This is a genomic window from Marinobacter sp. (assembly GCF_041687235.1).
GTDB lineage: Bacteria > Pseudomonadota > Gammaproteobacteria > Pseudomonadales > Oleiphilaceae > Marinobacter.
This window is the reverse complement of the sequence record NZ_JAWLCH010000004.1, coordinates 227,349-285,019: the sequence shown is the minus strand read 5'-3', so window position 1 is coordinate 285,019 and position 57,671 is coordinate 227,349. Positions and strand designations below refer to the sequence as shown.

At 53.1% G+C, this 57,671-nt stretch carries 48 protein-coding genes (2 of these 48 cut by a window edge); 37 read left to right on the top strand and 11 right to left on the bottom strand.

All coding sequences use genetic code 11. The annotated features are described in order from the left end of the window. Together ACESMK_RS08495 and ACESMK_RS08490 are read left to right on the top strand one after the other, a co-directional pair. Window positions 1–966: the 3' portion of a Wzy polymerase domain-containing protein gene (locus ACESMK_RS08495; RefSeq protein WP_372997190.1), read on the top strand. Its footprint begins 816 nt before the window's first position; the window shows 966 of its 1,782 coding nt (coding positions 817–1,782); its start codon lies beyond the left edge, outside the window; the stop codon is at window positions 964–966. Between the two features lie 168 nt (window positions 967–1,134). Beyond that, the gene (locus ACESMK_RS08490; protein WP_372997188.1) at window positions 1,135–1,584 is read left to right on the top strand and encodes a pilin; all 450 of its coding nucleotides are present in this window, start codon (window positions 1,135–1,137) and stop codon (window positions 1,582–1,584) included. A 7-nt stretch (window positions 1,585–1,591) separates the two neighbouring features. Here ACESMK_RS08490 and ACESMK_RS08485 read toward each other — a convergent pair whose 3' ends face one another. Continuing rightward, window positions 1,592–2,953 (bottom strand): MBL fold metallo-hydrolase, encoded by a 1,362-nt coding sequence (locus tag ACESMK_RS08485; protein ID WP_372997186.1) that lies wholly within the window; start codon window positions 2,951–2,953, stop codon window positions 1,592–1,594. A 162-nt stretch (window positions 2,954–3,115) separates the two neighbouring features. On the opposite strand from ACESMK_RS08485, the gene cysQ reads away from it, so the two are divergent. The 30 genes from cysQ (at window position 3,116) to tviB (ending at window position 39,209) form a co-directional block, all read left to right on the top strand. Further along, complete coding sequence (cysQ, locus tag ACESMK_RS08480; protein ID WP_372997184.1) at window positions 3,116–3,892, top strand: 3'(2'),5'-bisphosphate nucleotidase CysQ; 777 nt, start codon at window positions 3,116–3,118, stop codon at window positions 3,890–3,892. After that, entirely contained in the window at window positions 3,889–4,368 is a 480-nt protein-coding gene (gene rfaH, locus ACESMK_RS08475; protein ID WP_372997182.1) for a transcription/translation regulatory transformer protein RfaH, read from the top strand. Before cysQ ends, rfaH begins: the two co-directional genes overlap by 4 nt. A 90-nt stretch (window positions 4,369–4,458) precedes the next feature. Next, the gene (locus tag ACESMK_RS08470; RefSeq protein WP_372997180.1) at window positions 4,459–5,217 is read left to right on the top strand and encodes a lipopolysaccharide biosynthesis protein; all 759 of its coding nucleotides are present in this window, start codon (window positions 4,459–4,461) and stop codon (window positions 5,215–5,217) included. A 221-nt stretch (window positions 5,218–5,438) separates the two neighbouring features. Then, window positions 5,439–6,920, top strand: a complete 1,482-nt coding sequence (locus ACESMK_RS08465) for a capsule assembly Wzi family protein (RefSeq protein WP_372997178.1) — start codon at window positions 5,439–5,441, stop codon at window positions 6,918–6,920. A 33-nt stretch (window positions 6,921–6,953) separates the two neighbouring features. After that, a complete protein-coding gene (locus ACESMK_RS08460) occupies window positions 6,954–9,653 on the top strand; it encodes an SLBB domain-containing protein (RefSeq protein ID WP_372997176.1) in 2,700 nt (899 codons plus the stop codon). Beyond that, window positions 9,653–10,618: a Wzz/FepE/Etk N-terminal domain-containing protein gene (locus ACESMK_RS08455; RefSeq protein ID WP_372997174.1), complete on the top strand. Its 966-nt coding sequence runs from the start codon at window positions 9,653–9,655 to the stop codon at window positions 10,616–10,618. The genes ACESMK_RS08460 and ACESMK_RS08455 overlap by 1 nt, the downstream gene beginning before the upstream one ends. Further along, entirely contained in the window at window positions 10,615–11,688 is a 1,074-nt protein-coding gene (gene rfbB / locus ACESMK_RS08450) for a dTDP-glucose 4,6-dehydratase (protein ID WP_372997172.1), read from the top strand. The genes ACESMK_RS08455 and rfbB overlap by 4 nt, the downstream gene beginning before the upstream one ends. After that, entirely contained in the window at window positions 11,685–12,557 is an 873-nt protein-coding gene (gene rfbA, locus ACESMK_RS08445) for a glucose-1-phosphate thymidylyltransferase RfbA (protein WP_372997170.1), read from the top strand. Before rfbB ends, rfbA begins: the two co-directional genes overlap by 4 nt. Further along, window positions 12,554–13,654, top strand: a complete 1,101-nt coding sequence (locus ACESMK_RS08440) for a DegT/DnrJ/EryC1/StrS family aminotransferase (RefSeq protein WP_372997168.1) — start codon at window positions 12,554–12,556, stop codon at window positions 13,652–13,654. Before rfbA ends, ACESMK_RS08440 begins: the two co-directional genes overlap by 4 nt. Before the next feature lie 40 nt (window positions 13,655–13,694). Next, window positions 13,695–14,891 carry a hypothetical protein gene (locus ACESMK_RS08435; RefSeq protein WP_372997166.1) on the top strand — a complete coding sequence of 399 codons (1,197 nt, stop codon included), beginning with the start codon at window positions 13,695–13,697 and terminating at the stop codon, window positions 14,889–14,891. An 8-nt stretch (window positions 14,892–14,899) separates the two neighbouring features. Continuing rightward, window positions 14,900–15,937 (top strand): sulfotransferase, encoded by a 1,038-nt coding sequence (locus ACESMK_RS08430; RefSeq protein ID WP_372997164.1) that lies wholly within the window; start codon window positions 14,900–14,902, stop codon window positions 15,935–15,937. Continuing rightward, a complete protein-coding gene (locus tag ACESMK_RS08425; protein ID WP_372997162.1) occupies window positions 15,934–16,950 on the top strand; it encodes an ATP-grasp domain-containing protein in 1,017 nt (338 codons plus the stop codon). Before ACESMK_RS08430 ends, ACESMK_RS08425 begins: the two co-directional genes overlap by 4 nt. Window positions 16,951–16,957: 7 nt before the next feature. After that, a complete protein-coding gene (locus ACESMK_RS08420; RefSeq protein ID WP_372997160.1) occupies window positions 16,958–18,409 on the top strand; it encodes a lipopolysaccharide biosynthesis protein in 1,452 nt (483 codons plus the stop codon). A gap of 10 nt (window positions 18,410–18,419) precedes the next feature. Continuing rightward, window positions 18,420–19,427, top strand: coding sequence for a glycosyltransferase family 2 protein (locus tag ACESMK_RS08415; protein WP_372997158.1), 1,008 nt, complete (start codon window positions 18,420–18,422; stop codon window positions 19,425–19,427). Between the two features lie 181 nt (window positions 19,428–19,608). After that, window positions 19,609–20,784, top strand: coding sequence for a hypothetical protein (locus ACESMK_RS08410; RefSeq protein ID WP_372997156.1), 1,176 nt, complete (start codon window positions 19,609–19,611; stop codon window positions 20,782–20,784). Between the two features lie 605 nt (window positions 20,785–21,389). After that, a complete protein-coding gene (locus ACESMK_RS08405; protein ID WP_372997154.1) occupies window positions 21,390–21,911 on the top strand; it encodes a glycosyltransferase in 522 nt (173 codons plus the stop codon). Between the two features lie 52 nt (window positions 21,912–21,963). Further along, window positions 21,964–23,220, top strand: coding sequence for a glycosyltransferase family 4 protein (locus ACESMK_RS08400; protein ID WP_372997152.1), 1,257 nt, complete (start codon window positions 21,964–21,966; stop codon window positions 23,218–23,220). Between the two features lie 60 nt (window positions 23,221–23,280). Next, a complete protein-coding gene (locus tag ACESMK_RS08395) occupies window positions 23,281–24,138 on the top strand; it encodes a hypothetical protein (protein WP_372997150.1) in 858 nt (285 codons plus the stop codon). 35 nt (window positions 24,139–24,173) lie between these two features. Then, complete coding sequence (locus ACESMK_RS08390; protein WP_372997148.1) at window positions 24,174–25,106, top strand: sulfotransferase; 933 nt, start codon at window positions 24,174–24,176, stop codon at window positions 25,104–25,106. Next, window positions 25,103–25,714: a sugar transferase gene (locus ACESMK_RS08385; RefSeq protein ID WP_372997146.1), complete on the top strand. Its 612-nt coding sequence runs from the start codon at window positions 25,103–25,105 to the stop codon at window positions 25,712–25,714. The genes ACESMK_RS08390 and ACESMK_RS08385 overlap by 4 nt, the downstream gene beginning before the upstream one ends. Further along, entirely contained in the window at window positions 25,715–26,890 is a 1,176-nt protein-coding gene (locus ACESMK_RS08380; protein ID WP_372997144.1) for a DegT/DnrJ/EryC1/StrS family aminotransferase, read from the top strand. A 30-nt stretch (window positions 26,891–26,920) separates the two neighbouring features. Then, complete coding sequence (locus tag ACESMK_RS08375; protein WP_372997142.1) at window positions 26,921–27,883, top strand: DHH family phosphoesterase; 963 nt, start codon at window positions 26,921–26,923, stop codon at window positions 27,881–27,883. A gap of 165 nt (window positions 27,884–28,048) precedes the next feature. Beyond that, window positions 28,049–28,963: a sulfate adenylyltransferase subunit CysD gene (gene cysD / locus ACESMK_RS08370; protein ID WP_372997140.1), complete on the top strand. Its 915-nt coding sequence runs from the start codon at window positions 28,049–28,051 to the stop codon at window positions 28,961–28,963. Window positions 28,964–29,095: 132 nt separating this feature from the next. Then, entirely contained in the window at window positions 29,096–30,508 is a 1,413-nt protein-coding gene (gene cysN, locus ACESMK_RS08365; RefSeq protein ID WP_372997138.1) for a sulfate adenylyltransferase subunit CysN, read from the top strand. A gap of 119 nt (window positions 30,509–30,627) precedes the next feature. Further along, entirely contained in the window at window positions 30,628–31,233 is a 606-nt protein-coding gene (gene cysC / locus ACESMK_RS08360) for an adenylyl-sulfate kinase (RefSeq protein WP_372997136.1), read from the top strand. Window positions 31,234–31,237: 4 nt separating this feature from the next. Beyond that, the gene (locus tag ACESMK_RS08355) at window positions 31,238–33,004 is read left to right on the top strand and encodes an SLC13 family permease (protein ID WP_372997134.1); all 1,767 of its coding nucleotides are present in this window, start codon (window positions 31,238–31,240) and stop codon (window positions 33,002–33,004) included. 104 nt (window positions 33,005–33,108) lie between these two features. Continuing rightward, window positions 33,109–34,275 (top strand): nucleotide sugar dehydrogenase, encoded by a 1,167-nt coding sequence (locus ACESMK_RS08350; protein ID WP_372997132.1) that lies wholly within the window; start codon window positions 33,109–33,111, stop codon window positions 34,273–34,275. A gap of 58 nt (window positions 34,276–34,333) precedes the next feature. Then, window positions 34,334–36,277, top strand: coding sequence for a polysaccharide biosynthesis protein (locus ACESMK_RS08345; RefSeq protein WP_372997130.1), 1,944 nt, complete (start codon window positions 34,334–34,336; stop codon window positions 36,275–36,277). 75 nt (window positions 36,278–36,352) lie between these two features. Beyond that, window positions 36,353–37,903: an MBL fold metallo-hydrolase RNA specificity domain-containing protein gene (locus ACESMK_RS08340; protein ID WP_372997128.1), complete on the top strand. Its 1,551-nt coding sequence runs from the start codon at window positions 36,353–36,355 to the stop codon at window positions 37,901–37,903. Window positions 37,904–37,946: 43 nt separating this feature from the next. Continuing rightward, window positions 37,947–39,209 carry a Vi polysaccharide biosynthesis UDP-N-acetylglucosamine C-6 dehydrogenase TviB gene (gene tviB / locus ACESMK_RS08335; protein ID WP_372997126.1) on the top strand — a complete coding sequence of 421 codons (1,263 nt, stop codon included), beginning with the start codon at window positions 37,947–37,949 and terminating at the stop codon, window positions 39,207–39,209. 11 nt (window positions 39,210–39,220) lie between these two features. Here the strand turns inward: tviB and ACESMK_RS08330 are convergent, their stop codons facing one another. Genes ACESMK_RS08330 through ACESMK_RS08305 form a run of 6 tightly spaced genes read right to left on the bottom strand, consistent with a single transcriptional unit; the run spans window position 39,221 to window position 49,214 of the window. Next, window positions 39,221–40,453, bottom strand: a complete 1,233-nt coding sequence (locus ACESMK_RS08330; protein ID WP_372997124.1) for a hypothetical protein — start codon at window positions 40,451–40,453, stop codon at window positions 39,221–39,223. After that, complete coding sequence (locus ACESMK_RS08325; RefSeq protein ID WP_372997122.1) at window positions 40,450–43,473, bottom strand: DEAD/DEAH box helicase; 3,024 nt, start codon at window positions 43,471–43,473, stop codon at window positions 40,450–40,452. Before ACESMK_RS08325 ends, ACESMK_RS08330 begins: the two co-directional genes overlap by 4 nt. Continuing rightward, a complete protein-coding gene (locus ACESMK_RS08320) occupies window positions 43,470–44,288 on the bottom strand; it encodes a serine/threonine protein kinase (protein ID WP_372997120.1) in 819 nt (272 codons plus the stop codon). The genes ACESMK_RS08325 and ACESMK_RS08320 overlap by 4 nt, the downstream gene beginning before the upstream one ends. Next, complete coding sequence (locus ACESMK_RS08315) at window positions 44,285–46,354, bottom strand: protein kinase domain-containing protein (RefSeq protein WP_372997118.1); 2,070 nt, start codon at window positions 46,352–46,354, stop codon at window positions 44,285–44,287. The genes ACESMK_RS08320 and ACESMK_RS08315 overlap by 4 nt, the downstream gene beginning before the upstream one ends. Before the next feature lie 27 nt (window positions 46,355–46,381). Continuing rightward, window positions 46,382–48,334, bottom strand: a complete 1,953-nt coding sequence (locus ACESMK_RS08310) for a hypothetical protein (protein ID WP_372997116.1) — start codon at window positions 48,332–48,334, stop codon at window positions 46,382–46,384. Between the two features lie 4 nt (window positions 48,335–48,338). Continuing rightward, the gene (locus ACESMK_RS08305; RefSeq protein WP_372997114.1) at window positions 48,339–49,214 is read right to left on the bottom strand and encodes a hypothetical protein; all 876 of its coding nucleotides are present in this window, start codon (window positions 49,212–49,214) and stop codon (window positions 48,339–48,341) included. Between the two features lie 26 nt (window positions 49,215–49,240). On the opposite strand from ACESMK_RS08305, the gene ACESMK_RS08300 reads away from it, so the two are divergent. From ACESMK_RS08300 to ACESMK_RS08290, 3 genes are all read left to right on the top strand, one after another. Next, window positions 49,241–50,461 (top strand): Card1-like endonuclease domain-containing protein, encoded by a 1,221-nt coding sequence (locus ACESMK_RS08300; protein ID WP_372997112.1) that lies wholly within the window; start codon window positions 49,241–49,243, stop codon window positions 50,459–50,461. Next, entirely contained in the window at window positions 50,446–50,748 is a 303-nt protein-coding gene (gene csx16 / locus ACESMK_RS08295) for a CRISPR-associated protein Csx16 (protein ID WP_372997110.1), read from the top strand. Before ACESMK_RS08300 ends, csx16 begins: the two co-directional genes overlap by 16 nt. A 152-nt stretch (window positions 50,749–50,900) precedes the next feature. Then, a complete protein-coding gene (locus ACESMK_RS08290; protein WP_372997108.1) occupies window positions 50,901–51,269 on the top strand; it encodes a histone-like nucleoid-structuring protein, MvaT/MvaU family in 369 nt (122 codons plus the stop codon). Between the two features lie 76 nt (window positions 51,270–51,345). On the opposite strand, the gene ACESMK_RS08285 is transcribed toward ACESMK_RS08290, so the two are convergent. The 4 genes from ACESMK_RS08285 to ACESMK_RS08270 form a co-directional block, all read right to left on the bottom strand. After that, entirely contained in the window at window positions 51,346–52,044 is a 699-nt protein-coding gene (locus tag ACESMK_RS08285) for a Fic family protein (RefSeq protein ID WP_372997106.1), read from the bottom strand. A gap of 142 nt (window positions 52,045–52,186) precedes the next feature. Beyond that, the gene (locus tag ACESMK_RS08280; RefSeq protein WP_372997213.1) at window positions 52,187–52,828 is read right to left on the bottom strand and encodes a transposase; all 642 of its coding nucleotides are present in this window, start codon (window positions 52,826–52,828) and stop codon (window positions 52,187–52,189) included. A gap of 161 nt (window positions 52,829–52,989) precedes the next feature. Further along, window positions 52,990–53,943, bottom strand: coding sequence for a GGDEF domain-containing protein (locus ACESMK_RS08275; RefSeq protein ID WP_372997104.1), 954 nt, complete (start codon window positions 53,941–53,943; stop codon window positions 52,990–52,992). 3 nt (window positions 53,944–53,946) lie between these two features. Then, the gene (locus ACESMK_RS08270; protein ID WP_372997102.1) at window positions 53,947–54,975 is read right to left on the bottom strand and encodes a response regulator; all 1,029 of its coding nucleotides are present in this window, start codon (window positions 54,973–54,975) and stop codon (window positions 53,947–53,949) included. A gap of 353 nt (window positions 54,976–55,328) precedes the next feature. Between ACESMK_RS08270 and ACESMK_RS08265 the strand changes: the two genes are divergently transcribed. Together ACESMK_RS08265 and sbcB are read left to right on the top strand one after the other, a co-directional pair. Further along, window positions 55,329–56,201: a hypothetical protein gene (locus tag ACESMK_RS08265; RefSeq protein WP_372997100.1), complete on the top strand. Its 873-nt coding sequence runs from the start codon at window positions 55,329–55,331 to the stop codon at window positions 56,199–56,201. Window positions 56,202–56,250: 49 nt separating this feature from the next. After that, a protein-coding gene (gene sbcB / locus ACESMK_RS08260) for an exodeoxyribonuclease I (protein WP_372997098.1) crosses the window boundary here: on the top strand, window positions 56,251–57,671 show its 5' portion. The gene runs 25 nt beyond the window's last position; 1,421 of the gene's 1,446 nt are visible here — the first part of the coding sequence; the start codon lies at window positions 56,251–56,253; its stop codon lies off the right edge, out of view.

The following is a 57,671-nucleotide window of genomic DNA, read 5'->3' as shown; positions in this document are numbered from 1 at the left end:
GGCTTTTTAGATAGGCAAAAAGCTTCGGATATGCTGGAGCGACAGGCAACGTTTTCAAGCAATGCGAGACTCGAGGAGTGGAAAAAAGTCATTGAGAATTTTGATTTGGTAGAAAATCCATTTTTTGGCAATGGTCTTGGTCGTTACGGTGCTTTCAGCGTTGCTGCCGATTCAAAGATGGATGACCCTTATCGCAATGGCAAATTATGGACGCATCCTCACAACATTTTCTTGATTGCTGCTGTTGACTGGGGGCTGTTTGGTTTAGCTGCAATCTTGTGTTTCTTAATCTGGGTAAGCATCAAGGCCTATTTTTTGGAGTTTTCAGCCGATAATAAGTTCCTGTTATCGGTGGTGGCGGTGATTTTCTTTCAGAATATGTTGGAGTTTTCATTCTGGTATTTTCCGTTTTTGCTAATATTTATGCTTGCATGTTCATTGCTGTCTCCTGGTAAACCTCTGAGCTTCTCCAGTAGAGCGCTTCCGAGATTTATTTCTGTATCTCTGGTTGTGTTCAGCTTGCTGGTTGGTTCGTATTTGCTCAGGGATTACGTAAATTTGTCAAAAGGGTTCATTGTTGAGGCTCCAAGTGACGAGCTCCGAAGGTCTATCCATCAAGCACGAGGGAATCCATTATTAGGTGACGCCGCATATAAGCTTGAAATTTACAGGATGGTGCCAAGTGTTCGGTCAGTGCAAAAACAGATGGATAAGATGGAAGCTCTAGTTGAGTGGCGGCCCGAACAGTTGTTTATGTTAAGGTTTGCTACCTTGAGTGCCGCTTTTGACGACAAAAAAGTAGGTTGTGAAAGGTTGCGGCGTACTGTCGAACTTTTTCCCGATACCTTGAGTACAGTGCAGAAAGAGTTGGAATTTTTCAGCGAATCCGGGGTAGCGATAGATAATTTGGTGTTCGAAGAATGCTTGCTTTCGGGGATGGCGAGCTGGATTGAGTCTGGCCAATGATTTGGCACTGCTGAATCCGTTCCAGGTTGATTTCCTTTACCGAATAGGATGCGAAAGTTTGACGGCAAGATACGGGCGGAGTCTGAGCGGAACTGACGAGTGGAGTCATATTGGTCTGATGATTGCTAGCTTGTGGTGTATTACGCCACTTTTCAAGAGCTAGGTTTGATGACGATGAAAAAACACTCTATGGGCTTTTCTTTGATTGAGCTAATGATTGTGATGGCAATATTGGGCATGCTTGCAGCCATTGCTATACCTTCTTATCAAGGTTATGTGTTGAGTTCTCAAGTGAACCGCGCAGTTGGAGAGCTATCTGCGTATAAGATGCCATTCGAGACTCAGCTAGCGGATTCCAAGCCAGTTACTGACAGTGATCTTGGATACGTTCCATCCGGGATTGCCACCGACAGCACTGGAGCAGGAATTGCCGTCGTTAATGCTGACGGTTCTGGTCATATACAGGTGACAATGGAGGGCAATGTGCACCCGGACTTGTCAGGCGTTCTTATAAGATTGGAGCGCAATAGTGCTGGAGTATGGCGGTGTGTTATTGATCCCTCTGCGGCTTCCGGTTGGCAGGATGATTACAGTCCGGTAGCGTGTGGCGTTCTTTAAAGTGTTACTAAATCTCCACCTCTTCAAACAACTCCGGCACCTCAACATCCCAGCCGAATTTATCCCGAATCCGCTTACGCATAACGTCACTCGCAACCATTTCACCGTGGGTGACGTAGACCTTTTCTGGCTGGATAGAACCCTGTTCTAGCCACGCCAGAATCTCGTTGTAATCCCCGTGCGCGGAGAGAGAATCCAGGTTGTGAATCTCGGCCTTGACTGGCCAATACTCCCCGTGAATCTTCACCGATTCCGCGCCATTCACCAACGCATCTCCACGAGTGCCGGGCGCCTGGAAGCCAGCGAAAACAATGCTGTTCCGTGGATTGGGCAGTAGTGTTTTCAGATGGTGCAGCACCCGTCCACCACTAGCCATACCACTGGCGGAGATGATGACGCAGGGGTAGCGAACGGCGTCCAGTTCAATCGATTCCTCTACCTTGCGAACAAACTGGGTTTTCTCATCAATCAGCTCGCACTGGGCCGCATTAAGCTTGTGCTCCTTGTGGTGCTTGCAAAAAATCTCCGTAGCCTTGATCGCCATGGGGCTGTTCAGGAATACGGGAACCTTGGGAATCTTCCCGTCGCCCATAATCTTGTGAATGACATAAAGCAGCATCTGTGCCCGGCCAACGGCAAACGCCGGTAAAAGCACGATGCCACCGCGCCCGGCGGTTTTGGTGATGATGTCGGCCAGTTCCGCTTCCGGGTCCGTCTCGCCATGGGCGCGATCCCCATAAGTCGATTCACACACCAGCACATCCGCTTTCTGCAGCGGCTCCGGTGGCCGCATGATAATGTCGTTTTGTCGCCCCACATCCCCGCTAAACACAACCGTCCTGTCCGCGCCCGTGTGATGAACATGCACGCAGGAGGAGCCCAGAATATGCCCGGCCGGGGTAAAGGTTACCTGGAACCCTTTCACCGGCTCGAACGTCTCATGGTAGTGGAGGGACTCAAAATGCTTGAGCGCTTCCCAGGCATCTTTCTCGGTAAACAGCGGCTCCGGCTTCTCGTGTTTCGAGAACTTCTTGCGGAAGGCGTATTTCGCATCCTCTTCCTGGAGGAAACCGGCATCAGGCAGCAGAACCTTGCACAGTTCATGGGTGGCCTTAGTGCAGTAAACCTTGCCTTTAAAGCCGTTTTTCACAAGGGCGGGTAAATAGCCGGAATGGTCAATGTGGGCGTGGGTAAGCACCACCGCATCAATGGTGGAAGGGTCGACCGGAAACTTCGCCCAGTTGCGCCGGCGCAGGGTTTTCACGCCCTGGTACATGCCACAATCCACCAGCACTCGGTGCTTGTCATCCGAGAGCAGGTAGCGGGAGCCGGTAACTGTGCCTGTGCCGCCAAGGAAGCGAAGTTTCATGTTGGAGTCCTTTTACTGGTGAAACCTGGGTCAGAAGAAAGCTTTCTTCTGACCCCTCATTTATAGATGATATTATAAGCTTATGAAATTGGGGTCAGATGAAAATTTCATCTGAGCCCAACTTGTTGGTCCCGAAATGATCTGAAGCAGGAAGCGAATCACATGCATTACAGCTCCATCCTCCCGGATGTCATAAAAGTGGCCGACGAAGCCAGCGAGAAAGTACTGCATATTTACCAGTCTGACTTCAAGGTGAGCTACAAGGCGGACGATTCGCCCATAACGGCTGCAGACACCGCCGCCCACGAGATTATTACCCGAGGCCTGCGCAACATCAGCCGCGACATCCCCATCCTTTCCGAAGAAGGCAAGGATATTCCCTGGGAAGAGCGCAGGCGCTGGCGCCGTTTCTGGCTTGTGGACCCCATCGATGGTACCAAAGACTTTACCCAGCGTACCGGAGAGTTCACCGTTAACATTGCGATGATTGAAGACGGTGAGCCAGTGATGGGCGTGGTCATCGCCCCGGCCCTGAAAGAGGCATATTGGGGTGTGGTCGGTGAGGGCGCCCACATGCGCGACCGCATTGGTAAGGTCCATCGCATTCGGGTGGCCGAGCCCAAAGCTGTAAAACGCGTGGTGGCCAGCAAAAACCATCTCAACGAGCAAACCCGGGCGTTTATCCAGAACCTCGGGGAGCATGAGTTGGTGCAGGCGGGAAGTTCGCTAAAGTTTTGCCGCATAGCCGAAGGGCATGCCGACATTTATCCCCGGCTGGGGCCAACCTGCGAATGGGATACGGGCGCTGCGCAGGCCGTTTTGGTGGCCGCTGGCGGCAAGGTTCAAACCCTGGATGGAGAGCCTCTGAAATATGGTAAACAAAATGTGTTAAATCCGTATTTTATTGCCTCGGGAAGCTGGTACATTGCCCAGCCATGACCTGGTACGCACTACAACACAAGCCCGCACAGGGCGACCGCGCCCTGCAACATCTTCAAAATCAGGAGATTGCCTGCTTCTACCCGAAAATCGCGGTGGAGAAAATCAAAGCAGGCAAGCGCACCAACAAGCTTGAGCCGCTCTTTCCCGGCTATCTGTTCGTTAACCTGGAACAAACCGACCCCACGTGGGCAAAGCTGCGCTCCACTCGTGGTGTGCTGCGAATCGTGAGCTTTGCCAATAAGCCGGCCGCCATCAGTGATGAGGTTATCCAGCACATCAAGGACAGCCTTGATTCGGTGGCAGAGCAGGGCGGTATCAAGCCCGGCCAGGCGGTTCACCTGAGCGAAGGGCCGTTCGAGGGCATTCACGCTATCTTCCAGGCCTACGATGGGGAGGCGCGGGCTATCGTGCTGATTAACTTTATGCAGAAGCAGCAGAGGGTGAAAGTGCCGGTTTCTGCTATAAAAATGTAAGGAAGCGCCGCGCTAGCGTCCCATTGCTGGCTGTAGGCTAAGGGGGTTCTTAATGAGTTGCCCAGATAACAAGAAGAAGGATGAGCCGGTATGGAAGAAAGGCAGCGTTCAGCTCAACAAGCCCATGACGATGAGATCAGTCTCGTAGACCTGGTTTCCACTTTTCTGAAGCGCCGCCGGATCTTCTACGTTGCGTTTCTTTCTACCATTGCAGTGGGCATTCTTTATGCCATTTTGATACCTGAAAAGTACGATGTCGTTAGTTTGTTCAAGCTGGCCGAGAAGGATGCGGGAAGCTTTGTCGAAAAGCCTGCGGCTGTGATTGCCACACTCGAAAATCGGTGGCTTCCTGAAATTGAAGCCACTTACCTTGCAGAGCACGATCAGTCGCTTCCTTTCGATGTGGTCTTTTCGAATCCCGAGAATACAGGGCTTGTCCGAATTGTCTCTGAAGCGGCGCCTGCGAACTCTGATGACGTTAAGAACATCCATAGCCAGCTCATCGAGAAGCTGCAGCAGACCCAATCTCTTGCGGTATCTACCCTTAAAAGTAACCTGGAAAGACAAATCGAATCTTTGACCTCGACTATCGACAGGTTAGAAGGTTCTCAGGACGTGGGGGCAGCCATAGCCGACGCAGTGAATAAGCGCCTCTCCCTCGAAGTGCTTCTCAATTCAATCCAGCCTGCAGAACTTCTGGTGCTCAATCGCCAGATGGCAGAGCGAAAAGGCCCTGCGCGGAGCCTGATTGTCGTTTTGGCCGCCATGCTGGGTTTGATGAGCGGCATATTTCTTTCGTTTTTTGCCGAATTTGTAAGCCTGGTAAGAGCCAATCTGAACGAAATGTAGGCGAAAAGATTGAGGTTCTGAAGCTTTAACAATTCTTTACCCGCACAACTCCCTGATAACCAATGTGTCAGACTTTTTGTCACTTGCTTGTCATAGACATTGCCGTAAAATCGTCACGCTTCTGAAACAGTACATTCATCTACCGACAAGGATACAGTTGGGAGTCAGTTGTCCCCTTCCTTATTGCCTGTTTCCTGTCGTTTTTCAGATAATTCAATAATATGACCTTAAAACACTGGGCCCTGGTCGGTGGGGCGGTAGCGTGTCTGACAAGTGTTACCCTCTCGGCGGCGCCCTGGCTGGAGCCGGGCGATTCACGGGCAAGGTTTGCAGCCCAGAAGCTCGTAGATCGCGGCCATATGGATCGCACTGTGAGCACCTGGCCTCTGATGTGGAGTGCCGTCCACAGCGGTTTGCAGCCCAGTGTTGGCTCGGATCAACCTGCTGTGGGCTCAGCGGCTGCTTATTTGCGCTTCGAGCAGGAACAGCAAGCCGAGCAGGGCTTTCGCGGTGAGTATAGTCTGTACGGCAGCAGCGAAATTCCGGGTATCCGGGGGTTCGATCAGAACCCTCTGGCCCAGGCCGGCACAGCCATTGATCTGCAATGGCAGGGCGAGGTCTGGGCGCTGGGGCTCAAGCCGGCCTACGCCCATAAAACAGATGATGATGAGGAACTGCGCCTTGATGGTTCCTATCTTGCGGCAACAGCCGGTAACTGGGTGCTCGGTGCGGGTGCCATTGAGCGTTGGTGGGGGCCGGGCTGGCAGTCCAGCCTGATTTTATCCAACAACGCCCGCCCCATGCCGGCGCTGTGGATCAATCGAAACAACACCCACGCCTTCGAAAACCCCTGGTTAAGCTGGATCGGCCCCTGGCAGTTCACGGCGCTGGCAGGCCAGTATGAAAGCGATCGTGCCGTACCCGATGCCAAACTGATCGGCATGCGCTTCACGTTCCGCCCGATCGATGGCCTGGATATTGGTCTCTCACGGGCCATCATGTTCGGTGGAGAAGGGCGACCTGAAGGCGCTTCAACCATCTGGAACGCCCTGATCGGCCGCGATAACGGGCAGCTGGAAGAAAATGACCCTGGTAACCAGCTTGCAAGCATAGACGCTCGCTACGGCTTCGCCGTTGGCCAGCAGTCCATGGGCCTCTACGCCCAGATGATGGGAGAAGACGAAGCCGGCGCTTTCCCGGCCCGCAAGTCCTGGGTTTTGGGCACAGACTGGACCACGCAGTTTTTTGCTGCAGACCAGCAGTGGTTTATTGAATACACGAACACCCTGGCGGATGACTTTCTGGGCGATGCCATGCCAGATCTAACATATGACCACGCACGCTACCGCTCCGGCTACCGTTATTATGGCCGCAGCATGGCTGCCAGCTTCGATGGGGACGCAGAAGCCATTACCATTGGTGCCCTGAACTTCTTCGATAACGGTGCCAATCTTACCGCCAAGGTAACCTACGCCCAGCTGAACAAGGATGGTGGAAACCGAACTGTTGTGACCAATAAAGACATCTTTTACACCGTACCCGAGGGTGAACAGAACGTTGCGATTTTTGATCTCGGATACGGCAGCCGGTTATTAAATGGCTGGCTGGATGTGAACCTTCAGGCCACTGACAGGAAAATCCAGCATCTGGGTGGCGAGAAAGACCAATGGTCTCTGGGCGCCACCTGGACCTATCGTTTCTAAATTTGACTGAACCAAAACGCCGGACCCATACCCGTGAAGCTCAAGAATTTATTGCTCCCCCTCGTGCTACTGCTACCGGTAGCCGCTACCGCCCAGTCCATCAGCCAGTCCCAGATCGAACAGTTCAAAAACCTGCCCAGGGCCCAGCAGGAAGCGCTGGCAAGGCAGTACGGCATTAACCCCGACAGTTTTCAGAGCAACAGCCAGAGCCAGCAGCGCCCTGAGAACGTCGAGGTTGTCGAGCCCGAAACAGCCAGAGCCGATGACGAACGCCGGAAGGCCCAGCAAGAACAGGAAGAGCGCCAGAAAGAGGAGGAGCTGGCCCGCAAGAATGGTGGTCTGAAGCCCTTCGGGTATGATTTGTTTGCAGGCAGCCCGACAACCTTTGCGCCGGTGACGGAAATTCCGGTTCCTAACAACTACACCCTTGGCCCAGGTGACGTGCTTCGCCTCCAGTTGTGGGGAAAAGAAAACCGACAGCTTGAACTGCCAGTCAGTCGCGACGGATCGATCAGCTTCCCCGATTCTGGCCCTCTCAGCGTTGCAGGCCTGAGCTTTGATGAAGCGCGGCAGCAGATCCGAAAACGGGTCTCCGAACAATACATCGGCGTAGATGCCAGTGTTTCCCTTGGCGAGCTGCGCAGTATGCGCGTATTCGTGCTCGGCGAGGCCAGAAACCCCGGCTCCTACACGGTAAGCTCGCTTTCCACGATCACCAATGCGTTGTATGTGTCAGGCGGTGTAAAACAGTCTGGATCGCTGCGTGCTTTGCAGCACAAGCGCAACGGCAAGCTCATCGGCACCCTGGATCTGTATGACCTGCTTCTCAATGGCGACAGCTCCGGCGACCACCGCCTTCAGCCTGGGGATGTTGTTTTCATTCCACCAGTTGGCGAGCGCGCGGGCATTGATGGCGAAGTATACCGGCCCGCCCTCTACGAACTGGAAGACGAAACCAGCCTCAAAGAGCTGGTGCGCCTGGCCGGCGGGCTTACGCCTCAGGCCTACCCGGAGCGAGTAAAAATTGAGCGCACCAACGAAGACTTCTTGAGAATCATCGCCGAAGCGGATTACACAGAGCCAAAGGGCCAGAGTGCTCGGGTGCTGCCGGGGGACCGCATTACCATTGCTTCTATTGCCGACATTACCGGTCAGTATATAGAGCTCCGTGGAGCGGCCACCCGGCCAGGGCGCTACGCATTCGTGCCCGGAATGAGAGTGTCATCTGTCCTCAAAAACCTCCGCAATGACCTACTGCCTGCGGCAGATCGCGATGTAGCTCTTCTCGTAAGAAAGTCCGCGGATGATCACCTGAGCACCTTGGTGATTGATCTGCGTGACGCCCTTCGCAACCCCGGTACCGAAGCCGATCTGATCCTTGAGGAACGGGACCAACTGTTAGTGTTTGCGGATCTGGAGAAAACAGAGCTCGATGAGAGAGCCCTGAGGTACGAGGAATACCAGGATTTACAGGAACGCCTGGCAAAAGGTGAGCGGATTTCAAAACCGTCCGAGCGCCAGCTGGCGGATTTACGCCCCCAACAGCGGGAAGAACTCCAGCAAAACTATGAGGAGCGCCGTTGGCTCGCCATGCTGGAACGGGAACAACTGACTGAAAGCGAGCAGGACGAGCTAAGGCAACTGCAGGATGCTAAGCGAGAGAAACTGCTGCCAGGATTGCTGAAGCAGCTACGCATTCAGGCAACTCCCCTCGATCCTGCTTCGTTTGTCACCATTTCCGGCGAAGTTCGCTACCCTGGGGAATACCCCATTCCTGAAAACGGCGGGCTTGCGGAGGTAATTGCGCTCGCTGGAGGGCTGAAAGATTCTGCATCCCTGCTTTCGGCGGAATTGGCCAGATCAGAAGTGGCAGACGAGGGCGATCGAAGGGTCATTACTCGCCAGATTGCACTGGCGGACGTAATGGCAGGTAAGACCCGGCAAAGACTCCATAGCCGTGACTCTATCCTCATCCAGCCTACGCCGGATTTCGACAAACAATACCGGATCACGCTTTCTGGTGAAGTGCGCTACCCGGGAGAGTACACCTTTGGTGAAGGCGAAACCCTGAGAGACGTTATCGTTCGTGCTGGTGGGCTCACCGAAAACGCCTTCCCAAGAGGCGCTGTTTTTACCCGGCAGAAACTTCGCCAATTGGAAGCTCAGCGCCTACGGGAAGCGGAGGAGCGCCTACAGGGTGATCTCCTGGGGGTTCAGCTTCAGGGCGACACCTTTGGTGGGCAGAATGCCCAGCGGGTGCAACAGGTTCAGGGTTTGCTGGAAGAGGTGCAGAACAGTCGTCCTGTGGGCCGCATGGTGATCGACCTTGCTGCAGTTATGCAGGATGAAGGGTATCAGAGCATCCGTCTGCAGGATGGCGATACTCTCAGTGTGCCCAACATACCCCAGTCGGTTTCGGTATTCGGAGAGGTGCAGTTCCCAACCAGTCACCTGCATCAGGCAGGGCTCACTGTGGATGACTACCTGGAGCGCTCCGGTGGGCCAACCCGCCAAGCGGATGACAGCCGGGTGTATGTTGTCAAGGCGGACGGTTCTGTGATGCTGCCGGAGAAAAGCCGTTGGTTTGGTGGCCGCAGCCAGCAATTGGAACCGGGTGACACGATCATCATGCCGATTGATGTGGATCGCCTGAACCAGCTGGAGCTCTGGACGAACGTGAGCCAGATCGTTTATCAGATGGCGCTGGGTGCTGCAGCAGTGGGGAATTTGTGATGAGTAATCGCGAGCCTGTATTTCCGCAAACGGCGTCAAACCCGAGTCGGGACGACGAAATAGATCTACATGAGCTGTTTGCGATCCTTTGGCAAGGTAAGTGGATTATCGTCGCCACTACGTTCCTTTTCGCTGCGGCGGGTGTTGCCTACGCCCTTTACAAACCCAATATCTACAAGGCCAGTGTGCTTTTGGCGCCGGCTCAGGATGAGGGCGCTGCCGGCGGTATTTCCGGTCAGCTCGGCGGGTTGGCCAGCCTCGCAGGAATTAACGTTGGTGGGGGGGGAGCCAACAAGACCATGATGGCCAAGCAGATTCTGCAGTCTCGCGCCTTTCTTGCAGATTTCATCCATCGTCACAACTTGAGTGTTCCGCTGATGGCTTCTGAAGCCTGGGATATTCAAAAGGAACAGTGGTTACTGAACACTGAAGTCTATGACTCTCAGGCAGGCCAATGGTTGGCGGATGAAGATGGAGAAAGTCAAAAACCTACAGACTGGGATTTGGTAAAAGTGTTTCGGGAAAATCATCTCAGTGTTTCTGAAGATAAGGAAACCGGAATGATAACTCTCAATGTTAAGAGCCTTTCGCCCCAGGCTGCAAAAGCTTGGGCCGAATTATTGGTAAACGACATTAACGAGCACATGCAGATGCAGGATGTTCGGGAGGCGGAGGCCCGCATCGCTTATCTGGAAACCAAACTTAATGAAACCAATATTGCCGGAATGCAACAGGTTTTTTACCAGCTTATCGAGAGCGAAACCCGCACAGTGATGTTGGCTAATGCCCAGGACGAGTACATATTCAAAACGGTTGACCCGGCGGTTGTTCCTCAGGAGAAAAGCGAGCCGAAGAGGGCCCTGATTGCCATCGTGGCGACGATGTTAGGTGGAATGCTTGGTGTTTTTGCCGTTTTCGTTCGGGCTTTTATCCGCATTGGAAAACAAGAGAAAGGAACCTTATGAGGCTGCTTGTAACTGGTGGAGCGGGCTTCATTGGCTCCGCTGTTATCCGCCACATTATTCGGAATACAAATGATGAAGTGGTCAACCTGGACAAACTAACCTACGCGGGTAATCTGGAGAGCCTTGCTGGAATTAGCCACAGTGCCCGTTATGCGTTCGAGCAAGTAGATATCTGCGACCGTGTCGAAGTGGATCGTGTGCTTCGTCAACATCGACCAGACGCGATTATGCATCTGGCGGCAGAAAGCCATGTAGACCGCTCCATAGACGGGCCAGCAGAGTTCATTGAGACCAACATTGTTGGCACCTACAACTTGCTGGAAGCGTCCCGACAATACTGGCAGAGCCTGGAAGGAGAAAAGAAAGCCGATTTCCGCTTCCACCATATAAGCACTGACGAAGTCTACGGTGACCTACCGCACCCCAGCGAAACGCCAAACGCAGAAGAGTATCTGTTCACAGAACAAACGGCCTACGCTCCGAGCAGCCCTTATAGCGCCAGCAAAGCAAGCTCAGACCACCTCGTAAGGGCCTGGCAACGGACGTATGGCTTGCCGGTTCTGGTAACTAACTGTAGTAACAACTATGGCCCCTACCACTTTCCGGAAAAGCTCGTCCCCTTGATGATCCTCAATGCCCTTGAAGGCAAGCTGCTACCAGTTTACGGCAAGGGTGAGCAAATTCGAGATTGGCTCTATGTTGAAGACCACGCTCGAGCGCTCTACAAGGTCGTCACCCAAGGTACTCCTGGCGAAACCTACAACATCGGTGGTCATAATGAAAAACAGAACATCGAAGTGGTACATGCTATCTGTGACATCCTTCAGGAACTCCGTCCTCAGGATAAAAGCTACCGGGAACTGATCACTTTTGTGCAAGACCGTCCAGGTCACGATATGCGCTATGCCATTGATGCCACGAAAATTCGGAAAGACCTTGGCTGGGTGCCGGAAGAATCTTTCGAAACCGGCATTCGCAAAACCGTTCAGTGGTACCTCGATAACCTTGAGTGGTGCCATCGTGTTCAGGATGGAAGCTATCAACGCGAAAGACTGGGAGCACAAGTATGAAAGGAATAATACTTGCTGGCGGCTCCGGCACTCGCCTTTACCCCATAACACTCGGCACCTCGAAGCAACTCCTCCCGGTATATGACAAGCCGATGATCTACTACCCGCTTTCGGTGCTGATGTTGGCGGGTATCAGGGACATATTGATCATTACCACTCCAGAGGATCAAGCGGGGTTCCAGCGCGCTTTGGGTAGTGGTAAGCAGTTCGGCATAGAGCTCAGTTATGCGGTACAAGCCAATCCGGATGGTCTCGCTCAGGCGTTTATTATTGGCGAAGAATTCATCGGCAACGAAAGTGTTTGCCTTGTGCTTGGCGATAACATCTTCTATGGCCAGGGTTTTACGCCAAAGCTCAGGCAAGCTGCGAGCCGGACCGGCGGAGCTACAGTTTTTGGATACCAGGTGAAAGATCCTGAACGCTTTGGAGTCGTCGAGTTTGATGAGAACAAACGTGCTGTCTCAATTGAAGAGAAACCAGACAAACCGAAGTCTCATTACGCGGTTACTGGTCTCTATTTTTACGATAATCGCGTTGTTGATATTGCGAAACAGGTTACGCCCAGCCATCGTGGGGAGCTCGAAATCACGGATGTTAACCGCGCCTATCTTGATCAGGGTGACTTGAACGTAGAACTTCTTGGGCGTGGTTTCGCGTGGCTCGATACCGGAACTCACGAGAGCCTGCTGGAAGCTGCTCAGTTTGTAGAAACTATAGAGAAACGTCAGGGGTACAAGATTGCGTGCCTTGAGGAAATTGCGTTCAACCAAGGCTGGCTGACAAAGGAGCAACTCCTTGAGCAAGCCGTTCAGTTGAAGAAGAACGGCTATGGTTCCTATCTCGCGGAGTTGGCCGGAGAGAATTTATGATTCCAGTCACTAAGCCCTACCTCCCGAATCGAAGGAAACTAGAAAAGTATCTCGACGGAATTTATGAGAGGAACTGGCTGACGAACAATGGTCCGCTGGTAGAGGAGCTGAGTCGACGTCTTGAAGCTTACCTCGGCGTCGATAATCTACTGCTTGTTGCAAACGGAACTATGGCCTTGCAGGTTGCATACCGAGCGTTAGGCATTGAAAAACCGTTGAATGGCAAAGCTGCAGAAGCCGTCACGACCCCCTTTACATTCGCTGCTACCGCAAGTTCGTTGGAGTGGGAGGGTGTGAAGCCGGTATTCTCAGACATTGATCCTGATACCTGGTGCCTGGCATCAGATGGTATTGGGGCCGTCATAACGTCGGAGACCCGGGCGATTGTGCCAGTGCATGTTTTTGGCAACGCGTGTGAAATCGAAAAGATTCAGGCTATTGCAGACCAGAATAACCTCAAAGTAATTTACGATGCCGCCCATGCGTTTGGCGTAGATTATAAGGGAGAAAGTCTTCTGAAGGCGGGTGATGCATCAACATTGAGCTTCCACGCCACTAAGGTCTTCCACACGATTGAAGGTGGAGCCATTGTTTTTAAAAAGAGAGATGACCTCGAAAAAGCCAAAAGCCTAATCAATTTTGGAATTACAGGGCCAGATGAAATAAATGAGTTAGGTATTAATTCCAAAATGAGCGAATTCAATGCTGCCATGGGCTTATGTGTTCTGGATGAAATGGAGGAGAACTTCTCCGGCAGAAAGCGCGTTTGGGATATATACCGAGAAGAAATGGGGAACTCATTGATTTTCCAGCGTTTTAATCAGTGCGCCAGTAATAATTATGCATACTTCCCCATCCTCCTTCCCTCTGAAAAACACGTGCATCGAGCGCTGGAAAGCCTCCGAAGCGAGGGAGTTATTGCACGGAGATATTTCTATCCCTCATTAGATTCAGTCAAAGTGTTCAACTGTGGATATGTCACAGAGATTTCCAGGAGTATTTCCAGCAGAATTCTCTGCCTCCCGATCTATGCTCATTTAGCTACAGAGGATGTCAAGAAAATTGCTCAGATAATAATGGGGGTTGTAAGTGAATAGGTCCGGGGCTGAATATGAGTGGCAAGAATTAGCTAACATATTGGAAGAAAGCGAAGGTGTTTTTTTTATTGCTCACCGAGATCGCTTCAAATCGAATGTTGATGCTCTCAAATCTGCCTTCCTAAAGTACTACGATAAAGTCGGCATCGGTTACTCTTATAAAACCAATCATCTCCCAAGTCTCTGTAAAGACGCCCATGATCAAGGTTTATATGCGGAGGTAGTGTCGGGCTCAGAGTATGAGATCGCTCACGCGCTCGGTGTGCCCGGGAATAGAATAATATTCAATGGTCCAGCTAAGACGAATAGTGAGCTTATTACAGCCTTTCAGCAGAGTTCACTGGTGAATGTTGATAGCCTGAGTGAGGCTAAACAAATAGCAGCCTTGGCTGCGGACTACCATGGCTCCATTCGTTTGGGGCTACGATGTAATCTGGATTTTCAGTGGAAAGATAGAGAGTCTCGGTTTGGTTTGAGCGAAGACAGCGGCGAACTGGATCAGGCCTGGACGTTATTAAGGCATCTCAAGAACGTGACTGTTGAGGGTTTGCACTGCCATACCTCTTTCGATCGCTCAGCGGACTCATATCGCCGAAGAATTGTCCGGTTGATAGAAATTGCGGATCGACTCTTCGGACCTGATGGCCCCAAGTTCATTGATGTAGGGGGCGGCTTGTGTGGGCCGATGTCGGCGGATCTAAAAAAACAGTTTGCAATTACTCCCCCGTCCTACGCGGACTACGCTGAAGCAATCTGCACACCTTTAGCCAGACGATATGGAAGCGAGGGCCCTGAGCTTATTCTCGAGCCGGGCGTCGGGATCCTGGGCAATGTTTTTCAATACGCGTTTCGTGTCGACCATGTGAAGAGAATTGGTGCGAAATGGTTTGCGATGACCAGTGGTGCGTCCCATCACATAAAAATTGTACCCAACACTTTTAACTTGCCGCTAACATTGGTCAGGAAGCCGTCAGTTCAGGACCCAGAACGCGAGGGAGCCTCCATAGATATCGCGGGATTTACCTGTCTTGAGCACGACGTCATTTACCGGGGCTTCGGGGAAGCACTTGCGAGAGGCGATATCCTGATTGCGGAGAATGTTGGGGCTTATTCCATGGTGAGTAGTCCGGATTTTATCCGCACAAATCCTCCGGTTTATGAACGCAGAGCAAGAAGCTGGCACAAGCTTCGCGGTAAGACATCAGTTAACGATTATCTAAGAAATTTCGTCTTTTGAAGGAAGTTATGGAATCGCACATCCTGAAACACGCGGGTGACCGGTCGGAAGTATTTCAGCCCAATGAGAAGTTGAATGGTTTGATTACGCAACTTCGGGAACTACTTGAACCGCTTCAGTTATCGGTGGACAAACAAAGTGGTCTCCCGAAGCACCCTGTGATTGGCATTGTTGGTTGTCCGAGATCGGGCACCACCTTCATGACCCAGTTGCTTGCCGCTACCGGTTCAGTCTCTTTCCCAACCAACTTACTTTCAAGGTTTGCTTATGCCCCCCATATTGGGGCACTGATCCAGCAGCTTCTCTTGAACCCCGAGTACGATTTGGGCGAAGAGTTTGCAGATTTGCGCCCAACAAGCGGTTTTTCCTCGAATGTAGGTAAAACCCACGGAGCATTGGGGATAAACGAATTCTTTCATTTTTGGCGTCGTTTCTTTCCTGTTCATGATCCAGGGCATTTAAGTCAGGAGCAGCTTGACTGTGTGGATATAGGCACCCTTCGCCAAGAGCTTGCTAGTATTCAAGCTGTGTATGGCATGCCGTTTATGTCCAAAGTCATGATGCTTCAATACAATCTTGCTTATTTCATGGAAAAAATTCCAGAACTGAAGATAGTGCATGTCCAAAGAGACCCCCTCTATTTGATGCAGTCAGTCACTCAGGCAAGGTTGAAGTACTACGGCACGGATAAGATTTGGTGGTCAGTCAAACCCAAAGAATACAGTTTCTTAAAGGACGCAGCTCCTGCCACTCAGGTAGCGGGACAGGTGCTTTACACAGAAAATGCAATTCAGGAGCAGTTGGCAGGTGTCTCGAAAGACCGTTGGATAACCGCAAGCTATGAAGATGTTTGCGCCAACCCGAGATCGTTCCTGGAAGAACTTGCTCAGCGATTTTCAATGCCCGAGTTGATAAGGGACTTGTCCAATATCGAGTCCAGGTACACCTCTGGCAACTCTATACGACTGAGTGAGGAAGAGCTTGAGCATTTGATGCGAGAGTACAGAAAGCTGAGAGACGGAAGATCGGGAGTAGCACCAAATTGAATGTACTCCTTACCAGTGTTGGACGCCGTAGTTATCTCGTGAATTATTTCAGGGATGCGTTGAAGGGCGATGGTGTGGTTGTTGGAGCAAATATGTTTGCGAATGCTGCAGGCATGTTGGCATCTGATATCCAGGTGGTTACACCGCCAGCTAACCATCCGGAATATGTCCCTGTTTTGAGAGAGCTGTGCAAAAAATATGAAATCGGCCTCCTCTGTTCTTTGCATGATCTGGATGTCTATATGCTCAGCCAGGATCAGCAGTGGCTTGAAGATGCAGATATAAAGCATACCTTGCCGTCTGCAGACTGGGGACGGATTACATTGGATAAGTACGAGTGCACAAAGTTGCTCGAAAGCCATCGAATACCCGTCCCTAAAACCACAGTCCACTTAGAAGAAGCTATGCAAAGCGTTCGCTCTGGGGAGTGGCGCTTTCCGCTCATAGTAAAAGCAAGAATAGGGTTTGGTTCACTTGGTTTGGCGAAATGCAACGATGAAGCGGAATTACGAGTGGCCTTCCATACTGCTGGTGAACAGATACAAGCGTCCGGGAGCGGAGCCTACCTAGGCCTGCCAATCAACGAGTCGGTCCTGATACAAGAAGCGATTTCCGGCAAAGAAATCTGTCTCGGTATCGTGAATGATCTTAATGGCCGCTACCGCTCGCATTTCGCGTGTGAAGTGCAGGCAATGAGGGCTGGCGAAAGTGACTGGGCCGTAAGCATTGAGCGGGAGTGCCACCACAATACCGCAAAACGTTTCAGTAAATTGACCAACCACATGGGCATTTGGGGGGTAGATTGCCTGGATGACGAGGGAACCTTCCGCGTAATTGATGTAAATCCGCGTTTTACCGGGGACTACGCGTTCCATCATCTCGCTGGTGCAGATATCCCAAGGGCACTCGTGAGCTGGGCTAAGGGCTCAACTGCTCCGCAAGAATGTTTCGATTCCCAGCCCGGCATACAGGGTTACAAAGACCTTGTGCCGACGGTGGCGACTCTCAAATAGGATCCAGGTGGAAATCGAAATGTCTCTAGGGTTGAAAACAGTACGCGGAGTACTGTGGAATCTCGCCGAGCAATTTAGCCGGCGCGGAACCAATGTTTTGGTAACGCTGCTGCTTGCGTATTTTTTAACACCCGAAGATTTCGGTCTTATCGCGATGATGGCACTTTTCCTGGCGCTGGGACAGTCCTTGATGAATTCAGGGTTTCGAGAGGCCCTGATAAGATTGGAAGACGCAACGGAGGCAGATTACACTACGGCGTTCTGCGCAAATGTATTACTTGGCCTGGTTTCATACGGGCTTCTTTTTGCCCTCGCACCGTTTATTGCCGAATTCTACGATGAGCCACGGTTGACAGAGTTGGTTCGAGTAACCTCGCTCTCTGTCATTATTATGTCTTTTCAGGTTGTTCAGGTTGCCAGCCTGAGTCGTGCTCTGAATTTCAAGGTTCAATTGAAAGCGAGTTTTCCCGCCAGTGTCCTGTCGGGAATAACCGCGTTGTTGCTTGCCTACTTGGGTATGGGAGTGTGGGCCCTCGTCGCCCAAATGGTGCTGAACTCACTGATCCATACCGTGCTTCTGTGGTTCCTAGAGGCCTGGCGCCCCCGAGCTTCCTTCAGCAAGGATGTGCTGAAGAGGCTCTATGGATTCGGCTACAAACTGTTTTTTGCGGGGGCACTCGATACGACGTTTAAAAATCTCTACGTGCTTGTAGTTGCAAAGGTGTTTGCCGCATCCACTGCCGGCCTCTATTTCTTCGCGACGAAACTGAAAGAACTCCTGATGGCCCAGCTCCTTCAGGCGGTCCAAAACGTCACCTACCCCGCATTGGCAAGTGTGCAATCAGACCCTGTTCGGCTCAAACAAGGTTATCGGAAGATCGTTATACTAATGACGTTTGTGATCTTCCCGGTATTGATATTTTTAGCCGCCTTGGCGGAGCCACTGTTTGTACTATTATTACCATCCAAATGGCATGGCGCCGTTCCATACTTTCAGCTCCTATGCATAGCATCGATACTTCTTCCCTTGCATTCGATCAATCTGAACATTTTGAAAGTGAAAGGGCGCTCGGATCTTTTTCTTTACTTGGAAATAGTCAAGAAAATCATGAGTGGGCTAGTCCTTTACCTCACCTATGAGCATGGTGTGATCGCGATCCTTTTAGGGCAGATTGCAACCTCAATGTTAAGTTATCTGCCAAATAGCTATTTTTCAAAGCGATTGTTGGATTACGGTATTATCGAACAGCTAAAAGATGTCTTGCCCATATTGGCAGTGGCTTCAGTTTTTGGAGGCGTAACCTACACCATCGTAAATATTCTTGGTACTTCGAACGCCTTGCTATCGACGCTTGTTATTGGTCCATTTTTCGCCCTGACCTTCTTCTTGGCGATGGTCGTTTTCAGCTTTGAAATACGAACTTATGCCCTACAGGTTATCCAGAGGAAGGCGAGCTGAGGAGCAGATTTTGATTGAAGACCGAGACAAAGCTGAAATGCGCCCAAGAGATTGGCCTAAAGCAGGTGAGAGGCCACCCTTGCCTCCAGCTCCACGCCAGGAAGATGAAATTACGAAGTATTGGAAAGGCGAAGCCGACACGCCTCTGGTATCAATTTTGTGCCATTGTTTTAACCACGAGCCGTTCGTTAAAGATGCACTCCATGGGTTTCTAGCCCAGAAGACTGATTTCCCGTTTGAAATCGTGGTTCACGACGACGCTTCGAATGATAAAACGGCTCAGATCATCAAAGAGTATGCAGAACGTTACCCCAGAATCGTCAAACCCATTTATCAGACGCAGAATCAATACTCGCTGGGTCTACGGCCAGCGGCATATACCATGCCAGCTGCAAAGGGCCAGTATTTTGCGTTCTGTGAAGGGGACGATTATTGGCTCGATCCGAATAAGCTTCAAACTCAAACTGACTTCCTGAGACTCAATCCTGACTATTCAGTGTGTGGCCACGATGCGTTCATTTTTCAGGGCCATGAAATTATAAAAGAGTCGAAGCTGCCCGAGCGTTTGCGAAAAGATTATTCCCCCAAAAGACTGCAGCGTGGTCCGTTTTTGCTCACACTAACACTTGTGTTCAGGGCTGATTATGACCAAATCCCGCCTGAACACTTCAAAGTCGTAAATGGAGATAAATTCATGGTGAGCCGGCTGGGACAGATTGGTGGATATAAACATTTGGGAAAAATTTTTCCAGCAGCTCATCGTTGGCATGAGGGTGGGGTTTGGTCGCTTCAGTCAGAAGAAATCAAAGCGTTTAACCATATTCAGACTTTTTATTGGATGGCAGTTTATTATCGGCGCCAAGGAAATGCACGCTTGTCAAGTTTCTTTTCTGATAAGGCTTCCATTGCCGCGAAAGAGAGTCTCATGCCACTCAGCATGCGTGCACTATTGTGGCTTCTTTTTAAACTCTTTAGGGCTAATATTAAGAGACTAATGAGGAAAAGTTTGGAGTCGTAGTGACCTGCGCGATAGATTTTAGTTGATTACAAGTTGAGTTTTAACAAGGTTCCAAGTAAAAATTGTAACTTTCTATTTTGGCAGTTGCTAAATTCAGCGGGTTAGGGGGCTGAAACTGTGCTTTTCATATTCAAGAAAGTTTTTTAAATGCCTATAATTTTTAAAAATTGTAATCGCCTGTATGTATAGTAAATTCCCATTTTTGCTTATATATCCTCCGTTTATTTACGGCGCGTTGCCTGTATTTTTTTATAGCTATTTTGGTTATCAGTTGTCGCCGAGTCTAGATCATCGCTTGTTGTCTTTAGTTGATCTTTTTGGGTCTTTGATCATAGCGATATTTTTCCTTAATTATAAACGCTTAGCTGTTTCAAGTGGTCTTTTTGAACGATTCCAGTTTATCTTTTCAAGGCCCCTGTTCTCATGCTTGATAATACTGTCTTGTCTGGTTCTAGTATTCGAAGGTTGGAAAAGTGTCGAATTAATCCAGCAAGGATTCGATCGAGATGATTTGAAAGAGTTTGGTCGTGTTTCGGCATTGTTTTTGGTGCTAGGTAGTTTGGCATGCTTTTTCTTAGCTGGCGCTTTATGGCTAGACTCAAAAATGAAGTATGCCCTTCTATTTGGTGTTTTAGGAGCGATGCTGATTACCGCTAGTAGGTCAGAAATTTTATTGGTTGCTTATTTCGTTTATATACTGCTTTTCTTTTCCGGACCGATAAATTATAAAAAATACATATTATACATAATAGCTGTCTTGTTTGCTGGTAGCTTTTTTACGATCTTGGTTCAAGGGCGTGGCGGAGGCGTTATAATTGCTTTGGAAAAGTTTTTTCAATATAGGACTACGTCCTTATTTCTAGCAGAATATTCAATCAGTGAGGCTGCTAAATCTCCTGATATAATTTTTCCTTTTTTAGGTAGGTATTATGATCAAATGGCAAATCTTTTTGGTTCTAGGAGTACGATATCTTCCTCCTTTCATATAGATTATGTGTATATGGGATATAACGAAAAATATGGTTACCATATGTGGGCGAATGTAGTTTATCCCTGGTGGTCATGGTTTTATGGTTACTTTGGCTTGTCGGGATTTTTGTTTAAGTTTTCCTTTATTTCTTTTTTGTTGTGGTTTTTTGTTAATTTAAGATTCTATTTTACATTTGTATTCTTTATGGTTTCATTGGTGTGGATCTCGCAAACAGTACATCCTTTACTTTCTTCAAAGCATGCATACTTGTTTTTATTTCTTTTTATCATAGATTTGATTTTTGTTTTAAGAGTTTTATTGGTTAAGATGTTGCAGTCTCGACGAAGAATAATTGCGGAATTGTCTGATATAGGTGCTGGCAAGTGAAGGTCTGTCATATAAGCTCAGTTCATAACTCAGGAGATCCTAGGGTTAGAATTAAGGAAATAGCGGCTGCTTTGAGATGGAGTGACGATGTAAGCTTTGTTACTGGGGATCTCAGTGCTGATTACCTGGAAGAGAATCGGACGTGTTTCAAGATTCTTAAGGTTTCGCCGGGCAATAGTAGCAGATTCTTGAGGCTTTTCGTCACATCACCTCGGTGCGTTTGGCAGGCCTCACGCCTCAAAGCTGATATTTACCATATCCACGATCCTGAATTACTTTTGTGGGTGCCTATGTTAAGGCTAACAGGCTCTCATGTAATTTATGATATTCATGAAGATTATACTTCTTCTATGTTACAGAAGAGGTATATTCCATCAGTGTTTCGTAGGCTTGCGGCTAGAATTGTTGGATCATTGGAACAGCTGCTTTCCATCCGTTGTCATAAGGTTATTGCCGAGAGGTATTACGCACTAAGATTTCCCTGTTCAACTGAAGTGCTCAACTATCCAAGGTTGGATAGTCTTTACTCCGTGGATGCTTTTTCTTCTAGGTCCAACAGATTGCTCTATACCGGAAACGTTACTACGGACCGCGGTGCGCTTAGAATGGCTGATTTTGGTGCCTGTTCCAATAAATATAAGGTAACGGCAATAGGTCGTTGCTCAGAAGAGTTGGCTGCTCGGCTCGTAAAGATGGACGGCGATCATAATGCCGCTTCAATTGAGCTCCGTGGGGTCGGTCGTTTCGTTGAGTTCGCCGATATTATAGGCGCTTATTCTGAGGGAGGATGGTTAGCGGGAATCGCCTTATTCCCTGACACAGTTCATTACCGCGAAAAGGAATTAACTAAGTTTTTTGAATACATGGCCGTTGGCCTCCCGATTGTTGCCTCGAATTTCCCAGTATGGAAAACGCTCATTGAAGATCAGGGTGTAGGAATTTGCGTTAATCCAGATGACAACGAAGCGATCGAAAAGGCACTTGATTGGTTGCGTGATCATCCGGAGGAAGCCGCTGAGATGGGCCGGCGCGGAAAACGTCTGGCACGTGAAAAATATAGTTGGGACAGTCAGGCGGAGAACCTAATAGGTCTGTATCAAGAAATCATGGACAAGAAGCGAGCATGATTTTGTTTGGTTTGTCTGCTGTATCGGTTGTTTCTGCTGTGGGAGCTCGGCGTTGAGGATCATTTATCTCCATCAATATTTCAATACTCCAGAAATGTCCGGGGGGACCCGCTCCTACGAGATGGCCCGGCGTATGGTAGCGGCCGGGCATGAGGTCCACATGGTTACCAGTTTCCGTGAGGAACATCGGGAGCACGATGGCTGGTTTCAGACAGATGAGTCCGGCATTCAGGTGCATTGGTATCCAGTACGATACTCAAACCACATGAGCTATGGTCAGCGTGTCGGTGCCTTCCTGTCCTTCGCACTTGCCGCTCGAAGAAAGGCGGTTGATCTCGATGGCGACGTAATTTTTGCGACGAGCACACCTCTCACAATTGCGTTGCCTGCAGTGCCTGCAGCCAGAAAAAAGAAGATTCCGATGGTGTTTGAAGTTCGGGACCTTTGGCCTGAGATGCCGATTGCAGTTGGCGCCTTGAAGAATCCATTGTTGCGCTTTTTAGCTCGAAAGCTGGAGCGTTGGGCATACCAAAACGCCAAAGCGGTAGTTGCGTTGTCCCCCGGTATGAAAGAGGGGGTTGTTCGCGCCGGCTACAACCCAGACAAAATAGCAGTAATACCGAACAGTAGTGACAACGCGGAATTCACGTATGATGCGGCGGCGGCGGCGCGGTTTCGCTCAGAGCGAAGCTGGCTGGGAGATAAACCCTTACTCGTCTATACCGGCACCTTCGGTAAAGTGAATGGTCTTGGCTACATGGTTGAATTAGCAAAGGGGTTGCGGACCATTGGGTCTGATATCCGAATCTTGTTGGTTGGCGATGGCGCGGAACGTCCGCTGGTTATAAAGCGGGCCCGGGAAGCCGGTGTGCTGGACGTAAACCTGTTCTACGAGAGCCGGCTGCCCAAACGTGAAATGCCAGCGCTCTTGAGCGCAGCAACAATGGCATCGGCCTTGTTTATCGATCTGCCCGAAATGCGCCCGAATTCGGCAAACAAATTTTTCGACGCATTGGCATCGGGAACTCCGGTACTGCTGAACTACGGTGGTTGGATGCACGATCTTGTTCAGAAGCATGAATGTGGCGTGGCCCTATGGCAGAGGCCCGTTGCTGAAGTCGCCGCAGAACTGGAAAACAAAATGCATGACTCGCAGTGGCTTGCCAAGGCCGGACACGCCGCCCGCACGCTTGCAGAAGATTGCTTTGATCGCGATGTGCTTGCCGAGCAGTTACAAAGAGTGCTTGAGGCGGCGGTACAGGGAGATCAGGTTAGTGCAGCAGAAATCGCTCCTGGCCACTATTACTGATCTGATGCCTTGCCCGATTCAAGGGCTACACGAACCCGTTATGTTGAAAGGAAGTTACTTTTGATCGGTTATCGATCTGTTTTTGCAAACGATATGCACTGGCGTGACAACCAGGGAGGCCTCTTTCCGCTATCACCTCCTTTCATGATTTCTGAACTTGAGGAGAGTGAAGCCCGCAAGACCATGAAAGACCAGGGCGCTCTTTTTATACGTTGGGAGAGCGAATTTGATCAGATAAAACAGGGTGCCTGGTGGCATATTATAAAAGATGGCGCCTGTTCTTTATCGGATCTGAGCAGTAATACCCGGAGCAAAGTCCGCCGTGGCATGAAAACATTCCGTTGCGAAGCCGCTTCGCGCGACACGGTACTGGCCCATGGTTACCAGGTATATTGCAGTGCGTTTTCGCGCTATGAGACCCATGAAGCGCGGTACTCCGCGGAAGCATTCAGAGAAGCGGTGTTGGCATTGCCTGAGCAGACTGAATTTTGGGGAGTCTGGAATGAGGCAACGGGCGATATGGTCGCTTTCAGCGAAAACTTCGTTGAGTCAGATGTTTGTTTCTACAACACCATTTGGTTCGAACCCTCTGCCCTCAAGAAATACTCATCCTATGCATTGTTCTATGAGATGAACCGGCACTACCTTGAAGACCGGGGGTTCCGGTATGTTTCAGATGGTGCAAGGAGCCTGAGTCATGAAACGCAGATACACGATTTTCTGGAGTCCAAATTTGGTTTCCGGAAAGCCTATGCACGCTTGAATGTTATTTATAAGCCATGGCTGGGTGTATTGGTAAAGGTTGCATACCCGTTCAGAGAACGAATTGGGAACGTTCCTCTTGGCCCCTTTAAAAAGGCGTCTGTACTTCTGAAGCAGGAGGAGATACGACGTTTATGTGAAGAGGGGGCCCTGTAATGGGGCGGTCTTCATTGGCGGTTCGGTTCGCGCGCTTGATCCAGGCGTTTCCGTTGAGAGTCTTTGGTTTTCTGGAGTGGCCGATTGTTCGTTTGTTCGGGAGGCCCACCGAGCCAACGCAGGCAATTTTCTTACTCGCTGTTCCACGGAGCGGGTCAACGGTCACTTACCAGGCTATATGCCATGGTTTGTCAGTAAATTATCTCTCAAATATCTGGCATTTGTTGTACCAGCTTCCCTTGATTGGGGGGGGGGTTTCGGCACGGCTTTCCCGTTCGCACAGCTCGGACTTTCAATCTCAACATGGTTTCGTTTCAGGGCTTGATGGCCCAGCCGAAGGCCTGCATTTTTGGCAATGGTGGCTGGACTGTGGATTGATAGACTCAGACTGTCACACTTTGGCCGTAAAGAAGCGCGAGAAGCGGGCACGCTATCTTGGACAGGTAATTTCAGTACTTTCACGAAATAAGGGACCGTTTGCTAGCGCTTACTTGGGGCATGCCCTGGTTCCTGATCGCCTGAACGATGCTTTTCCCGGTGCTGCATTAATCCGCTTGCGTAGAGAGCCGGTTTCCAATGCGCTGTCCTTGCTTAAATCGTTGCGAGCAGGAGAAAGCAACTGGTTTTCCGTGGTCCCGCGAGAGTGCGAGGAAAGAGATAGTGCCAGTGAACATGAGAGAGTTGCAGCACAAGTTTATTGGCTGAACCGGCGGCTAGATGACGCACCTTCGGCGAGCGAGATGCTGAGTGTTCATTATGAAAAATTGTGTGAGAGCCCTAAAAGGGAAGTAGAGAAAATTCGGGACTGGTGTTTGAAAAGAGGCGTTTCGGTTCAAATAAGAAATGCATTGCCAGATTCATTCGAATACAAGTTGGCTGACCTGAAGAATGACCCGGATGCCATAAAGATTCACCAGGCTTTGACCGAGCTAGAACAAGCCCATGGAAAGCTGGAGTTGAGGCAATGAGCGAACTTCGGTTAACCAGGCCGCAAGCCTTTATAAAGCGGAGTTTCGATTTTTTGGGCGCGGCGGTTGGGCTGGCTCTGGTGTGGTGGCTGATTCTGATAGCCTGGTTGGCGGCTAGCCTCGACACCCGCTCTAATGGCTTTTTTATTCAGAAACGGGTGGGGCGCAATGGGAGAAATTTCAGGGTTGTGAAGATTAAGACTATGCGCCCAATTGCATCGTTTGACACAACGGTGACCAGTCGGGGAGATCCCCGTATAACGCCTCTGGGGGCATTTTTCCGTCGTACAAAAATTGATGAACTCCCGCAGCTTTGGAACGTGTTCATCGGGCAAATGAGTTTTGTGGGTCCCCGGCCAGATGTGCCCGGTTATGCGGATCTGCTTCAGGGTGACGAGCGGGCCATGTTGTCCATCCGTCCCGGTATTACGGGGCCGGCCACCCTGAAGTATCGCCATGAGGAAGAACTTCTGGCCAATCAGGAAGACCCGGAAGCGTTCAACCGGGAGGTGATTTGGCCGGATAAGGTGCAGATTAATCTGGATTACATTCGGAACTGGTCGTTGAAGCGTGATATTCAATACATTCTGGACACGGTGTTTCACTAAATGTTGAACGGACCTTTCTCCCCCTGGCCCTCCTTCACCGAGGAAGAGGCCAATGCAGTGCGCGATGTGCTTCTTTCCAATAAAGTAAACTATTGGACTGGTCAGGAATGTCGCGAGTTTGAACGTGAGTTCTCTGATTTTGCGGATACCGAGTACGCTATCGCTTTGGCGAACGGCACTTTGGCTCTGGACCTGGCCCTGAAGGGGCTGGGGATTGGCCCGGGTGATGAAGTGGTGGTTACTCCCCGAACGTTCCTGGCATCCGCATCCAGTATTGTTACCGCCGGTGCCATACCGGTGTTTGCGGAAATAGACCGTGACTCCCAGAACATCACGCCGGAATCTGTTCGTAAGGTGATTAGCCCTCGTACCAGGGCAATTATATGTGTTCACCTGGCAGGGTGGCCCTGCGAGATGGACGGCTTCATGGCGCTTGCTGAAGACCATGACCTGTACGTGATTGAAGATTGCGCCCAAGCCCATGGTGCCCGCTTTAAGGGGCGTTCGGTGGGCTCTATTGGCCATGTCGGTTGCTGGTCTTTCTGCCAGGACAAAATTATGACCACGGGCGGCGAGGGTGGCATGGTCACCACTAACAATCGTGATCTGTGGAAGCGCATGTGGGCCTATAAAGACCACGGGAAAAGCTGGGATGCTGTCTACGAGCGTGAGCATCCTCCGGGTTTTCGTTGGTTGCATGAGAGCTTTGGCACCAACTGGCGCATGACGGAAATGCAAGGTGTTATCGGCCGCATCCAGCTAACGCGAATGCCTGAGTGGCGGGCAGCCCGCCAACGCAACGCCAAAGCTATCTGGGAAACTGCCCGTCAGCTGCCGGGGCTACGTGTCCCGGAAGTGCCCGGGAACGTCGAACACGCTGCCTATAAGTGTTATGTGTTTGTGGAACAGGACCAACTCCGTGAAGGTTGGGATCGAGACAGGATTCAGCAGGAAATCGTGGAGGCTGGCGTGCCGTGTTTTTCGGGTTCCTGTTCCGAGGTCTATCTGGAAAAGGCGTTTGACGGGACGGATTGGCGGCCAGAACAGCGTTTTCCCATTGCAAAGGAGCTGGGAGAGACCAGTTTGATGTTTCTGGTACACCCCACAGTGACTCAGGCTGAGATTGAAAAGACTTGTTCAGTACTGACTGATGTTATGGCCAAGGCTGCAGTCTAAGAACTAATTCGCCCCGTTTAAAGAGTACCTATGCCCATCTACGACGTATTCAATGGCGATGCAGACGGAATCTGCGCACTGATTCAGCTTCGCCTGGCAGAACCCAAAGAAAGCACCTTGATTACGGGTGTGAAGCGGGATATCGAACTGGCAAAACAGGTGCCAGCCAACGAGCCTGCAAGCGTTTCTATTCTCGATGTCAGCCTCGATAAAAACCGTGACGCGGTGGATGCACTGCTTGCGGCTGGGTGTTCCGTTTTCTACGTGGATCACCACTTCCCAGGTGACAAGCTGCCGGAGGCTCCGGAATTTACGGCGCTGATCGATACCCAGCCCACTACTTGTACCAGCTTGTTGGTGGATCAGCATCTTGGTGGTCGGTTCCATAACTGGGCTATTGCGGCGGCGTTCGGTGACAACCTCAATGCCGTGGCAGAGGAGTTGGCAGCCAAGGCGGGGTTGTCGTCTGAACAGAGCGAGGCGCTAAAAACACTTGGCGTTTGCATCAACTATAACGGCTATGGCTCAACGGTTGAGGACCTGCACTTCCATCCGGCGGATTTGTACCGGGAATTGGTGAAGTTTTCGGATCCGCTGGAGCTGATCGCTTCGGCCCCCATTGCATGGCAGCAGCTGAGGGATGGTTACGAAGCGGATATGGTGCAGGGGTTGGCGGCGCCTGTACTTACGGAATCTGCTTCATCGCTGGTGGTGAAGCTGCCAGATGAGGCCTGGGCGCGCCGGGTAAGTGGTGTGCTGGGCAATGAGCTGGCCAACCGGAACCCCGACAAAGCCTGTGCGATTGTTACTGAAAAGGCCGATAATACCTATCTGGTGAGTATTCGTGCGCCTTTGAACAATCGCACTGGAGCCGATGAGGTTGCACGCCAGTTTCCGACCGGTGGCGGGCGGAAGGCGGCTGCAGGGATTAATTCGCTTCCTGCCGATCAGTTAGACGAATTTTTGAGCGTGATTGGCTCTTTTTGGGCTTGATGGTTTGTTTGTCGGATTACGAGGCTTTGCCTCTAATCCGACCTACTGTGCCTGCAACGCGTAGGTCGGATTAGCGCCAGCGTAATCCGACAATCAGATTAAACATTCGAACCCCGGGTTGGATGAGCCGCAGGCGTCATTCAACAAGAAGGACTGGAAATACCAATGACCTTAACTCCTCCAAAGAAAACTCACCTCAAACAACTTGAGGCTGAGTCTATCCATATCATTCGTGAAGTGGCCGCCGAGTTTGATAACCCGGTAATGCTTTATTCCATCGGCAAGGATTCGGCAGTCATGCTGCATCTGGCGATGAAGGCTTTCGCGCCTGGCAAGCCGCCGTTTCCGCTCATGCATATTGATACAACCTGGAAATTCCGGGAGATGATCAAGTTCCGGGATGAGCTGACTGAGCGGTTGGGCCTGAAGCTGATTGTTCACACCAATCAGGAAGGCGTGGCCCAGGGCATTGGCCCGTTCACCCACGGCAGTGCCAAGCATACCGATGTGATGAAAACACAGGCTCTGAAGCAGGCGCTGGATCAGTATGGCTTTGATGCCGCCTTCGGCGGCGCCCGGCGGGATGAAGAGAAGTCCCGCGCCAAGGAGCGGGTGTATTCCTTCCGTGACAAGTTCCACCGCTGGGATCCGAAAAACCAGCGCCCGGAACTTTGGAACCTGTATAACGGCAAGGTTAACAAGGGCGAGAGCATTCGTGTGTTCCCGCTCTCAAACTGGACGGAGCTGGATATCTGGCAGTACATCTACCTGGAAAACATCGACATCGTGCCGCTGTATTACGCTGCGGAACGACCGGTGGTTGAGCGCGATGGCACGCTGATTATGGTGGATGACGATCGCATGCCGTTGGAACCTGGCGAAAAACCGGAAATGAAGATGGTGCGGTTCCGGACCCTCGGGTGTTATCCGTTAACCGGGGCGGTTGAGTCCGAGGCGGCGACGTTGCCGGAGATTATCCAGGAGATGTTGTTGACCAAGACGTCCGAACGGCAGGGGCGGGTGATTGATCACGATTCCGCTGCGTCTATGGAGCAGAAAAAGAGGGAAGGGTATTTCTAGGGTGGATTTGTCGGATTACGCTTCGCTAATCCGACCTACGTTAAATTAGCCCCCTTCCCTGTAGGTCGGATTAGCAAAGCGTAATCCGACACTTCTGATCCCAATAAAATTTTTTGTTTCGGAATTATTACTATGTCTCACGCCTCTGAATTAATTGAATCCGATATCCTTGCGTACCTGGACCAGCACGAGAACAAGGACCTGCTGCGTTTCTTGACGTGCGGCAGCGTTGATGACGGCAAGTCCACCCTGATTGGTCGCCTGTTGTTCGATTCCAAGCTGATTTTTGAAGACCATCTGGCGACCTTGCACAAAGACAGCGAGCGCCAGGGCAACGCCGGCGACGCACTGGATCTGGCGTTGCTGGTGGATGGTCTGGCTTCCGAGCGGGAGCAGGGCATTACCATTGATGTGGCGTACCGGTATTTCTCCACCGACAAGCGCAAGTTCATCATTGCCGACTGCCCGGGCCATGAGCAGTACACCCGCAATATGGCCACCGGTGCCTCTACCTGTGATCTGGCCGTGGTGATGATTGACGCGCGTAAAGGCGTGCTCACCCAGTCTCGCCGGCACAGTTTTATTGTCAGCCTGCTTGGCCTGAAGCATGTGGTGGTGGCGATCAACAAAATGGATCTGGTGGACTTCTCCGAGGAGGTGTTCAACAAGATCCGCGAGGAATACCAGAAGCTGGCGGCCCAGCTGGGCCTTGAAGATGTCTACTACGTGCCGATCTCGGCCCTGAATGGCGATAACGTGGTGAACCGCAGCGAGCAGACGCCCTGGTACCACGGTGAGACGCTCATGAACATCCTTGAGCAGGTGGAGGTTCTGGAAGATCTGAACGTGACCGACCTGCGATTCCCAGTGCAGTATGTGAATCGCCCGAACCTGGATTTCCGGGGCTATTGCGGCACGCTCGCCAGTGGCGTGGTGCACAAGGGCGATGAAATTGCGGTACTGCCCTCGGGCAAGACCTCTCGGGTAAAAGGCATCCACAGTTACGAAGGTGAAATTGAGCGGGCCTGGCCCGGGGACGCGATTACTCTGACCCTGGAAGACGAGGTGGATATTTCCCGGGGTGATCTGCTGGTGCATGCCAACAGCAAGCCTGCATTGGGTAACCGCTTTGCGGCGCACATTGTCTGGATGAATGAGCAGGCGCTGAAACCCGGCCGTGAATACGGTATCAAGATTGGCACACGGGTGACCAACTGTTATGTAAACGAAGTGCTTGAAGAGATTGATGTGAACACGCTGGAGCGCTACCCGGAGGCGAAAAGCGGTCTTGAGCTGAACTCTATAGGCCTTTGTGATGTGGAGCTTTCCGAACCCGTGGTGGTTGAGGATTATCAGCGGCACCCGGGAACCGGCAGCTTTATCCTGATCGACAAACTGACGAATGTGACTGTTGCGGCGGGTATGGTGGATAAGGCGCTGGGTGGTGCTGGCGCCGTGACTGAGCGGGAATATACCGAGGCCGAGCGCAATCTCAACCGGTTTATCCGGGAGAATTATCCGGAGTGGGGGTGTAAACCGGTTTGAGCTGTTGTCGGATTACGAGGCTTCGCCTCTAATCCGACCTACAATTGCACCCAAGCCTACGTAGGTCGGATTAGCAAAGCGTAATCCGACAAACAAATCCAGATTCGAGGGAAAGAACCTTGGCTGATAACATTGTCTGGCATGATCACAAAATCACCCGGGCCGAGCGTTCGGTTAACAAAAACCAGAAACCCTGCCTGCTGTGGTTCACTGGCCTCAGCGGCTCTGGCAAGTCCACCATTGCCAACGCGCTCGATGTCGCGCTGCACAAACGCGGTTATCACACGTTCCTGCTGGATGGCGACAACGTTCGCCACGGGCTGTGCAGCGATCTCGGCTTCTCTGATGACGACCGCGAAGAGAACATTCGGCGGGTAGGTGAGGTCTGCAAGCTGTTTGCAGACGCAGGTCTGATAGTGATGAGCGCCTTCATTTCGCCGTTCACTAGCGACCGCCGTATGGTTCGCAAGCTGTTCCCGGCCGGTGAATTCATTGAAGTGTTTATGGACACACCTCTGGCCACCTGTGAAGAGCGCGACCCGAAAGGGCTCTACCAGAAGGCACGCTCCGGACAGATCAAGCACTTCACCGGCATTGACTCGCCCTATGAGATTCCTTCCCACCCCGAGCTTCGGCTGGATACGTCGACCATGTCGGTGGAGGAGTGCGTTGATACTCTCATTGCCTATCTGCTTGAGCGGGAAATGATTATCCGCAGGGACTGATTCCATGGAGTGGCAAGGCATTGTTACGCTGATAACACTTTTTTCTGTGTTGTCGGCGCTGGCCCTTACCCGTGTTTCCGCCGACCTGATTCTGATGGCGGCTCTGGCATTCCTGTTGATTTCAGGCATCCTGGGCCCAGCGGAAGCGTTGGCGGGGTTTGGCAATCCGGGTGTCGTCACAATTGCAACGCTTTACGTTGTTGCCGCCGGGCTAAAAGAGACGGGCGCTGTGCAGTGGATTGCCCGCCGATTGCTGGGGCACCCGAAAACGGAGAAGGGCGCCCAGCTCAGAATGATTGCGCCCACGGGTATTCTTAGTGGCTTTATGAACAATACGGCCGTTGTTGCCATGTTCATTCCTGCCATTCAGGACTGGGCCCAGCGCCTGGGCGTTCCTGCATCCAAGCTTCTGTTACCTCTCAGCTATGCCGCGATTCTTGGTGGTACATGCACTTTGATTGGCACCAGTACCAATCTGGTGGTGGACGGTATGCTTCAGAGCCGTCTTGGTATCAATCTGGGGCTTTTTGAACTGGCCTGGGTTGGTATTCCGCTTCTTATCGTGGGCGGTACCTTCTTGGTTCTGTTTGCCTCCCGGATACTGCCAGACCGCGGTGGTGTTACTGAAGAACTTGACCAGGTACGGGAGTATGGGGTTGAGGTTGAGGTGATGGCGCCCGGTCCTCTTGTAGGTAAAACTATTGCCCAGGCTGGGTTGCGGGCTCTGAACTACGGCTACCTTACCGAGATCGACCGTGGCGGGCGGCTGATCACCGCCGTCGAGCCAGACCGGACTCTGCAGGGCGGTGACAGGCTTTATTTTGTCGGCGCCCCGGAATGTGCCAGTGAGTTACGCCGCATTCAGGGGTTGAAGCCAGCCAACGGAAGTGTGCACAAGCTGGATGTGGCAAACCACCAGCGATGCCTGGTGGAGGTGGTTCTTGGGCCCGAGTTCCCCGCGCTGAACAAGACGATTCGGGATAGCCGGTTCCGGACCCGTTTTAACGCGGTCATTTTGTCGCTGTCTCGCGAAGGCAAGCGAGTTCCGGGCAAGCTAGGGGATATAACCTTCAGAATGGGGGACACCCTGCTTCTGGAAGCCAGTCATCAGTTTGTTGAGCAGTATCGCTTCCGGCGGGATTTCCTGTTGGTCAGCGCGCTGAACGATTCCACGCCGCCGGATTTCCACAGGGCGCCGAGGGCGCTTGGAATACTGGCATTGATGGTGCTCGTAAGCGCCTCTGGTTTATTGCAGATAATGGAAGCGGCCTTTTTGGCCGCCGGGGCGATGATTGTTTCCGGTTGTATTACGGCTAGTCGCGCCAGGCGTAGTGTAGATTTGCCTGTTCTTGTTGTTATCGCAGCGTCTTTTGCTCTGGGCAACGCAATGACAGAAACAGGAGCCGCGCAATGGGTCGCGGGCGGTCTCCTGGGTTTTGGGCCTTTAACTCCCTGGTTGGCATTGGCTATCGTTTATGTTCTTACCGCAATTTTCACCGAGGTTATAACCAACAATGCCGCTGCTGTACTGATGTTTCCGATTGCCTTGGCCGTCTCCGAACAACTTAATGTTGACTTCATTCCTTTCGCCATTGGGGTCATGTTTGCAGCATCTGCCTCGTTTATTACGCCGCTTGGATACCAGACCAATCTAATGGTCTATGGGCCAGGCCGGTATCGGTTTTCAGACTACGTGCGGGTAGGGTTACCACTCTCCATTTTGATTGGATGTGTAGCTATTAGCCTCATCCCATTCGTTTGGAATTTTTAAGGAAGTATCCGTAATCGACGTTCGTCACAGCAACTTTATATTAATGTAGACGCCGTGATTTGGATCATTCACACAATTCTAGACATAGACACTGAGAAGACATTATGAAAATTGCCATTGCCGGCACAGGTTATGTCGGATTATCCAACGCAATGCTGCTTGCTCAACATAATGAAGTCGTTGCCCTTGATATCGACAAGGAAAAAGTAGAACTGCTCAATAGTCACAGGAGCCCGATTGTTGATCCCCAAATCGATGATTTTCTGGCAAACCGGGAGCTGGACTTTACGGCTACGCTGGACCGTGAATTGGCATATGTTGGTGCCGATTATGTAGTGATTGCCACGCCAACGGACTACGACCCGGAAACAAACTACTTCAATACCAAAACTGTGGAATCCGTTATTCAGGATGTACTGGACATCAACCCCGATGCAGTGATGGTGATCAAGTCCACGGTTCCTGTCGGGTATACCAAAGACGTTTGTGAGCGTTTTGAAACATCAAATATTCTTTTCTCGCCGGAGTTTCTGCGGGAAGGAAAAGCGCTTCACGACAATTTGTATCCATCCCGGATTATTGTGGGTGAGAGGTCCGAGCGAGCCGAGATTTTTGCTGGGCTGCTTAGGCAGGGCGCGGTTAAGCAGGATGTGCCGGTCTTGTTCACGGACAGTACCGAAGCCGAGGCGATCAAGCTGTTTTCCAATACCTACCTCGCCATGCGTGTGGCCTATTTCAACGAGCTGGACACCTACGCAGCAAGCCATGGGTTAGACACACGCCAGATTATTGATGGCGTGGGGTTGGATCCACGTATCGGCAAACACTACAACAACCCTTCATTCGGTTACGGCGGCTATTGCCTTCCGAAGGATACCAAACAGTTGTTGGCCAATTACGAGGATGTGCCCAATAATCTTATCAAGGCAATTGTAGATGCCAACCGCACGCGCAAGGACTTTATTGCAGACGATATCCTGCGGAAAAAGCCTGAAGTTGTAGGGGTTTATCGACTGGTGATGAAATCCGGGTCTGATAATTTTCGTGCCTCTGCCATTCAGGGCATTATGAAGCGGATCAAGGCCAAAGGCATTGAGGTAGTGATCTACGAGCCTGAGCTTGATGCCGAGGAGTTTTTTCATTCACGGGTTGTCCGTGATCTGGCTGAGTTCAAATCCATATCTGATGTGGTGCTTGCAAATCGGCGCAGTGAGAACCTTCTGGATATTGAGGAAAAGGTCTACACCCGTGATTTGTTTGGCAGCGACTGATCTGTTGTGATGGATCACAGTTTTCATGGCTATAGAAACGGTCTGACGAAGGGACGCTATGTTTGAACGATTTTTGAATCTATCCCGGTTCCAAAAGCGGCTGGTGTCCGTTTTTGCGGATGTTCTGGTGCTGTTCTTTGCGCTTTGGGCCGCTTTTTCGCTCCGGCTTGATCAACAATTGTGGGTGCCCGATCGGGGGCAGTTGATTGTTTCGGGCCTTACCGTTGCCTTTACCATTGGAGTATTCGTAAAGCTGGGCCTTTATCGGGCTGTGGTTAGATACTTGAGTGACCGTGCGTTTTTGACGGTTATTTCCGGTGTCGTGATTTCCGCTGTGACTCTTATTCTGCTGGGTTATTGGCTGGAAGTGCTGGTGCCACGCTCGGTTCCTATCATCTATGGGGCACTGGCCTTTATTTTCGTTAGCGGTACGCGGATGACGGTGCGCATGCTGGTGCACCGCCCGAAAAACCGCAATAAACAATATGTTGCGATTGTCGGCGCGGGAGAGACGGGCCTGCAGCTTGCCAATGCTCTTGAGCAGGGTACCGAGTACCATCCCTGCGCATTCATTACGCTTCGCAAGGCAAATCACCGGGCGCTGATCAACGGCATACCGGTGTATGACATCAGCCATATTGAGCGCGCCATCAAAGAGCATCGGATAAAGCGGCTGCTGCTGGCTTTGGATGCGAATTCTGGAATTGACCGCAAGCGCTTGCTGAAACGGCTGGAGCCCTTGGCAATTCCGGTGCAGACGGTCCCGACCATGTCCGAACTTGTGGCTGGCCAAGCGCGCATTAACGATATCCGGGACTTGGAGATAGAAGATCTATTAGGGCGTGATCCGGTTCAGCCAGACAATGCTCAGGTGGCCAGGAGTTTGTACGACAGGGCAGTGATGGTAACCGGGGCCGGAGGGTCGATTGGTTCGGAGCTTTGCCGCCAGATCATTCAGCATCGTCCGTCCAAGCTGGTGCTGTTCGAGCAGTCCGAATTTTCACTCTACGCAATTGAGCGTGAGCTTCAGGCGATCAATCAAATTGAGGCGCTTGGGGTAGAAATCCACCCGTTGCTGGGCAGCGTCACTCATCGTCGGCGCTGCGAAACGGCGATGCGGAGTTTTGGTATAGAGACGGTATACCACGCCGCGGCGTACAAGCATGTGCCGCTGGTTGAACACAATATTATTGAAGGTGTTCAGAATAATGTGTTCGGCACCTTCCATGTTGCAGAAGCGGCTATCGCGGCTGGGGTGAAGCGCTTTGTGCTGATCTCTACCGATAAGGCGGTGCGCCCAACCAATGTGATGGGCGCCAGCAAACGCCTTGCTGAGCTTGTGCTTCAGGGCCTGGCTCAGCGGCAGTCAGACACCATCTTTTCCATGGTGCGGTTTGGCAACGTTCTTGGCTCTTCCGGCTCTGTTGTGCCGCTGTTCCGGGACCAGATTCGTGATGGCGGGCCAGTCACCGTGACTCACCCGGATATTATTCGCTACTTCATGACCATTCCTGAGGCCAGTCAGCTCGTTCTTCAGGCTGGCAGTATGGGGCAGGGGGGTGAAGTGTTTGTTCTGGATATGGGCGAGCCCGTAAAAATTGCCGACCTGGCCCGCAAGATGATCCACCTGATGGGGTTGATGGAGAAAACCGACGATCGGCCGGATGGGGATATCGAAATTGTATTCTCCGGGTTGCGCCCGGGTGAAAAGCTTTATGAGGAGTTATTGATTGGTGATAACCCGCAGGGTACGGCTCACCCCCGTATCATGATGGCCAGGGAGGTTTCCATGGACTGGGAGGATGTGGAGCAGACCCTGAACCGGTTGATGCGGGCGAGCCACGAATTTGATTGCCAGGAGGTGGTTCAGATTCTTAAAACCGCGCCCACGGCGTTTTCGCACAATGGCGATGTGGCAGATCTGGTTTGGTGTAACGGCAATCAGGCGCGGGTTGGCGAGACAAGGAATGAGGACAAGGTCCGTCGGTTGCCATTGGCTTAGGGTGTAATTTGCTTGAAGTTGGGGTCAGAAGAAAGCGTTCTTCTGACCCTTGGTTATCAACAAGGAACGTTGACGATGATTGAAATTTCCCACCACGGCGCCACCACGGGCGTTACTGGCTCCTGCCATGAATTGACTCTGACTCCGGGCATGAAAAAGGGGTCTGACCCCGCAGGGTCAGACCCCAACTTCACGGCACCAAACTCCGCTGGCATCCTCATAGACTGCGGCCTGTTCCAGGGCCAGGACGAAGGCCGCGGAGCTTCCGCTTCCGATCTCTCCATTGATTTTTCCATCGAACATATCCGGGCCCTGGTGGTCACCCACGTGCATATCGACCACGTAGGGCGCATTCCCTATTTGCTGGCGGCGGGTTTTGAGGGGCCCATTATTTGTTCCGAGCCTTCGGCCATTATGCTGCCAGAGATTCTGGAGGATGCCCTGAAGATCGGCTTTACCCGCGACCGGCAGTTGATTGAGAGGGTTCTGGGGCTGATCCGTTCCCGTCTGGTGCCGGTGCCTTATGGCCAGTGGCACTCGGTCTTTGCCGAGGGGGACAGCTCCCTGTCGGTTCGGTTGCAAAGGGCGGGGCATATCCTGGGCTCGGCGTATGTGGAATGTGATGCCCGTGTGGGGAATTCTGAAGAACGGATCGTATTCAGTGGCGATCTTGGTGCGCCCCATGCCCCGTTGCTCCCGGCGCCCCAATCCCCGGAGCGGGCGGATCGGTTGGTGATTGAGAGTACTTATGGGGATAAGGACCATGAGGACCGGGAAACGCGGCGTTATCGGTTGAAGGCGGTGTTGGAGCACGCCCTTGAAGATGGCGGGACGGTGCTGGTGCCGGCGTTCAGTATTGGAAGGACGCAGGAGTTGCTTTATGAGATGGAGAGTCTGATACACGAATTTGGAGATAGGGGGCTTGCTGGGGCGTCGGATTACGCGCCGCGGGGCGGCGCTAATCCGACCTACGAAGAAGAGCCCGAACCCGTAGGTCGGATTAGGCAAAGCCGTAATCCGACAAAGAAGCTAACGTGGAGCAACCTGGAAATCATTGTGGATTCGCCCCTGGCGGCGGAATTCACCCGCATCTACCGGGATCTGAAGCCCTATTGGGACGACGAAGCCACAGACCTGGTCCGCCAGGGCCGGCATCCGCTCTCCTTTGAGCAACTCACGGTGATCAACTCCCACGAAGACCACCTCAACGCAGTGAATTACCTGGCTCGTTCCCATCGCCCCTGTGTGGTTCTGGCCGGTTCCGGTATGTGCGCCGGTGGCAGGGTAGTGAATTATCTGAAAGCGATGCTCGGAGATAAGCGGAACGATGTGTTGTTTGTTGGCTACCAGGCCGCGGGCACGCCAGGTCGGGATATTCTGACTTATGGTCCTCGTGGAGGCTGGGTGGAGCTGGATGGTGACCGCTATGATATCCGGGCCCGGGTTCATCAGGTCGGGGGCTATTCGGCCCATGCGGGGCAGAGTGATTTGGTGGGTTTTGTGTCGGGTATGCCTGCTCCTCCCCGGGAGATCCGGATTGTGCATGGTGATCCGGAGGCAAAGTGTGCGTTGAAAAGGTGTTTTCAATCCCTGGCTGGTACAGACATAATTATCCCATCAGATTAGGGCGGATGGTCGCCGGGTTTTGCTTCCTCGGAAAGGATTTCAAATGAAGAAAATAGCAGTTATTGGTCTTGGCTATGTAGGGCTGCCTCTTGCCGCCGCCTTTGGTGAAAAGCGGGAGATTGCCGGTTTCGACATCAACAGCAAGCGTATTGCCGAGCTGAAGGACGGTGTGGATTATACCCGGGAGGTCTCCCGGGAAGAATTGGCGGCGGCATCCGGTTTGTCGTTTACGGATAGTCTTGAAGGCATTCGGGATTGCCAGATTTATATTGTGACGGTGCCCACTCCGATTGATGAGTTCAAAACGCCGGATTTAACGCCTCTGGTAAAAGCCAGCGAAACCGTTGGGCAGGTTCTCAAACAGGGCGATATCGTGATTTACGAATCCACGGTATATCCCGGCGCCACGGAAGAAGTTTGTGTGCCGGTATTGGAGAAAGTCTCCGGCCTTACCTTTAACAAGGATTTCTTTGCCGGTTACAGCCCTGAGCGAATCAACCCGGGTGATAAAGAGCATCGGGTAACCAGCATTATGAAGGTTACCTCAGGATCCACTCCGGATATTGCCGATGAAGTGGATGCGCTTTATGCCAGTGTTATTACGGCAGGCACTCATAAAGCCAGTTCCATTAAAGTGGCTGAAGCGGCGAAGGTTATAGAGAATACCCAGCGTGATTTGAATATTGCGTTGATGAATGAACTTTCGATGATTTTTTCGCGCCTCAAGATTGATACTCACGAAGTGTTGGCAGCCGCTGGTACCAAGTGGAATTTCCTGCCGTTCAAACCTGGCCTTGTGGGCGGCCATTGTATTGGTGTGGATCCGTATTATCTGACCCATAAGGCCCAGGCCATTGGTTATCACCCGGAGATTATTCTGTCTGGCCGGCGGGTAAACGACAATATGGGCCCCTATGCGGCGGCCGAGCTGGTGAAAGCAATGATTAAAACCGGGCATACCGTGGCATCTTCAAGAGTTCTAGTAATGGGGCTGACCTTCAAGGAAAACTGCCCGGATTTGCGAAATACCCGTGTGATTGATGTTATCCGTGAATTGCAGGATTTCGGCTGTTCCGTGGATGTGACAGATTGCTGGGCCGATAATGCCGAAGCCGAGCATGAATATGGTATTTCACTGGTGGAGTCTCCGAAAGCCGGCGACTACGATGCGCTGTTTCTGGCAGTGCCACATCGTGAATACGCCGCTAAATCATCCAAAGAGCTGCGGGCGCTCTTGAAAAACAATGGCGTTTTGTTTGATTTGAAGGGTGTGCTGCCTCTGGGCGAGGCAGACCTTCGGTTGTAACCGTCTTGGCGCTATAAAATGGCCTGCAAGCGTTTTAATTGAAACCGCTCCGCTTCGTCTTGAAGACGACTCACCTGTGAGCCCCCCAGCTCGACAGTCAGATGCTCCCGGGCGGTGTTTGTGGGTCTTTGGCTGGGGGGAGCATCGTAGAACTCTTCCAGGTGCCTCAAGGCGGAACGGACCAGGTTGATCCGCTCCTCCATCTCTTTGTTGGCGACGATCACTTGCAGGGTATGGCCCTGGAGCTGGGGCGTGAGTGGCCAACCTGTGACCGGAATGGCGGGGTATTGACGGGTTCCGCAGATCGCTAGCCAGGGCCGGCCGGTGCCAAGCGCGCTGGATTTGAAAAAGTCGTCGCTGCCGCCCTGAAGAGTGAGCGTGGGCAGGCCGAGGTGATTGATTTCAAGGTTGCTGGCGATGTCTGCGCCGGCTTCCTCGAAGTGATTCAGGATGGCCTGTGCTTTGGTATTTTCTGAACCGGCGGAGCTCGGCCGGTCCGGGTTGAAGGCCCGAACCAGCGGTTTGACGCTGGCGAGGTCGTAGGCGCGCAGGTCTGCGCCCCACTGAATCCAGGCCTGGCTTGGGCTCTTTTTGCCGGAGAGGTGAAGCAATCCCCGGGAGTAGGCCGGAGCAACGCTTCTGACTTCCATGATCGTTTCTGTTTCGTCGGTCAGATTAACGGTGCGGCGATCCGGATAAAGGCTCAGGTCCAGACCGCTAAGGGGCACGGTTTCAGGCTCCGGAATCAGGTCCTGAAAGCGGATTTTTTCCGCGGTCAGGGTTTCGATCAGATCGAACGGTTGCAGGTAGGCCCCGTGGGGCAGCAGACGGTGAGTCAGAGCGCAGTATCTGGCCGCCCGGCTGATTGCACGCAGTGGCACCCCCGCCCGAATGGATTCCAGCCCAAGACTGGTGAGCGACCAGCCCTCGTTGCTGTGCTCGAGCAGGAATTCCCCTTCTTTTTGACGCAGAAAGCTTTCCACCCTCTCGGTAGCCAGGCCGGTTAACGTGGCCAGATCTTCAGGAGACTGGATGCCATGGCTGATGAGCTTGAGCAGAGTCAGGTCGTATTTGCTGATTTCTTCCCGGCCCCGCTCCGATACCAGAAGCTGGAGTTCAAGGCATGGCAACCGGCAAGGGTAGGAGTAGTAAAGCTGGTGGCCGAGTTCTGCCAGGGCTTGCTCCAGATGTTTCTCCCGGACAAACGCAGGTACGGCTTTTCTGGCGCGGTCAGGTGCATTCATGACTGTGGCTCTCTCTTCTTCTGTAACGGCTGAGTTGTGCCTGGTGACTTCCGGTATCGCCATTCTGCTGCATCGAGGACCGCGTTGCGTTGCTCACAGCGTGTAATGAGGGTTTTCATGGCCTGCTTGAATTCCGTATCTGGCGCTTGTTGACGGTTGCCAGGGCGGGTGAGGGTGGAGGAATCTCCAATCATGATCAATTGCCTTTTGGCGCGGGTCTGGGCTACGTTCAATCGCCGCCAGTCGGCCAGAAACCCGACGCTGCCTCGTGTGTTCGAGCGAGTGAACGGAAACAGGATGAGATCCCGCTCCTGGCCCTGAAAACTGTCAACGGAGGCAACCAGCTCGTTCAGCGGGGTGGTCAGGTGTTTCAGGCGGTTCTGCCGTTGGGCCTTTTTGATGGCCTGCTGGATTTTTTTCACGTGATTGGCATAGGGCACGATGACCCCGATTTCTCTTTTTTCTGAGAGTTCCGGATGTTCGGCGAGGGCTTGCTCCAGCAAGTTTACCACCACTTCTGTCTCGGTTTTGTTATCCTGCACCACGTTGCGACCATCCTGCTGCACACTGCTCTCGAACCTGTCCGGAATCGTTCGGGTATCGACAAAGACCATTGGACTTGGGGTAAAGGAAAACAGCGGTTTTTTCAGTTCCATGCCTTTCCCGGCAAAGTAACCGTTGTCATAGAAGGCTTCAGAGACAAAATCGCTGATCACGGCCGGGCATCGGAACTGGGTGTCGAGCATGACTTTCTTGTGGTCCGGGGTCAGTTCCCAGAGTTCTTCGAACCAGCTGTTGCGGTAAAGGTGGTCCAGATGGCCGGCGCCACGGCTTTCGATCTCCTCCAGAACTTCATCCTGGACAACCGGAGGCAGTTGTTTGTGATCCCCCACCAGGATGGCTTTGGGCGCCCTGGACAGGGGGACAATCAGGTTGTGGGCCTGAATCTGGCCGGACTCGTCGACGATAACGACATCGAACTTCATGTTCCGGAAGCGCTTCTGGGTATTAATGCCGATGCAGGTCGCACCAACAACGTTAACGTGTTCGAAAAGCAGGTCGTAGAGGGCTTCCTGCCGCGCTGACCGGAGCTCGTTGAACCAGCCCTCGATGTCTGCCTGGAGTTCGTCGAGTCGGGTTTTCAGGGCGTTGACCGCCTGAGTGCTGTAGGTCTCGGGACCGGGTATTGCCAGGCCGGCAACAAGATCATCCGGACGATCTCTGAAAAAGCCTTGGTGCCTTGTGCGCAGTTCTGAAAGCTCTCCTTGAAGTTGTTGTATCTGCCGGTTGAGGGTTTGCTCCCGGGTAAGCGCGGTGCTCAGGGCCTTTTGTTGTTGGGTAACCTTGCGGCCGCTGACGACCAGCCGGGTTTGGGTGATCAGGGCCGGAATGCGGAACAGCAGTTTCAGGATCGGTTTCAGCCCGGCCGGCGCCACGGGGCTCTGCAGCTTGTGCAACCGGTTTTGCAGACCATGCAGATGTTGTGAGAGCCGGTGAATGTTTTGCTCGAGGGTCCGGGTCTCGGTTTTAACCGTGCTCCACTGTGATTGGGCCGACTGCTCAGCCTTGCTCCGGGCGTCTATTTGCTGCTTCAGGGCTTCAATCCCGGAGGCTGACGCCCGGAGTTTATCGGCGTATGCCTGACACCGTTCCAGATACTCCAGTGCCCTGCCTTCTTTGTCGAACAGCTTGCTTTGCAGTTCCGCCGCTTTGTTATCGAGGGTGATGTGGGCAAGCGTGGAGCTGATCTTGGCCTCATTACCGATACGGATGCACTCACAGGTTTCATCCTCTGCGAGTTTCTCCAGTACATTATCGACGGCTTTATTGTTCTGGGAAGTCACCAGAACTCTTTTCCCCTGGCTCACAAAGTGCCGGACCCAGCTGAGGATAACGGTGGTTTTTCCGGTGCCGGGCGGGCCCAGAACCAGTGCGTAATCGTTGGTGCCGGCGCCTTTTCGGATGGCCTTTAACTGTGACGGCGTGGGCGGGTAATCGCTTTCGGGCAGGGTAACCTCTGCCATGTTGGTGGGCTGGAAGTTGTACTCTCCGGCAAGTAAGGGGAGCAGCCAGGGATTGGTGGTGGCGCCTTCGGCCAGTTGCTCCAGAACGTTTTTCCTGACGCGCTGCAGGGTAGGTAGTGCGGCGAGCAGAAGTTCGCCGGATTCGGGTATTCTCAGGTGATCGGTCTGGGTGTCCAGGCTCAGGTTGATTTTTGGCTTGCCGGATTCCGGTTCCAGATCCTCAACGGAGAATCGCAGGTCATCCGGCAGCCCCATGGCATCGGCGGGAGCGAGAATCGAAGGTTTGATTTCGCGAATCCGCTCGTAATCCTGCTCATCCACGGTGACCTGATAGTACTGTTTGCGGTACTGGGCACGGGACAGTGCCTTGAGGTTGGTAAACAGAAACCCCGGGGTTTGCTGGGCAAGGCGCTCTTCCAGCTCAAACTCGGCGTCGATGAAGCTCTCGAGGCCTGACACCAGGTCTGCCTCCAGCTCAGAGATCTGCCGCTGGGTATCTGCTGTTTGTCCTGCCTGGCCGGCCAGGGGACAGGACGTGCGGATGAGTTCTCGAAGATCCTGTGCATATTGCCCGCTGGCCCAGAACGGGTCACGTTTCTCCAGGTTGCCCATTTCCTGGGGGGTGAGTATTTCGATACCCGCGTGGGCCAGCTGAATACCCTCGCGGAAAGCCCTTGCCCTGTCGGCATTGGTGGCGTAGTTGACATTCCCGAGCCACAACTTGGGTGTTCCGGAGCCCTGATTGACACTGCCTCTGAGGCTGTAGGGACCGACAATCAGAGTGACCTGGCCCTCTTGAGAAACCATGGCCCACGCGCGCCGGGATTGCCTGAGTTGCTGGAAAAGTTGCGCCTCACCGGGACCTGTCCGGGGCCAGTTTCGGCCCGTGGCTTTTCGGGTCTGGGGCAGGATCAGCGGTATGATCCGACCCCAGTTGGCGGTGTGTTGTTCGCCCCAGAAGGCAACGGTTTGCTGGCTGATATCCTGATTGATCACCGTCTGTTTCCTTGCAGTTGTTTGCGGGCACCGTTGATCTCGTTGGCAAACTGGCTCGCGGAGGCGTGTCTTTGCCGAGGGTCGAATCGGGTTGCCTTTTCCAGTATGTCGGGGAGCCGGGTGCCACAGAATGCCGGCAGTATGGGCGGAGCGGAGGGTGCCCAGTCGCTGTAATCGGCATTGTATTCCCTCTGGTGGGGCGTCCCTGTCATCAGGTACCAGCCGGTTTGCCCAAGCCCGAAAATATCGGTGGCTGGTGAAATATTCCTATCCCTCCGCAGATCCTGTTCAGGGGCCCGGTAACAATAGGTGCCTTCCTCCTGGTTCCGGCCCTGAGCGGCAAGGCCGAAATCAATCAGATAGCAGTCTGTCAGGCGATCGCCGGCGCCCGTTCCGATAAGGTTGTCGGGTTTAATATCACGGTGCGTTAACTTTGCCCTGTGGATGGTGTCGAGCCGTCTGGCAGCCAGGTTCAGCGCCAGCAGGCGCCGGTCCAGGTCGTATCGGTCTTTGGGCATTCCGGTAAAGAACCGGTTGAGCGGCGTGCCACCAATCCAGTCCAGTAGCAGGTACAGGCAGTGCTGGTCCTGAAAGAGCTGATGGCAGTGGGGAGCGAGACCAAAGGGGAGCCGGTTGAGAGCTATGATTTCCCGTCGGGCGACGGTTTCGCTGTTTTCCGCGAGGCTCAGCCGTTTAAGGCTGTAAAACAGGCCGGTTTCCTGGTGGCGGACCTTGAACAGGGCCCGGCCTGTCTGGCTGTTCTCGTACAGGGTTTCGATCAGTTGCAGTTTGCGGGCGTTGAGGATTGCCGTCATAGGGTGCTCCAGCGGTGCAGTTCCTGTCTGATTTCTGCGAAGTTCGGTCGCTCGGCTGCGGTATCGTGAAGTGCTTTCTGCCAGAGCGGGGCCGCTTGTGCCGGCAGGCCCATGTCGGAAACCAGGTTACGATAAAAGCCGGGGCGTATTTTCTGGGCTTTGAAGGCGCGGGCCTCCTGGCCGATCAGGTGGCGGCCAGTCATTGCAAAGTAGACGCAGAGCATGAAACTGTAGACATCCGTTGCCGGGGTTAGCCGTTTTCCGGCCTGATTGACCTCCGGCGCCTGGTAGGACTGGTTGAACGTCTGCCTGGCATCGACCAGCAGGGTGGCAAGCGTATCTGTCTGGCACAGTTCGAAATTGATCAGCTGCGGGCTGCCGTCTTTCTGAACCCGGATGTTGCGGGGCGTAATGGCCCGGTGGACAACCGCCGGCCGCAACTCGGCTATCGCAGCCAGCATACCGGCAAGCGCGTCCAGGAGCTTCAGGCGCGCTTTTCTGGTCGGGTTTCCAACGATCCACGTTTCAAGTGTCAATGGCGCACCGGGTTCAACAAAAACCAGCAGTGAATCAGGCGCACTGCGGGTTTCATAAAAGTAGGGGATGCCCGGTATCCGGCGGCGGCTCAGGCGATGAAGGACCCGCGCTTCCCGGCCTATGCGGCTTAACTCCTCGGCACGGGACACACCGCTGAGGCTTGAGAGCCTGAACTCTTTCGCCCAGAGTTCATCCCCATCGAGGGTAGCCGGGTACACCGTGTAGTAGGGACTGCTCTCTGATACCAGCGGATGCTCGTAATCCACGTTGAAGCCGCCACCCACGGGATTACGTGCGGGGGCGCTGTCTACATTCAGCAGTCCCCGACATATCTGGTCTATGTCGGCCTCGCTCAGTTGCGGCCGGAACTTTTTACCGGTGTATTCTCTGGCGTAGGCCTTGATGCCTTGGGCAATGGACGCCGGCTGACAGATCAGCACCTCGCCATCCTGCCAGGGCAGCGGGCAGGGTGTGTTGTCCATGCCCAGGCAGGTCACCTTTCCGGCCGGATGGGTGAAGACGACAATACCCATCCGTCTTGCTCTTACCTCCTGAATGCTTTGCAATGCCGGAATCATGCTGAAGGGCCTGATGGCTTCGCGAACTTTGACCACCGGATTGGTGGTTTTCTGCTGTTTGCCGTTGTGGCTGATAACCAGGGATTCTCGCTGGTCTTTGCCCAGATGCAGGGTTATGTCGCCGTAGTAGTCTTTCAGTTCCAGAGGAAATATGCCCAGAGGGCACACCAGGAGTCCGTCCAGGCAGCGGGAACTGTTTTTGGAGGTGATGGCTGGTGACGGGATAATCCGGAACCCGGCCATGGTTCGCTCGGCGAACAGGGCATCAGCAATTGCCTGCAGGCCGGTCCGTTCATGGTAGCGTTCTTCCTGTACGCCTTCGAAAGGGTTGTACGGCCATTCCTTTCGCACCAGCTCGGCCTGCTCGGCCACGGGGAACAGCAGTGCGCTCCAGTCGTTCTCCCGTGCCATCGGGGCCAGCTGCTGGTAAAGGCTGGCTCCCCTGAAATCACTGGCATTGAGGCCACTTTCCGTCACTTTTTGGTGGTCGATACCATCGGATGTCAGCAGGAAGTTGGTGTCGGGTTGAAGGTCGACCAGCCTGGTTTCCGGAACCGGCACGCGGGGCTGGCCGAGTGTCTGTTCTGGCTGCGACAGGGCTTCATCCAACAACAGCCGGACCGGTTGGTTGTCTGAAAAAGCATACAGCCGAATGTTGCCGACATAATCGACCTGGAAGCGTTGCCCGGTTCGGGTGACAACTGCGCCAACGGCCTGGCAATCGGAAGCGGCCAGTCGTTCATGCAGGCCTTCAAAAATCGCAGCCGGAGCGGTCGGGTGTTCTCCGGCATTGGCCTCAAGCCAGTTCAGGCAAAGTTGCCGGGCGCGCCCCGGGTTTGCGCCGGATACGCCATCCAGCAAGATGGCCTGACGTCCGCTGGGGTGGATAAAGGTTGCATCGCCTTCGTTAAGACTGCCCCGTGCTTCCAGGAAATTCAGTACAGCGCTCATGTTCGACAGGCTTCCGGTTCGTGTTGGTCAGGTTTCTGCTGTGAAAAACGCACCCGCGCTCAAAGCGTAGTGTTTTATGGTGTCCAGGCGCGCATGCGCAGGGCCGGGAGCGTGCCTGGCGAATTGTTCACGGAGCTGCCCGGCCTTTTTCAGGGCCTTGACCCAGTCAAGGGATTCGTTGACAGCCACCATGTTATGGGCTGGGCTCGGGCCGCCCTCCTCGCTGCCATGGATGGTGGTTTCTGGTACCGGTTCGGTGATGGCCGTAAAGGTGAATTGAACCGGGTTGGCGCCGCTGTATTTTATGAGGGCCGCGTCCAGTAATTCTGTGTACTGCTCCGCAAGGGCGCCAGGTAAAGCGAGGAGAAGATCGTCGCCACCCAGATAGAGCAGATCGACCGGTCCGGCCGTCAGGTTATGTGCCTTGATCAGGTTGGTCAGGGCTTCGAGCCAGCTTTTTCGCAACAATGACTCGAGCTGAGTGCTCAGTTCTGGCCGTTCGCACAGTGGCAGCGTGCTGAATCTCTGGCCAACATTGTCGCCATCGTATTTTAGATAGGTTATCCGGTTGTCGGCATAAGGCAGTGCCCGGATCAGGTCCCGACGGGTTTCAGGCCGGGTTACAGACAGTTGGTATTCATCTCTGAGCCGCTCATAGATTGCCTGCCCCGTCATTCTCGAAAATGTTATTTCAGCGAGGCTGAAGGCAGTGCTGGCAAAGCCGTAGGCCTGGCGTCCACTTGGGTTATACCAGATAGGGATCTGGTTCTCGCTATTGCTGAAAGCTGCGGATAACCGGTGGCCGCTGCAGGGTTGCGGGGAGGGTGTGGGTTTGAACTGGAGGTCGACCAGGGTGTCCTCGGAATCCACGCCCGGAATGTTGGCGTGGTCTTCGCCCGGTAACAAGTTGGCCGTGGCCAAGTGAAAGAGTGACAGGCCTTTTCTTTGTTCTGTGCCCATCATGGGCAGGATCTGGGCTGTTGCCAGCTGCTCTTTGCGGGCAGCCTCGTAGTAGGGCGCAAGGCGCGGATAGAATGTGCGTATGAGCATATTGGACAGGTGTTCAGGGCTGTCCGGGTCAAGAAAAAACCGGGTTGCCGCGTTGTATATTGCGGGCCCGGACATGGCGCAGCCTTGCTGGAACGCCAGAATGGTTACGGCATCGTTATCGATCAGCAAGGCAGGTTCGAAGCCGTTTTGTGCAGCTTCCTCGGCCAGGAGATCTCTCATGCGGGCCGCCATTTGTGAGCACCAGGCACTGGCCCCTCGTTGTATGAAAGGTTTGGTGCAGGCAGAAAGAAACGTTTGCGCTTTTTTGACTTTCAGGTAGAGCAAATCCACTTTGCAGGTGGTTAGAGTGTCCAACAACCGGGGCTGAAGGCCCAGCAAAGACGGCAGATCGTTCGCGCTGTATTCGGGATGGGTTGCGCGCATGGCTGACAGGCTGGCCATAATCTGGGCAGCCTTGAGTCCTTCACGCCGGAATAAGGTGCGGAATTTCCGGGACCGTTCCTGACCCTGATGGGAGATGCCAAGAAGATCCAGCGCTTCCTGATGTTGGGCTGGCTCCACCAGGCAGCCGATCATCACTTCAAGGGCTGCGGTGTAGTACAACTCTTGCGAGAGGGCGGTTTGGTGCTGGCCTGCTCTGGCCGTGTCGGCAAGGAGCAGGCAAACGAGGACGTTGAACCAGGAGATCTCGACGCTAATCGGTTTTCGCCCGGGTTGGAATGGTATCTTTGCCTCCTGCAGGGCGCTGGCCAGTTCCAGGCTGTTGGCCCGTTGTCTGGAAAACGGGTAGTCACGGCTTCTGCCGCCCCGCACTCGACTATGGCCCAGGCATATCTCCAAGAGCAGAAGCCAGCGTTGTCGTGCACCGAGCATGGGAACCAGTGCATCTGAGCTGGTTTCAGTGAGTAAGTGTTTGAGCAGTGGGAAGTACCCCTGCAGTGGTGCCGGTTTGTGGTGCGTGTCTTGCAAAGGTTTAGTCCGGTACTTCCATTTTTAGTGAGTATTCCCTGACCCGATACAGCTCTTCGCCAGGGCAGTCGACATATTGGAAGGCGATCCCCTGGGAATGGCAAACAAGCGTGGCTGCTGAGGAGGTGATGGACTTCCCGCCCGTAATATCAACAATCAGATCGTTCCGGGCTGCCTGGGGAGTTATGTGTAATCGGATTGTTTCCAGCGCATCGACTATTTCTGAGAGATTATCAAAATCAATGCCTTGCCCCCAGCTTTCTGGTGCAATATCTGCCAGAGTCCGGACTTTGAATGTTTGGGCGTCAGGGAGGCACGCATTGAGTAGCTCGACAAAGTTTGGAATTTGCTGATGGGACGAGTGCTTGCCTGAGGAGCCAATGATCCAGACTTCTTTAAGGGTACCTTTGGATGCGTGGGCGTGAATGGCTTCAAGGGGAATGCGCCAGTTACTGTGGACAGAGCATCGTTCTGTTGCTTCCGGTGTCACTACATTCTGCGCCTGTTCCCGATTGTGGCTGAGAAAAATGACCAAACGCTGGCGTGGCTGAACGTCCAGGCTTTGGGCGGAGAGTAGAGCTTTCTCAAAGCGTGTTCTGGCCTTCCGGTGCAAGGTTGTCAGCCACAGAATCAAAAGCAGCACCGGTGCCGCAGAAACGAGAGCGCCCAGGGCACGATGGACAGAAAAAGCCTCGCTGCGCAGAACTGAGAAGGCTTCGAACAGGGTGTCGGTTGCCCATCCCAGTAACATCAGCATGATGACGATGCTGATAATGGAGGATTTATCCATTCCGCCAAACAGTGTGGTGATCAGCTGCCGGGCGGAACGGGTTGAGCCGGCTTGTTTCGCTTGTTGTTGGTAGGTTTTTTTAGTGATCAAAAAAGTATCCATGGAGACGTTAAATTTTGGCTAACTGTACACCAATGGTTGTTCAGCTGTGTATTGTAACCGGCCAGCCGCTGGCAAACCTGATACCTATTCTGCAGGAAAAGCCTGCTCGGGTGGCACTTGCGGTCTCTGACGGGATGACAGCAGAGGCGGACAGTTTCGAACAAACGCTGGCCATGGCTGGTTGGGCGGATGAACGGGTCGACCGTTTTGAGTGCCTTCCTGCAAACGGTTATGACGCGATATTCATGCGGGCGCTGGAAATAGAAGAGGCTATACTCGCCCGCCATCCAGGCTGCAGCATTGTTTATAATGCCACCGGAGGAAACAAGTTGATGGCCATGGCCTTCGGCTCTGTATTCGGCGCCGGCACAGAAAAGCGCCGGGTGATTTATGTTGATACACCCGGAAGAAGCATTGAGGTGTTGCACCCCAGGAACGAGCCTCCTGTGCCCATGGCCTCTGTGCTCAACCTGGAACTTTATTTAAAGGCAGAAGGCAAAACGGTTCGAAGTCGACAGGATAGTGATCCTGTCTGGCGGGAAGCAGCAGATATTCGCAAACCGGCTACCCGGTTTCTTGCCAATAACGCCGATCAGTTGGGCTGGTTGGTGTCGCAGTTCAACAGGCAGTTAGGGCCGTTTCACGGCAGCGGAGATTCACCGTCAGCACTCAGGCTGGACGGTCACCCAAGGGGGCTGGCGCTCAGGGCGCTGGAACGTCTTGAAGAAACCGGCGTGCTCGCGCCTGGCAAAGACCACTCGGAATGGAGGCTAATCGCACCGGATGCAATGAAGTACCTCAGTGGTGCCTGGCTGGAGGAGTATGTGTGGTTGGTAGCCAGAGACTGCGGCGTGGATGAGGTTGCACTGAGCCTGACTATGACGGACGACTTTGCCCGTAAGGCGGATCTTCGAAATGAGATCGACGTTGCTGTGGTTCACGCAAATCAGCTACTGCTTATTGAATGTAAAACCGGCAACCTGGCAAGGGATGGGAAGGACCAGGATACTGTATACAAATTGGATAGCCTGGCAGACCAGGCCGGAGGCATTCTCGGGGCCGGACTATTAGTATCTTTTCAGCCTCTGGAACGCACTACTCGTGTTGGTCGTAAAGTAAATATCAGGGCCAGAGCCGGGAGTGTTGCTCTTTATACCTGTGAAGCCGGGCAATTATCGAATTTGAAGTACTCAATACAGCACTGGATGCAAACTGGTAAATGGGAGGTGGTGTGACTTGTTGGTTTGTGAGCAGGCATTCGGGAGCCAGGGAGTGGGCAAGTCGCCAGGGAATTCCCGTAGATTGCTGGGTGGAACATCTTGCGCCAGAGCAGGTAAAAGCCGGTGATGTAGTGTATGGCACCTTGCCGATACCTCTGGTCGCCCTGATAAACGGCAGGGGAGCCAGATATATTCATTTGGTTCTGGATTTGTCTGCCTCTATACGGGGTAAAGAGCTGTCCCCCGAAGAAATGGAAGCGGGTGGTGCAAAATTTCAGGAATACAAAGTGATTAAAGTCTAGGCTGCGCATTTAATATTTTACTTAATTTCAATATTAAATCTGGCTAATGGTTAAAATTATTTTGCCAATAAAAAACCGATCGTATATTATTTGGCCCGACTCCAAGTCAACTCCAATTTTTAAAACCCCTATTTGAATAAGGTTTTAATTCCATGGCAAAGATTAACGATTATTACCAGAAGAAACAGCTTATGGAAAAGCTTGCTTCAGAGCTGGAACAGCTTGAAAAAGACCAGGCTCTGAAAGGCGAACTGGAGTTCGAAAACAAGGTTCGCGCTCTCATGAAGGAGTATGACAAGTCACCGAAGGATGTACTTCAGATTCTTTCTGCAATCGATCCCTCAGTGTCCGGTGGCAAAGCCGAGTCAACCGCTGGCAGCCGCCCGAAGCGCCCGATGAAGACCTACAAGAACCCGCACACCGGTGAAGTGGTCAAGACTCGTGGTGGCAACCACAAGACGCTGAACGAATGGCGTCAGAAGCACGGTAAGGAAGCTGTGCAGAGCTGGCAGCAGGACTAAGCGCCAGATTGGGGTCAGATGAAAACGGGGTCAGAAGAACTTTTCTTCTGACCCGCAGGTTCCTCTGCCCCCGACTTCACTCTTTCATGATGCGGATGACTTTTTCGCTGAGACAGCTTCTGACAAATTGGTTCATTGCTCGTTGGTCACCGGATTCATAAAACTCCAGCATTAACTCGTTAAACTCAAGCTGTCGCGAGGCAGGGATATTGATAGCGGGGTATCCGTTGTTCAATAAGTGGCCATTCATCATGAAGCGGCCCATCCGTTTGTTCACATCATAGAAAAACTGGCATCGCGCCATGGTCAGAAAAAGATGAATGGCCTGATCGTAGATGTCCTCGATCTCATTCAGCCCCTGGATCATTTCTTCAAAAAGTCGGGGAAGCTCGCGAGCGGCGGGAGGTTCGTAATCGGTGCCTGCGATTAGCACAGACCCTGAACGGAAGCACCCCCATTCCAACGCTTCCTCTTTCGCTGCAACCTTGTGCAGGTTTTCAGCGCATTCTTTCGTAACCCGGAACTCGCTTTCCCGGATCATTTGAAACAGTGCTTTCCAGGTTTCACTCTGGTTGATAGCAATTTGCTGATCGCTTAATTTGTGGCCGCCTACTGTAATACCCTGAAGCAACGTTTGTATTTCCGGCAACGTAAAGTTAATGCCCTCGAGACGCACCGCATCGTAGACAAATACAGAAACCTCTCTCTGCGCAATCATCAGAGCCTTACTCTGATTAGCCGGCATATCCCAGTAGTTGTCTGTACCTGAAGTCATAGTGATTTCGGATCTGGTTCAAAAAGTATGCGACATTATAGCAGTATGGTTCTGTGAAATCGGGGTCAGATGAAATTGGGGTCAGAAGAACATTTCTTCTGACCCCAATTTCATCTGACCCCAAATTCGAAGCGACTCGCTATCAGTCGGATATACCGTATTTGGCTTTGAGGTGGCATTTAAAATCGATTGATCCGAGGGGTTTGCCGCTTTTGGCCGTTTTTCGGATTTCATCTTTCAGATAATCAGGCATTGGCCTGGCAAATAGTTGGCGGTAGCAGCGCTGGCGTTCAGACTGGTCTTTGCCGAGGGCTTGGTACAGCGGGTGGGGGCTGTGCATTTCGCTGGTTTTGCCGAGTGCATGACACTGGTAGCTCGACCACCAGTAATCCTCAGGGTTGGCGACCATGCCTGCACTGACCGGGTTCATCTCTATGTAACGCTGACAGCCAAGCAGATAATTCTCGGAGTCGATCAGGCAGGAACGAAATCTGCCCTCCCAAAGCCCACCGGTTCTTTCATGTCGACGGTTGAAGTAGCGCACGTAGCGGCGACCGATCGACTGCATAAAGGCTGAAAGGCTGTTCTCTGTTGATGGCGTCGCCAGTATGTGCACATGGTTTGTCATCAGTACCCAGCCATGAAGAGCGACACCGTGTTCTCCGGCATATTGCTCCATCAGTCGGCAATAGAAGGCAAAATCCACGCGCCCTTTAAAGGTTGGCTGACGGTTGTTGCCTCTCTGGATAACGTGTTGGGGAATACCGGGAGGGCAGAATCTCATGTTTCTGGGCATAGCATCACATCCTTGTGACAGTTTGATTGAAGTCGAAACCTTATCGCAGCGCTATGCCATCTGCCATGACGGAGCGCACGAACTCGGGGTCAGATGAAATTGGGGTCAGAAGAAGAGTTCTTCTGACCCCAATTTCATCTGACCCCAACTTAACCCACCACCACCCGATTCCGACCACCTTCCTTCGCCGCGTACAACGCCTCATCCGCCTTCTGCATCCACTGCATATAATTTTCAGGCTCGTCCGTTAACTGGGCAACGCCAATGCTGATGGTGTAGCGAATCGGTGCCACGCTGGTTTCCACCACGCTCTGTTCAATGGTTTCCCGTATCCGCTCACAGATGATGCGTGCGCCTTCGGCGTCGGTTTCCGGCAGGATGATTCCGAACTCCTCACCGCCGTAGCGGCCGGCGCTGTCGGACTGGCGGATGGCGTTACGGGTGATGCTGGCGGTGTGTTTGATCACTTCATCGCCCGCCAGGTGGCCGTGGGTATCGTTCACCGGTTTGAAATGGTCTATATCAAACATCACCAGGCTGGTGGTGTGGCCGTAACGGCGGAAGCGCTCGAACTCGGCGTCTACCAGGTTCTCCCAGGTGCCCCGGTTGAGCAGGCCGGTGAGGCGATCTGTCATGCTCAGTTTGGCCAGTTGTTCGTTGGCCCGTTCCAGGGCCCGCTTGCTGCTGGCGATGTCGGTTACGTCATACACCATCAGGCACACTTTCTCGACTTCGCCGGTTGTGCCGGAGAGGGGGCTGATGGTGAGGTTCTGGAACATATACTCTTCAGTGCCAGTGATGGGCCGGGTATTTCGGAACTGGAACAGGTAAGGGCGTTGCTCCCAGGAGGTGAATGCCCGGGTGTTGAGGAGCGCCACGGCGTCTACCTTGCGGGTCAGCCAGGCCTGGGGTATGTCTGGAAACACATCGAACAGCACCTGGTTGCGGATTTTGCTGGCGGTGATGCCGCTGTGGTTTTCCATGAAGCCGTTCCAGGCTTGCACCCGGAAATCCAGATCCAGAACCACCAGGCCCACTTCTACCGATTCCAGCATGTCCACCAGCCAGTGGAAGGAGTTGGCTTCGAATTCGTTTATGGCCATGGGTCAGTCCACCAGATATTGCAGGCGATCTTCGAGAAAAGGCACTGAATCCTCGGTGAGCAGGATCAGCATGTCGCATTCGATGTCCCGGTCTTCCAGGGTGTAGCAGATTTCAATGCACAGCAATTGCTCTTCCCGGGCGCTGTGGTGGTCCAGCAACTCCGTAATCTGCCGGTGCTGACCAAGTACGGTGGGGTGGCCCAGGCCGAGCTTGAGGTCCAGCTGGTCGCCGATGCCTTTGAGGAAAGCGCCGAAGAGTATGCTGGACATGTCCATCAATACTTCCACGTTTACCGCTTCGCCCTCGAGGCTCTCATAATGGAGCATCTCCGCCATTTCCCTGAAACTGGCGTCTGCGAACAGCAGGAGCGCTTCTCCGGCAATGCCGGCACCGGTGAAGCCCTGGCAAACGGCGGAGTAGGTGTCGCTGTCGCTGGCCGAGGAGATGGCCATGTGCAGCTCGGAGTTGGCCAGGAAAGCCACCTTGGGAATCGGCTGTTTCACGAAAACTCTGAGCAGGCGTGCCAGCAGATCCGAGGACCGGCCCATGGCAACGTTGGAGATTTCCTGCAGGTAGTCGTTCAGGGAAACGGAGATTTCCGGGGGAGTGCTGCCTGTACTCTTCAGGCTGGTGTCCTGCAGTACGGCGTCTTCGAGCTCTCCGGGGCGGTACACCCCATACTCCACCAGCAGGTCGAGTACGATGTTTGTTTCGGTGGGCTTTTTGATGAAGTCGAGGGCGCCGAGCTTCTTTACCCTTTCCCGGGCTTCGGGCTGTATGTCGCCGGAAACCACGATGGTCATCACCGGCAAATCTTCCTTGCGAACCTGTTCCAGCACCTGATAGCCGTCCATTTCCGGCATGTTCAGATCCAGGAACATCAGCTCTGCCTCGTGCCGACGCAATGTCTCCAGTGCTTCCACACCATTTTCCGCGAAGCTGACATCCCCACGCAGCCCTTCAGGCAGGGCTCGGGCCATTTGTTTTCTGGCAAGGGCGGAGTCGTCGCAGATCAGTATGCGGGTGGTCATTGAAGGAGCCGTTGAGGGTTCGTCATAAGGTGCGAAAGTATACCAGTAGTCGCAGTTGTGTACACGTTTGCTACAGCATTCGTAACATTCGGTAAGGTGCTGTAAGTATATTAAGCCAAAGGTTTTGTGACTGTATTCAAACTTGATTGAGTATTACTGAATTGTAAACGGTGATTGTGACTCTGCTCACTCAATTGGCCAATCTGCCTTGGTTATAGTGTGTCTGCGGCAAATTAAAAAATAATGTAAAACGCAGCCGCCTGTGAGCACCGGGAAAACCAAAAATAAACCGGGCCGCAGCGGAGTCGGGCGTCGGAAACTGGCTCTAAAACTTACTTCAGAGACACAAAACTATGAGACAGCAGGCGTATGGATACGCTGCCGTCACCCTGTTCTGCCTGGGTATTGCGCCCGTTGCCCAGGCTGAGCTGAAGCCCATTTCTGACGAAAAAATGGGTGAGGTGACCGGGCAGGCTTTTATGCAGATCGAAAACATACCGGGCCAGGCCCATGAGTTCACGCGTATGACGCTGACCATGGATGTGGAGACCCGGATGAACGTGGATGATGTGCAAGCCGGCGAGATAGACGGCGGCGCAGACTTCGCCGCCCGGCACGTGGCGCTCGGGCATATTGCCCGCAATGACGGTGAGCAGTTCAACGGCCGTACCTACAGTGCCGGCGACACCGTGCATTTCGAGGCCTTCAAGCCCTATATCGAGCTGGCGGAGGACGCCGAGGGCTTGCTTGCCGGGTTCCGGATGGGGTTTGGGCAGGCGAGGGGATCGGTGTCTTCGCTGACCAGCAGTTTCAGTGGTGATATCGGTCTCAAGCTGGTGGATGGTTCCGGGCAGGAATTCGACGCCACCCTTTTCGACGACAATACCCAGGCCACCAACTACCGGGCTAGCCACATCGGTATCGACGACGGAACGGCCAACTGTGCTGAGGGCACTAACTGTGCACCTCTGACGCATTTACAGTCGATATTTGTCGGTGAAGAGGGAGCCGATGGTGTTACTGATTTCACCAACGATTTCTTCATCGGTTTTCAGCGGGAAGGTGTGGACTGGCAGAGCCCGGACGGTGCCAATGTGATCAACGCCGGCAAGGGGGTGTTTATCAACCTGCCCACAAGCATGAAGGTGCAAATGAGCCAACTGATCGGCCAGGGCGTGGACCGGTTGCAGACCCACCGGGACGATATGGGTACCCAATTGTTTTAAATGCTAAACTCCTGCCAGTGTTTAACTCATTCGGCAGGAGCTTAGTCCCTTGATCCGCTCGTTTTACTGGCACGATTACGAAACCTTCGGCGTAGACCCGGTTCACGACAGGCCTTCCCAGTTTGCCGGTGTGCGGACGGACGCAGACCTCAACATCATCGAAGACCCGCTGGTGATTTACTGCAAACCGGCCGATGATTACCTGCCTTCGCCGGAAGCCTGCCTGATTACCGGCATTACGCCTCAGAAAGCCCTGGAAGACGGCTTTCCGGAAGCGGAATTTATTGCCCAGATCAACGAGGCCTTCAGTCAGCCCGGCACCTGTGTGGTGGGCTACAACAGCCTGCGCTTTGACGACGAAGTAACCCGTCATACCCTGTACCGCAATCTGCGCGATCCCTATGCCCGTGAATGGCAGAACGGCAATTCCCGCTGGGACATCATCGATATGGTGCGCCTGACCTACGCCCTCCGCCCGGAGGGGATCAACTGGCCACGCAAGGAAGACGGTAGCCCCAGTTTCAAACTGGAGGAACTGACCGTTGCCAACGGCATCGCTCACGAAGCGGCCCACGATGCCATGTCGGATGTGGAGGCGACCATCGCAGTGGCCAGACTGATCAAGGAAAAACAGCCTAAACTGTTCGATTTCGTGCTGCAGAACAAAGACAAGCACTCCGCCCGCGCCATGCTGGATACCGCCACCATGAAGCCGGTGTTCCACATATCCGCCAAGTACCCGGCCAGCCGTGGCTGCTGCGCCCTGGTGGCCCCGGTAGCTGAGCATCCCACCAACAAGAACCTGGTGATTGTGTATGACCTGCGGGAAGACCCCACCGAGCTGATCAACGCCAGTGCTGAGCAGATCCGTGAGCGGGTGTTTACTTCCCAGGCGGAATTGGGGGAGGGCGTAAGCCGCTTTCCGCTGAAAGGTGTGCAGTTGAACAAATGCCCGGTGCTGGCCCCGGCGAACATGCTTTCCACCCTTTCTCCGGAGCGCCTGGAAGCACTGGCGCTGGACGGTGACACCCTGCGGGCCAATCTGGCCTTGCTGCGCAAGGCTCCGGATCTTCCGGCGAGAATTGCCGAGGCTTTCGATCAGCCCCACGAAAGCGACCTCACAGACCCGGACGAACAGCTCTACGCTGGCGGCTTTATCAGCAAAAACGACCGCGAAAAGCTGAACTGGGTGCTGGAGCAGCCGGTGGAAACCCTGGGTGAGCTGGATGTGACTTTCGAGGATGACCGGCTGCAGGAATTGTTGTTTCGCTATCGGGCCAGGAATTATCCGGGCAGCCTGATGGGTGAGGAATTGGAGCGCTGGGAAGAGTTTCGCAGCCAGAGGCTAATGCACCCGAAGAAGGGCTGGCGGTCTTTGGAGGCGTATGCCCAGGAATTACAGCGCCTGGCGGCGGACCCGGAACTGGCGCCGGAGAAGCGGCATATTCTGGAGGATCTGCATTTGTATGG

What these genes read in the sequence shown, in the direction of transcription:
- ACESMK_RS08405 (WP_372997154.1), top strand. Translation starts at nt 21,390, where the DNA reads ATGGCTGATTTTGGTGCCTGTTCCAATAAATATAAGGTAACGGCAATA.
- ACESMK_RS08340 (WP_372997128.1), top strand. Translation starts at nt 36,353, where the DNA reads ATGATTGAAATTTCCCACCACGGCGCCACCACGGGCGTTACTGGCTCC.
- ACESMK_RS08355 (WP_372997134.1), top strand. Translation starts at nt 31,238, where the DNA reads ATGGAGTGGCAAGGCATTGTTACGCTGATAACACTTTTTTCTGTGTTG.
- ACESMK_RS08440 (WP_372997168.1), top strand. Translation starts at nt 12,554, where the DNA reads ATGATTCCAGTCACTAAGCCCTACCTCCCGAATCGAAGGAAACTAGAA.
- ACESMK_RS08345 (WP_372997130.1), top strand. Translation starts at nt 34,334, where the DNA reads ATGTTTGAACGATTTTTGAATCTATCCCGGTTCCAAAAGCGGCTGGTG.
- ACESMK_RS08265 (WP_372997100.1), top strand. Translation starts at nt 55,329, where the DNA reads ATGAGACAGCAGGCGTATGGATACGCTGCCGTCACCCTGTTCTGCCTG.
- ACESMK_RS08290 (WP_372997108.1), top strand. Translation starts at nt 50,901, where the DNA reads ATGGCAAAGATTAACGATTATTACCAGAAGAAACAGCTTATGGAAAAG.
- ACESMK_RS08485 (WP_372997186.1), bottom strand. Translation starts at nt 2,953, where the DNA reads ATGAAACTTCGCTTCCTTGGCGGCACAGGCACAGTTACCGGCTCCCGC.
- ACESMK_RS08380 (WP_372997144.1), top strand. Translation starts at nt 25,715, where the DNA reads ATGTTGAACGGACCTTTCTCCCCCTGGCCCTCCTTCACCGAGGAAGAG.
- cysQ (WP_372997184.1), top strand. Translation starts at nt 3,116, where the DNA reads ATGCATTACAGCTCCATCCTCCCGGATGTCATAAAAGTGGCCGACGAA.
- ACESMK_RS08385 (WP_372997146.1), top strand. Translation starts at nt 25,103, where the DNA reads ATGAGCGAACTTCGGTTAACCAGGCCGCAAGCCTTTATAAAGCGGAGT.
- ACESMK_RS08280 (WP_372997213.1), bottom strand. Translation starts at nt 52,828, where the DNA reads ATGAGATTCTGCCCTCCCGGTATTCCCCAACACGTTATCCAGAGAGGC.
- csx16 (WP_372997110.1), top strand. Translation starts at nt 50,446, where the DNA reads ATGGGAGGTGGTGTGACTTGTTGGTTTGTGAGCAGGCATTCGGGAGCC.
- ACESMK_RS08320 (WP_372997120.1), bottom strand. Translation starts at nt 44,288, where the DNA reads ATGACGGCAATCCTCAACGCCCGCAAACTGCAACTGATCGAAACCCTG.
- ACESMK_RS08275 (WP_372997104.1), bottom strand. Translation starts at nt 53,943, where the DNA reads ATGGCCATAAACGAATTCGAAGCCAACTCCTTCCACTGGCTGGTGGAC.
- ACESMK_RS08465 (WP_372997178.1), top strand. Translation starts at nt 5,439, where the DNA reads ATGACCTTAAAACACTGGGCCCTGGTCGGTGGGGCGGTAGCGTGTCTG.
- ACESMK_RS08315 (WP_372997118.1), bottom strand. Translation starts at nt 46,354, where the DNA reads ATGAGCGCTGTACTGAATTTCCTGGAAGCACGGGGCAGTCTTAACGAA.
- ACESMK_RS08490 (WP_372997188.1), top strand. Translation starts at nt 1,135, where the DNA reads ATGACGATGAAAAAACACTCTATGGGCTTTTCTTTGATTGAGCTAATG.
- rfbA (WP_372997170.1), top strand. Translation starts at nt 11,685, where the DNA reads ATGAAAGGAATAATACTTGCTGGCGGCTCCGGCACTCGCCTTTACCCC.
- ACESMK_RS08430 (WP_372997164.1), top strand. Translation starts at nt 14,900, where the DNA reads ATGGAATCGCACATCCTGAAACACGCGGGTGACCGGTCGGAAGTATTT.
- ACESMK_RS08285 (WP_372997106.1), bottom strand. Translation starts at nt 52,044, where the DNA reads ATGACTTCAGGTACAGACAACTACTGGGATATGCCGGCTAATCAGAGT.
- cysN (WP_372997138.1), top strand. Translation starts at nt 29,096, where the DNA reads ATGTCTCACGCCTCTGAATTAATTGAATCCGATATCCTTGCGTACCTG.
- ACESMK_RS08455 (WP_372997174.1), top strand. Translation starts at nt 9,653, where the DNA reads ATGAGTAATCGCGAGCCTGTATTTCCGCAAACGGCGTCAAACCCGAGT.
- tviB (WP_372997126.1), top strand. Translation starts at nt 37,947, where the DNA reads ATGAAGAAAATAGCAGTTATTGGTCTTGGCTATGTAGGGCTGCCTCTT.
- ACESMK_RS08410 (WP_372997156.1), top strand. Translation starts at nt 19,609, where the DNA reads ATGTATAGTAAATTCCCATTTTTGCTTATATATCCTCCGTTTATTTAC.
- cysD (WP_372997140.1), top strand. Translation starts at nt 28,049, where the DNA reads ATGACCTTAACTCCTCCAAAGAAAACTCACCTCAAACAACTTGAGGCT.
- ACESMK_RS08350 (WP_372997132.1), top strand. Translation starts at nt 33,109, where the DNA reads ATGAAAATTGCCATTGCCGGCACAGGTTATGTCGGATTATCCAACGCA.
- ACESMK_RS08270 (WP_372997102.1), bottom strand. Translation starts at nt 54,975, where the DNA reads ATGACCACCCGCATACTGATCTGCGACGACTCCGCCCTTGCCAGAAAA.
- ACESMK_RS08330 (WP_372997124.1), bottom strand. Translation starts at nt 40,453, where the DNA reads ATGAATGCACCTGACCGCGCCAGAAAAGCCGTACCTGCGTTTGTCCGG.
- rfbB (WP_372997172.1), top strand. Translation starts at nt 10,615, where the DNA reads ATGAGGCTGCTTGTAACTGGTGGAGCGGGCTTCATTGGCTCCGCTGTT.
- ACESMK_RS08375 (WP_372997142.1), top strand. Translation starts at nt 26,921, where the DNA reads ATGCCCATCTACGACGTATTCAATGGCGATGCAGACGGAATCTGCGCA.
- rfaH (WP_372997182.1), top strand. Translation starts at nt 3,889, where the DNA reads ATGACCTGGTACGCACTACAACACAAGCCCGCACAGGGCGACCGCGCC.
- ACESMK_RS08470 (WP_372997180.1), top strand. Translation starts at nt 4,459, where the DNA reads ATGGAAGAAAGGCAGCGTTCAGCTCAACAAGCCCATGACGATGAGATC.